This is a genomic window from Nostoc sp. LEGE 12454 (assembly GCF_056620565.1).
The window spans coordinates 1-57671 of sequence record NZ_JBWQXL010000012.1 but is presented as its reverse complement, the minus strand read 5'-3'; the positions used below and the strand labels follow the sequence as shown (position 1 = coordinate 57671).

At 41.9% G+C, this 57671-nt stretch carries 55 protein-coding genes, 1 tRNA gene and 1 pseudogene (1 of these 57 running past the window's edge); 26 read left to right on the top strand and 31 right to left on the bottom strand.

Annotation, left to right across the window (positions count from 1 at the left end):
* The 3 genes from AC1F2U_RS15475 to AC1F2U_RS15465 form a co-directional block, all read left to right on the top strand.
* Window positions 1-400: the 3' portion of a vWA domain-containing protein gene (locus tag AC1F2U_RS15475; protein WP_480262010.1), read on the top strand. It extends 206 nt beyond the left edge of the window; only the last 400 of its 606 coding nucleotides appear in the window; its start codon lies beyond the left edge, outside the window; the stop codon is at window positions 398-400.
* A 156-nt stretch (window positions 401-556) separates the two neighbouring features.
* The gene (locus AC1F2U_RS15470) at window positions 557-1162 is read left to right on the top strand and encodes a vWA domain-containing protein (RefSeq protein ID WP_480261894.1); all 606 of its coding nucleotides are present in this window, start codon (window positions 557-559) and stop codon (window positions 1160-1162) included.
* A gap of 27 nt (window positions 1163-1189) precedes the next feature.
* Window positions 1190-1585, top strand: a complete 396-nt coding sequence (locus tag AC1F2U_RS15465) for a salt stress protein, Slr1339 family (protein ID WP_480261893.1) — start codon at window positions 1190-1192, stop codon at window positions 1583-1585.
* A gap of 89 nt (window positions 1586-1674) precedes the next feature.
* Here the strand turns inward: AC1F2U_RS15465 and AC1F2U_RS15460 are convergent, their stop codons facing one another.
* On the bottom strand, window positions 1675-2016 hold the full coding sequence (locus AC1F2U_RS15460) for a winged helix-turn-helix transcriptional regulator (RefSeq protein WP_322673153.1): 342 nt from the start codon (window positions 2014-2016) through the stop codon (window positions 1675-1677).
* 250 nt (window positions 2017-2266) lie between these two features.
* Here AC1F2U_RS15460 and AC1F2U_RS15455 point away from each other — a divergent pair, with 250 nt between their 5' ends.
* Window positions 2267-2881 (top strand): hypothetical protein, encoded by a 615-nt coding sequence (locus tag AC1F2U_RS15455; RefSeq protein ID WP_480261892.1) that lies wholly within the window; start codon window positions 2267-2269, stop codon window positions 2879-2881.
* The gene (locus AC1F2U_RS15450) at window positions 2868-3263 is read left to right on the top strand and encodes a type II toxin-antitoxin system death-on-curing family toxin (protein ID WP_334838656.1); all 396 of its coding nucleotides are present in this window, start codon (window positions 2868-2870) and stop codon (window positions 3261-3263) included. Before AC1F2U_RS15455 ends, AC1F2U_RS15450 begins: the two co-directional genes overlap by 14 nt.
* A 208-nt stretch (window positions 3264-3471) precedes the next feature.
* Here AC1F2U_RS15450 and AC1F2U_RS15445 read toward each other — a convergent pair whose 3' ends face one another.
* Together AC1F2U_RS15445 and AC1F2U_RS15440 are read right to left on the bottom strand one after the other, a co-directional pair.
* Complete coding sequence (locus AC1F2U_RS15445; protein ID WP_480261891.1) at window positions 3472-4215, bottom strand: ferritin-like domain-containing protein; 744 nt, start codon at window positions 4213-4215, stop codon at window positions 3472-3474.
* A 258-nt stretch (window positions 4216-4473) separates the two neighbouring features.
* Window positions 4474-5319, bottom strand: a complete 846-nt coding sequence (locus AC1F2U_RS15440; protein ID WP_480261890.1) for a hypothetical protein — start codon at window positions 5317-5319, stop codon at window positions 4474-4476.
* Window positions 5320-5498: 179 nt separating this feature from the next.
* On the opposite strand from AC1F2U_RS15440, the gene AC1F2U_RS15435 reads away from it, so the two are divergent.
* Window positions 5499-6065 carry a thermonuclease family protein gene (locus tag AC1F2U_RS15435; protein ID WP_480261889.1) on the top strand — a complete coding sequence of 189 codons (567 nt, stop codon included), beginning with the start codon at window positions 5499-5501 and terminating at the stop codon, window positions 6063-6065.
* Window positions 6066-6135: 70 nt separating this feature from the next.
* Here AC1F2U_RS15435 and AC1F2U_RS15430 read toward each other — a convergent pair whose 3' ends face one another.
* Window positions 6136-7017: a carbohydrate ABC transporter permease gene (locus AC1F2U_RS15430; RefSeq protein ID WP_480261888.1), complete on the bottom strand. Its 882-nt coding sequence runs from the start codon at window positions 7015-7017 to the stop codon at window positions 6136-6138.
* Window positions 7018-7041: 24 nt separating this feature from the next.
* Between AC1F2U_RS15430 and purN the strand changes: the two genes are divergently transcribed.
* Complete coding sequence (gene purN / locus AC1F2U_RS15425; RefSeq protein WP_480261887.1) at window positions 7042-7704, top strand: phosphoribosylglycinamide formyltransferase; 663 nt, start codon at window positions 7042-7044, stop codon at window positions 7702-7704.
* A 42-nt stretch (window positions 7705-7746) separates the two neighbouring features.
* Here purN and AC1F2U_RS15420 read toward each other — a convergent pair whose 3' ends face one another.
* From AC1F2U_RS15420 to AC1F2U_RS15405, 4 genes are all read right to left on the bottom strand, one after another.
* Window positions 7747-10332 carry a GAF domain-containing protein gene (locus tag AC1F2U_RS15420; RefSeq protein ID WP_480261886.1) on the bottom strand — a complete coding sequence of 862 codons (2586 nt, stop codon included), beginning with the start codon at window positions 10330-10332 and terminating at the stop codon, window positions 7747-7749.
* 457 nt (window positions 10333-10789) lie between these two features.
* Window positions 10790-11326: a bifunctional pyr operon transcriptional regulator/uracil phosphoribosyltransferase PyrR gene (pyrR, locus tag AC1F2U_RS15415; protein WP_480261885.1), complete on the bottom strand. Its 537-nt coding sequence runs from the start codon at window positions 11324-11326 to the stop codon at window positions 10790-10792.
* A 108-nt stretch (window positions 11327-11434) separates the two neighbouring features.
* The gene (gene cbiB / locus AC1F2U_RS15410; protein WP_480261884.1) at window positions 11435-12406 is read right to left on the bottom strand and encodes an adenosylcobinamide-phosphate synthase CbiB; all 972 of its coding nucleotides are present in this window, start codon (window positions 12404-12406) and stop codon (window positions 11435-11437) included.
* A gap of 57 nt (window positions 12407-12463) precedes the next feature.
* Window positions 12464-12904: an Rrf2 family transcriptional regulator gene (locus AC1F2U_RS15405; RefSeq protein WP_480261883.1), complete on the bottom strand. Its 441-nt coding sequence runs from the start codon at window positions 12902-12904 to the stop codon at window positions 12464-12466.
* A gap of 477 nt (window positions 12905-13381) precedes the next feature.
* Here AC1F2U_RS15405 and AC1F2U_RS15400 point away from each other — a divergent pair, with 477 nt between their 5' ends.
* Window positions 13382-13795, top strand: coding sequence for an AbrB family transcriptional regulator (locus tag AC1F2U_RS15400; RefSeq protein ID WP_094353004.1), 414 nt, complete (start codon window positions 13382-13384; stop codon window positions 13793-13795).
* A 148-nt stretch (window positions 13796-13943) separates the two neighbouring features.
* On the opposite strand, the gene AC1F2U_RS15395 is transcribed toward AC1F2U_RS15400, so the two are convergent.
* Both AC1F2U_RS15395 and AC1F2U_RS15390 read right to left on the bottom strand, forming a co-directional pair.
* Window positions 13944-15848 (bottom strand): chloride channel protein, encoded by a 1905-nt coding sequence (locus tag AC1F2U_RS15395; protein WP_480261882.1) that lies wholly within the window; start codon window positions 15846-15848, stop codon window positions 13944-13946.
* A gap of 179 nt (window positions 15849-16027) precedes the next feature.
* Window positions 16028-16156 (bottom strand): hypothetical protein, encoded by a 129-nt coding sequence (locus tag AC1F2U_RS15390; RefSeq protein ID WP_480261881.1) that lies wholly within the window; start codon window positions 16154-16156, stop codon window positions 16028-16030.
* A 168-nt stretch (window positions 16157-16324) separates the two neighbouring features.
* On the opposite strand from AC1F2U_RS15390, the gene AC1F2U_RS15385 reads away from it, so the two are divergent.
* Window positions 16325-16711 (top strand): hypothetical protein, encoded by a 387-nt coding sequence (locus tag AC1F2U_RS15385; RefSeq protein WP_480261880.1) that lies wholly within the window; start codon window positions 16325-16327, stop codon window positions 16709-16711.
* Window positions 16712-17451: 740 nt separating this feature from the next.
* Window positions 17452-21885 carry a nitric oxide synthase oxygenase gene (locus AC1F2U_RS15380; RefSeq protein ID WP_480261879.1) on the top strand — a complete coding sequence of 1478 codons (4434 nt, stop codon included), beginning with the start codon at window positions 17452-17454 and terminating at the stop codon, window positions 21883-21885.
* Window positions 21886-21967: 82 nt separating this feature from the next.
* Here the strand turns inward: AC1F2U_RS15380 and AC1F2U_RS15375 are convergent, their stop codons facing one another.
* On the bottom strand, window positions 21968-23587 hold the full coding sequence (locus AC1F2U_RS15375; protein WP_480261878.1) for an ArnT family glycosyltransferase: 1620 nt from the start codon (window positions 23585-23587) through the stop codon (window positions 21968-21970).
* Window positions 23588-24180: 593 nt separating this feature from the next.
* On the opposite strand from AC1F2U_RS15375, the gene AC1F2U_RS15370 reads away from it, so the two are divergent.
* Window positions 24181-25353: a hypothetical protein gene (locus AC1F2U_RS15370; protein WP_480261877.1), complete on the top strand. Its 1173-nt coding sequence runs from the start codon at window positions 24181-24183 to the stop codon at window positions 25351-25353.
* Window positions 25354-25462: 109 nt separating this feature from the next.
* On the opposite strand, the gene AC1F2U_RS15365 is transcribed toward AC1F2U_RS15370, so the two are convergent.
* The 5 genes and pseudogenes from AC1F2U_RS15365 to AC1F2U_RS15345 all read right to left on the bottom strand — a co-directional run bounded on the left by AC1F2U_RS15365 (window position 25463) and on the right by AC1F2U_RS15345 (window position 28355).
* A complete protein-coding gene (locus AC1F2U_RS15365; protein ID WP_480261876.1) occupies window positions 25463-26770 on the bottom strand; it encodes a recombinase family protein in 1308 nt (435 codons plus the stop codon).
* The gene (locus tag AC1F2U_RS15360) at window positions 26767-27018 is read right to left on the bottom strand and encodes a hypothetical protein (protein WP_480261875.1); all 252 of its coding nucleotides are present in this window, start codon (window positions 27016-27018) and stop codon (window positions 26767-26769) included. The genes AC1F2U_RS15365 and AC1F2U_RS15360 overlap by 4 nt, the downstream gene beginning before the upstream one ends.
* 2 nt (window positions 27019-27020) lie before the next feature.
* Complete coding sequence (locus AC1F2U_RS15355; protein WP_480261874.1) at window positions 27021-27182, bottom strand: hypothetical protein; 162 nt, start codon at window positions 27180-27182, stop codon at window positions 27021-27023.
* Window positions 27183-27385: 203 nt separating this feature from the next.
* Window positions 27386-27865: pseudogene (locus AC1F2U_RS15350) on the bottom strand (calcium-binding protein); the annotation flags it as partial.
* 157 nt (window positions 27866-28022) lie between these two features.
* Window positions 28023-28355 (bottom strand): hypothetical protein, encoded by a 333-nt coding sequence (locus AC1F2U_RS15345; protein WP_480261873.1) that lies wholly within the window; start codon window positions 28353-28355, stop codon window positions 28023-28025.
* A 598-nt stretch (window positions 28356-28953) separates the two neighbouring features.
* Here AC1F2U_RS15345 and AC1F2U_RS15340 point away from each other — a divergent pair.
* Entirely contained in the window at window positions 28954-30201 is a 1248-nt protein-coding gene (locus AC1F2U_RS15340; RefSeq protein WP_480261872.1) for an alpha-L-fucosidase, read from the top strand.
* A 199-nt stretch (window positions 30202-30400) separates the two neighbouring features.
* On the opposite strand, the gene AC1F2U_RS15335 is transcribed toward AC1F2U_RS15340, so the two are convergent.
* The 5 genes from AC1F2U_RS15335 to AC1F2U_RS15315 all read right to left on the bottom strand — a co-directional run bounded on the left by AC1F2U_RS15335 (window position 30401) and on the right by AC1F2U_RS15315 (window position 34035).
* On the bottom strand, window positions 30401-30853 hold the full coding sequence (locus tag AC1F2U_RS15335) for an Hsp20/alpha crystallin family protein (RefSeq protein WP_480261871.1): 453 nt from the start codon (window positions 30851-30853) through the stop codon (window positions 30401-30403).
* 265 nt (window positions 30854-31118) lie between these two features.
* Complete coding sequence (locus tag AC1F2U_RS15330) at window positions 31119-31811, bottom strand: class I SAM-dependent methyltransferase (protein WP_480261870.1); 693 nt, start codon at window positions 31809-31811, stop codon at window positions 31119-31121.
* Between the two features lie 473 nt (window positions 31812-32284).
* Window positions 32285-32357: transfer RNA gene (locus AC1F2U_RS15325), tRNA-Ala, on the bottom strand.
* Window positions 32358-32422: 65 nt separating this feature from the next.
* Window positions 32423-33151 carry an HAD family hydrolase gene (locus AC1F2U_RS15320; RefSeq protein WP_480261869.1) on the bottom strand — a complete coding sequence of 243 codons (729 nt, stop codon included), beginning with the start codon at window positions 33149-33151 and terminating at the stop codon, window positions 32423-32425.
* On the bottom strand, window positions 33148-34035 hold the full coding sequence (locus AC1F2U_RS15315) for a class I SAM-dependent methyltransferase (protein ID WP_480261868.1): 888 nt from the start codon (window positions 34033-34035) through the stop codon (window positions 33148-33150). Before AC1F2U_RS15315 ends, AC1F2U_RS15320 begins: the two co-directional genes overlap by 4 nt.
* A 318-nt stretch (window positions 34036-34353) precedes the next feature.
* Between AC1F2U_RS15315 and AC1F2U_RS15310 the strand changes: the two genes are divergently transcribed.
* The gene (locus AC1F2U_RS15310) at window positions 34354-35535 is read left to right on the top strand and encodes an RtcB family protein (RefSeq protein ID WP_334999190.1); all 1182 of its coding nucleotides are present in this window, start codon (window positions 34354-34356) and stop codon (window positions 35533-35535) included.
* A 174-nt stretch (window positions 35536-35709) separates the two neighbouring features.
* Here the strand turns inward: AC1F2U_RS15310 and AC1F2U_RS15305 are convergent, their stop codons facing one another.
* Together AC1F2U_RS15305 and AC1F2U_RS15300 are read right to left on the bottom strand one after the other, a co-directional pair.
* Entirely contained in the window at window positions 35710-36615 is a 906-nt protein-coding gene (locus AC1F2U_RS15305; protein ID WP_480261867.1) for an Rpn family recombination-promoting nuclease/putative transposase, read from the bottom strand.
* Between the two features lie 138 nt (window positions 36616-36753).
* Window positions 36754-38055 (bottom strand): dihydrolipoamide acetyltransferase family protein, encoded by a 1302-nt coding sequence (locus AC1F2U_RS15300; protein ID WP_480261866.1) that lies wholly within the window; start codon window positions 38053-38055, stop codon window positions 36754-36756.
* A gap of 538 nt (window positions 38056-38593) precedes the next feature.
* Between AC1F2U_RS15300 and AC1F2U_RS15295 the strand changes: the two genes are divergently transcribed.
* The gene (locus AC1F2U_RS15295) at window positions 38594-39091 is read left to right on the top strand and encodes a hypothetical protein (RefSeq protein ID WP_480261865.1); all 498 of its coding nucleotides are present in this window, start codon (window positions 38594-38596) and stop codon (window positions 39089-39091) included.
* A 111-nt stretch (window positions 39092-39202) separates the two neighbouring features.
* Here the strand turns inward: AC1F2U_RS15295 and AC1F2U_RS15290 are convergent, their stop codons facing one another.
* Together AC1F2U_RS15290 and AC1F2U_RS15285 are read right to left on the bottom strand one after the other, a co-directional pair.
* Window positions 39203-39652, bottom strand: coding sequence for a YlqD family protein (locus AC1F2U_RS15290; RefSeq protein ID WP_012412623.1), 450 nt, complete (start codon window positions 39650-39652; stop codon window positions 39203-39205).
* A gap of 42 nt (window positions 39653-39694) precedes the next feature.
* Window positions 39695-41671, bottom strand: coding sequence for an AMP-dependent synthetase/ligase (locus AC1F2U_RS15285; protein WP_480261864.1), 1977 nt, complete (start codon window positions 41669-41671; stop codon window positions 39695-39697).
* Between the two features lie 229 nt (window positions 41672-41900).
* Between AC1F2U_RS15285 and AC1F2U_RS15280 the strand changes: the two genes are divergently transcribed.
* The 3 genes from AC1F2U_RS15280 (at window position 41901) to AC1F2U_RS15270 (ending at window position 42988) form a co-directional block, all read left to right on the top strand.
* On the top strand, window positions 41901-42146 hold the full coding sequence (locus AC1F2U_RS15280; RefSeq protein ID WP_094352372.1) for a hypothetical protein: 246 nt from the start codon (window positions 41901-41903) through the stop codon (window positions 42144-42146).
* Between the two features lie 252 nt (window positions 42147-42398).
* Window positions 42399-42725 (top strand): hypothetical protein, encoded by a 327-nt coding sequence (locus AC1F2U_RS15275; protein WP_480261863.1) that lies wholly within the window; start codon window positions 42399-42401, stop codon window positions 42723-42725.
* Between the two features lie 89 nt (window positions 42726-42814).
* Window positions 42815-42988, top strand: coding sequence for a hypothetical protein (locus AC1F2U_RS15270; RefSeq protein WP_480261862.1), 174 nt, complete (start codon window positions 42815-42817; stop codon window positions 42986-42988).
* Window positions 42989-43013: 25 nt separating this feature from the next.
* On the opposite strand, the gene AC1F2U_RS15265 is transcribed toward AC1F2U_RS15270, so the two are convergent.
* Window positions 43014-43979 carry an RsmB/NOP family class I SAM-dependent RNA methyltransferase gene (locus AC1F2U_RS15265; RefSeq protein WP_480261861.1) on the bottom strand — a complete coding sequence of 322 codons (966 nt, stop codon included), beginning with the start codon at window positions 43977-43979 and terminating at the stop codon, window positions 43014-43016.
* A gap of 163 nt (window positions 43980-44142) precedes the next feature.
* Here AC1F2U_RS15265 and AC1F2U_RS15260 point away from each other — a divergent pair, with 163 nt between their 5' ends.
* Together AC1F2U_RS15260 and AC1F2U_RS15255 are read left to right on the top strand one after the other, a co-directional pair.
* Window positions 44143-45561 carry a DUF2157 domain-containing protein gene (locus AC1F2U_RS15260; RefSeq protein WP_480261860.1) on the top strand — a complete coding sequence of 473 codons (1419 nt, stop codon included), beginning with the start codon at window positions 44143-44145 and terminating at the stop codon, window positions 45559-45561.
* Between the two features lie 177 nt (window positions 45562-45738).
* Window positions 45739-46449: a GDYXXLXY domain-containing protein gene (locus AC1F2U_RS15255; protein ID WP_480261859.1), complete on the top strand. Its 711-nt coding sequence runs from the start codon at window positions 45739-45741 to the stop codon at window positions 46447-46449.
* Window positions 46450-46704: 255 nt separating this feature from the next.
* Here AC1F2U_RS15255 and AC1F2U_RS15250 read toward each other — a convergent pair whose 3' ends face one another.
* Window positions 46705-47115: a universal stress protein gene (locus tag AC1F2U_RS15250; RefSeq protein ID WP_194046578.1), complete on the bottom strand. Its 411-nt coding sequence runs from the start codon at window positions 47113-47115 to the stop codon at window positions 46705-46707.
* A gap of 89 nt (window positions 47116-47204) precedes the next feature.
* Here AC1F2U_RS15250 and AC1F2U_RS15245 point away from each other — a divergent pair, with 89 nt between their 5' ends.
* Window positions 47205-48407: a phosphoglycerate kinase gene (locus AC1F2U_RS15245; RefSeq protein WP_480261858.1), complete on the top strand. Its 1203-nt coding sequence runs from the start codon at window positions 47205-47207 to the stop codon at window positions 48405-48407.
* 88 nt (window positions 48408-48495) lie between these two features.
* Entirely contained in the window at window positions 48496-49113 is a 618-nt protein-coding gene (locus tag AC1F2U_RS15240) for an NUDIX hydrolase (protein ID WP_480261857.1), read from the top strand.
* 306 nt (window positions 49114-49419) lie between these two features.
* On the opposite strand, the gene AC1F2U_RS15235 is transcribed toward AC1F2U_RS15240, so the two are convergent.
* Window positions 49420-51600, bottom strand: a complete 2181-nt coding sequence (locus AC1F2U_RS15235) for a protein kinase domain-containing protein (protein ID WP_480261856.1) — start codon at window positions 51598-51600, stop codon at window positions 49420-49422.
* 51 nt (window positions 51601-51651) lie between these two features.
* On the bottom strand, window positions 51652-53352 hold the full coding sequence (locus AC1F2U_RS15230; RefSeq protein WP_480261855.1) for a protein kinase domain-containing protein: 1701 nt from the start codon (window positions 53350-53352) through the stop codon (window positions 51652-51654).
* Between the two features lie 128 nt (window positions 53353-53480).
* Between AC1F2U_RS15230 and AC1F2U_RS15225 the strand changes: the two genes are divergently transcribed.
* The gene (locus AC1F2U_RS15225) at window positions 53481-54995 is read left to right on the top strand and encodes a phenylacetate--CoA ligase family protein (RefSeq protein ID WP_480261854.1); all 1515 of its coding nucleotides are present in this window, start codon (window positions 53481-53483) and stop codon (window positions 54993-54995) included.
* Window positions 54996-55040: 45 nt separating this feature from the next.
* Here AC1F2U_RS15225 and AC1F2U_RS15220 read toward each other — a convergent pair whose 3' ends face one another.
* On the bottom strand, window positions 55041-55670 hold the full coding sequence (locus tag AC1F2U_RS15220; protein ID WP_480261853.1) for a transposase: 630 nt from the start codon (window positions 55668-55670) through the stop codon (window positions 55041-55043).
* A gap of 300 nt (window positions 55671-55970) precedes the next feature.
* Here AC1F2U_RS15220 and AC1F2U_RS15215 point away from each other — a divergent pair, with 300 nt between their 5' ends.
* Genes AC1F2U_RS15215 through AC1F2U_RS15200 form a run of 4 tightly spaced genes read left to right on the top strand, consistent with a single transcriptional unit; the run spans window position 55971 to window position 57252 of the window.
* Window positions 55971-56249, top strand: coding sequence for a hypothetical protein (locus AC1F2U_RS15215; protein WP_480261852.1), 279 nt, complete (start codon window positions 55971-55973; stop codon window positions 56247-56249).
* Window positions 56242-56505, top strand: a complete 264-nt coding sequence (locus AC1F2U_RS15210) for a type II toxin-antitoxin system RelE family toxin (protein WP_480261851.1) — start codon at window positions 56242-56244, stop codon at window positions 56503-56505. The genes AC1F2U_RS15215 and AC1F2U_RS15210 overlap by 8 nt, the downstream gene beginning before the upstream one ends.
* Complete coding sequence (locus AC1F2U_RS15205; RefSeq protein WP_480261850.1) at window positions 56486-56893, top strand: hypothetical protein; 408 nt, start codon at window positions 56486-56488, stop codon at window positions 56891-56893. Before AC1F2U_RS15210 ends, AC1F2U_RS15205 begins: the two co-directional genes overlap by 20 nt.
* Window positions 56887-57252, top strand: coding sequence for a hypothetical protein (locus AC1F2U_RS15200; RefSeq protein WP_480261849.1), 366 nt, complete (start codon window positions 56887-56889; stop codon window positions 57250-57252). The genes AC1F2U_RS15205 and AC1F2U_RS15200 overlap by 7 nt, the downstream gene beginning before the upstream one ends.
* An 87-nt stretch (window positions 57253-57339) precedes the next feature.
* Here AC1F2U_RS15200 and AC1F2U_RS15195 read toward each other — a convergent pair whose 3' ends face one another.
* Window positions 57340-57585, bottom strand: coding sequence for a hypothetical protein (locus AC1F2U_RS15195; protein ID WP_480261848.1), 246 nt, complete (start codon window positions 57583-57585; stop codon window positions 57340-57342).
* Window positions 57586-57671 lie beyond the last annotated feature (86 nt).

Here is a 57671-nt window from a genome sequence, read left to right as displayed (position 1 = left end):
CAAAGTCGCCCAAATATTTCTCGAAAATGACCCTGCTGGCACAACAAATTTAGCTGGTGTACTCCAGGATGCCCTCAATAACTACTTTCAACGCAAGGCAGCCGGTAAAACCAAGCCAAACGGAGAGACAATTTTAGTTATCACTGATGGTGAACCAGACGATCGCAAAGCTGTGTTTGAAGTCATCATTCATGCGACTCGCCAGATGGAACGTGATGAAGAATTAGCAATTTCGATCATTCAAGTAGGTTCAGATGCCCAAGCAACTAAGTTTCTCAAAGCCTTGGATGACCAGTTACAAAGTGTTGGCGCTAAATTTGATATTTGCGATACCGTCACTTTAGACGACCTAGAAGAAATGAGTCTTGTAGATGTATTGACGAACGCCATAACTGACTAATACAGCAGAATTCAGGATTCAGAATTCAGAAGTAAAACAGGCTTTATACTTGGGTAACAGACTTCGCTTGTGTACTTTACCAACTTAAACTCTGCTGTATCTTTGGCGATCGCCCATAGTTCAGTAACTGTTAATTTTTAATTGGAGAATTGAATAATGCTAGAAAATCGTGATTATACCTTGATTATCGACAAAAGCGGTAGTATGGCAACCCAAGATCAAAAGGGTGGTAGAACTAGATGGATTGCAGCCCAAGAATCTACTTTAGCTTTAGCTAGTAAGTGTGAGCAATTTGACCCAGATGGCATCACTATATATGTATTTTCTGGCAAATTCAAGCGATACGAAAATGTCACATCCAGCAAGGTGTCACAAATTTTTCGAGAGAACGATCCCTCTGGTACAACTGACTTAGCAAGTGTGTTAAAACATGCAACTGATGATTACCTTCAACGCAAAGCAGCCGGTCAAACCAAACCAAATGGTGAAACAATTTTAGTAGTTACTGATGGTGAGCCGGACGATCGCAAAGCAGTCATGAGGGTAATTATTGAAGCTTCTCGTCGCATCGATCGAGATGAAGAATTAGCTATTTCTTTTATTCAAGTTGGCACAGATCAACAAGCTACTCGCTTCCTCAAAGTCTTAGATGATGAACTCCAAAGTGCTGGTGCTAAGTTTGATATCTGTGACACCATTACTATGGAAGACATGGAAGATTTGAGTTTATCGGAAGTGCTACTCAATGCTATTAATGACTAGCTATACTATTTTTTAGGAATTGCAAAAATGGATTCCCTTGATAAACTGTTAGCCCAACTCGAAACTGAATACAAAGAAGTACAACCACAACCGCAACAGTCAAAATCAGCCACAGCTAAATCGTTTATTCCACCATCGCCAAAGTCGGCATCTTTCATGGATAACCTCTTGGCAGAAGTTCAGGCTGATTTTGCACAACAGGATGCTGCTATTGAATTAAAAAGACAGCAAGAACTAGAACAAGAAAGGATTCGACAAGAACAACTCAAAGCCAAACAACTAGAGGCTTTGAAAGTGCAAGCAAAAGAATGGTTAGCCAAAGTAGATCCACTTTCATCCGAAGGACTTTGGTTTGAAAGGTTTGCTGAAAGTTACCCTTCAAAATTAGAAGCAGCGATTGAATATTTAAAAAGCAATGAATAAACTTAAAATTCAAAATTTAAGACCCCATAGATAAATCTGCTCACTAAAATTGAAAATTAGCAATTATTATTTCTTCACTATAATCAATATTAATGGTGATTTGTTCGAGCTAAATGTTGAACAGCCCATTCATGCATAGCATAGAGAATTGGTTGCAAAGTTTCTCCTAAAGGCGTCAGTGAATATTCTACCTTGGGTGGGATTTGGGGATAAACTTCTCGATGAATAATACCGTCTTCCTCCATTTCTCTGAGTTGCTGAGTTAGCATCTTTTGCGTAACTCCAGGTAAAGCCCGTTGCAACTCACCAAAGCGTTTGACGCCAGTCATTAATTCTCTAATAATCAAAACTTTCCAGCGTCCGCCAATCACTTTTAGGGTAGTTTCTACTTCACAAGTCAGCCTGAAATGGTTTTCTGCTTCAGCTTTCATAGTTTTTTTGTAGGAATCACCTGACTCAGGTTTGCTGGATATACCGCTAGTTATCTGTTACTTGTTCATAATTAGTGTAGCAGCTGCGGGAATATGAAAATACAGTAGATACTTCCTGTCTTCTGCAGTCCACTACGGATGTTTGCTGATTACTGTAACAGTAATCAGCAAAGTGCGATCGCTTGTTTTATAATTGGATAGCTATCTAATCAAGTAGACCCTTCCAGACAAGGCAATCGCTCCACACCTCATGCTCACACAGGAAACAATCTCAACACTTCAAGCACAAGTAGAGCGGTTTCAGCAATACCTGGATTTTCCTATTGCACAATATGAAACCAGCGCCAAGCTAGCTGAAATAGTGAGTACTAGAGGGATCTCGCAGGATGAGCTTACACAAGAGGTAGCTCAACTTCAACAAAAACTTCATAGACTTGTCAAACTGCTTGAGAAAATTCGCAACAAAGCTAGCCTTGGGGAGTTAACAGTACTGTACTTTGTCAAATCCAATTTCCTTTTAAAGGAAATTTTAGACGACGGATACTGGGTTTTCTACTGTGGAGAAGACGCGAAAAAAGCAATTGAACTGGTAACATCAGCTTCTGTCGCTCTATACAAAGACCTCAAAAGCACAGTTAGTCCTGAAACTACCAAAAAAGACATAAATTATGTTGTCGTAGAAACCCTAAAACATAGTCTAAACTCACTCATTGAAGCAGGGTTACAAGTCAACGCATTCTCCCAAGAGGAGGTTAACGCATTTGATTTAGGAGATATAACTCCTCAAGAACCAGAAACTGTGTTAATCTTCCTATCAACAATGAAAAAATGGGAACCAGTTTACAAAAGACTTGCAGCATCCTAAATTTATTGGGAAAGAAGACGTAATCCTTATACATGAAGCACTCGTCAGTGAAACTGGCGAGTCATCAAACATAATTAATGAAGGCTTGCTGGACTCTGCTCTTTATGCGCCTCAAGCAACTTTTGGGGGAGAGTATTTGCATCCCACAATTTATGAACAGGCATCTGCATACCTATTCCACATAGCCTGCAATCACGCTTTTGAACAAGGTAACAAACGCACTGCTTTTGCTGCTATGGTGACTTTTTTAAATGCGAATGATTATGATATTGAAATAACAGAAGAAGAAGCTGAGAAATTAACGGTACAGATAGTTACGCATGAAATAAGCAGGGAAGAACTGCCTGCTATATTAAAAAATTACGTGACAAATCTTATTTAACATCATTACATTACTTGCGATCGCTCTTAGAGGATGTCTGAGAAGCTTTAGATAATCAGTCCCAATCTCTACCAAAATACCCCGCTAAACTAGTACTATACAGCAACTTGGAGCAAAGAAGCTTCAGAAATCTCAGGTTAAGAAACCCCTGGCTAACGAAAGTTTGAGCCAGGGATAGTTGATCGTTAGATACTCAAGATACCTATAATTACGTAGCTACCAACTCAGAATCAATTTCCGACGGCGCACTATCTTGGACTAGCGATCGCGTTTCTCCATTACGCTGGAGGATACCGCCAACCATTGCCAACAAGGCATTCACTTTGCGAGTTCGCCACATATCTACGAGGTTTTGCACTTCAGTTGCAGACATCCGGCGCATCATCGCTTCGTAGAGATAAGCAGCATGTCCAGTTTCATCTTGAGCAATACTTAGCATTCCTAACTTCAAGTTACGAGCAGTTGACTCGTTGTCAGGTAATACTTTCGCCATTCGCGCAAAGTCTTTACTAGCATCTAACTCCAGAATGTATGTGCTAGCCATAAACACATCCCAGTCAATTACAGCTGGTTTTAGCTGTTCTTGAGTGTAACCTTCATAGAATGCTGCGAAAAAAGGACTACGCTGTTGTGATTTTTTTGTGGGTGTAGTTGGGGGTTGACGCTTAAAATCTATAACTTGTTTATTCAGCTGTTGTAAGGCGTGGGCAAAAATTTGACCATGCCTAGTTTCATCTGATGCATGTTTTGCTAATTTTTCGGCTAGCCATGTATCGCCTTCTGCTGCGGCGCGATCGCTAAGTGCAGATAAAAATGGCACAGAGCCAGATTCGGCCAACTGAAACCCCGCAAGGATGTTGGGACGGGTTTTAGAATCACGAATTTGAGCAGCAGAGTAATAGGCAAAAGCACCTGAACCAGCTAGATGCAGAACGTGAGTCAAGAAGTTCATCAGAAATTCCCGCTGACAATTGGAAGGTTACAATTCTTATACTAATGTGTATTTTCTATTCGGTTGCCGTCTGAGGGTTTTACTGATTGGAATTTTTAATTGCCTGGGGCGGTCACATTATTCTTCAAAAACGGCCACTTTATCCTAATTCAAAAAGCTAACGCAGCAAGAAATTAAAATCCTATTCCAAATGTCTAGACGCAGACAATAAGGGTCGCTTGGGTTTATGCCAGTTTAATAGTTGAGAGTTTTTTGAGTTTACGGATCAGATAAAAGCTGAGAAATTGAGTCAAAGTCTTCTTTAGGTATATCACTTAACTCCATCAAATTGTAAAGTTGTAATCCTATTTCTTTGATTGTTAAGTTTTGAGGAGTGATATACTCTAAATCAGCAATTGGTTTCCCAAAAATTAGTCCAGACATATTAATTTCTAAAATTCTCTTTATATATAGATCGTATATTTCCTGTAATGCAAATGTCTGCTCAAGTTTTAGATTTAAAACTTGAATTTTACCTTGTTCATCCTTAGATATATAATTTTGCTGCCGCAATTTGTACTTATCTTTATTCGCAATCAGCCCTAACAAGCACATCTGAGTATAGGAAAGACTTGATCCTAATCTAAGAAGAACATTAGCCTGCGCTCTATTAATTTCTGGATGAAAAGCTATGTTGGCAACTAAATTTCCGTAAAACCTGAGCTTTTTTTCTTCATGTTCCCTCTGCGAAGCAATTAAAACACCTTCAAAAACTTCTTCTGCTGCTGAACGGTTTTGTACTCCTTTTTTAAAAAAGTCGTCTTGTCGAATCTGTTTTCCATTATCCAAATTTTCCTGAATTTTAGAAATTGCAAATGTTAAAGTCGCTCCAACTCTTACTTCTTCTCGATGACTAAGGAAGCGATTTTTAACCTCTGCGCCTAGTTTTTTCAAAAAATATACTATTGTAGGAGAGGCAACACTGGTTAAAATAGCTCCAGGAGGCCCAGCAGCAGCCCCACCTAAAGCAAGAATAATTGCGGTGACTAAAGTACCTCCAGTAATTTCTGAACCGACTGCAATCAATTCATTAATAGGTTCATTTTTATTATCTTGCTCAGACATGAGATGATTCAACCTAATACTTGCTGTAGTCTAAAAAAATTGGAAGCATAATATTTCCGAGGTGTATTGTAAGCATAAGCTTTCCGTTACGGAAAAGTTATGCTTACAGTGACAGGTTAGCAAATATATCTCGTCGTTTTGCTAATATCATTCCACAGAGGTAATGCAGGTGAGTTTGGATGGAGAAATTAACTAAACCAGTACGATTTTGGCTTTGTGCAACTATCATGATTTTGGCTTTGATAGGCTGCGATCGCTTTATCGGGAATTCTGGAGAACCAGTTGAGCGAGTCAGTGATGGCGATACCTTAGTAGTAAAAGATGCCGATGGCAAAAATCTTACCGTGCGCTTTGCTTGTGTAGATGCGCCAGAAATCGCTCATACAAACAAAGAAAAACAGAGTAAACGCAGTAGCGATCGCAATCAATTTACTTGGGGTGTGAAAGCCCAAGAACGGGTGCAACAACTAGTGCAGCAAGGAGGCGATCGCGTGACTTTGAATATCACCGATAGCGATCGCTATGGGCGTAAAATTGCTGAAGTCCGTTTAAAAAATGGCATTTTTGTACAACAGGTATTGTTGCAAGAAGGTCTAGCAAAAGTGTATCGCCCTTATTTAAACAAGTGTCCCAGTAAAGACTTAGTTCAGCAAGCCGAAACTGAGGCGAAGAAACAACGGCTCGGCGTTTGGAGCGATACTAAATTTATAAATCCTTGGGAATATCGCAGCCTATATAAGAAGTAAAAATTCGGCATTGCATATTTGCGCAATAACTCAGCAATTGCCAAAATTCCCCCCTGCTCCCCTGCCTCCCCTACTCTTCTCCCCAAGTTTGCAGTTGCAAATAAACTAGTACCAGCGTCACTGCTAATAATACAGTCGCTCCTGCTGCTGCATAACCAAAATCAAATTGACCAAAAGCCTCTTGGTAAATGTAGTAAACCAGCAGATTAGTTGAATTTAGTGGCCCACCGCCAGTCATCACAAAAACTTGCTCAAAACTCCGCAATGTAAAAATTGCGGTAGTAATGACTGCAAATATCACAGTCGGGCGCAATCCGGGCAAAGTAATATACCAAAATTGTTGCCAAGCATTTGCTCCATCTAAGTCTGCTGCTTCATAACGACTGGAAGGAATTGTTTGCAACCCTGCTAAAAAAACTACCATATTGAAACCCAGTTGTTTCCAAATACTCATTAAAATAATTACTGGCATTGCCCAAAACGTGTCTCCTAGCCAGGATATTTCTGAAATGCCAAAAAAATCTAAAAGTCCGTTCACTGGCCCTGATGTTTGAAACAGCCAGCGAAATCCCAAACCGGCTGCCACAAGTGAGATAATTGAAGGCAGAAAATAGACACTCCGCAGGGTGCCCCGCAAGGGAATGGAACGGTTTAATAGTACTGCCAATCCCAAGGAAATAACTAAACTAGGAATGATGGTAGCGATCGTAAAATAAAAAGTGTTACCTAAAACTTGCAAGAAGTCGGGGTTGAGTAGCAAGCGCCAATAGTTTTTTAAGCCTATCCAATAAATACCTTTTAAGGTGAAACTACCAGCAGTGAAACTGAGATAGAACAAATAGGCAATCGGCCAAATGATAAAAACACCCAGCAAAATTAATGCTGGTGCGAGAAAAATCCACGCGGCTACTGTATCATTATCCAACCACGACTTAGTATATATTTTTGGCATCTATAATTAACCCTCCTAGCTGTTATGACTCTCCGCCTTGATTCTACCCTGAGCTTAATTTCTCCCAACATTAGCGATAATTCCCAACAATTCGCCCCTTTAAAACTGGGAATTATGGCTTCTGGGAATGGCAGCAATTTTGATGTAGTTGCCCAAGCTATCGAAGATGGGCGGCTAAATGCCCAAATTAAAGTTTTAATTTACAACAACCCCTCGGCGAAAGCAGCCGTCAGAGCAGCTCATAGAGGTGTAGAAACTGTCTTATTAAATCACCGCAACTATCAAAACCGAGAAGAGTTTGACGAAAAAATTGTGCAGACATTGCGGCACTACGATGTTGAATGGGTGATTTTGGCAGGGTGGATGCGACTATTAACGTCAGTTTTCATTGATGCCTTTCCTGAGAGGATTATTAATATCCATCCTAGTTTGTTACCTAGTTTCAAAGGAATCCATGCTGTAGAACAAGCCTTGGCATCTGGGGTAAAAATTACTGGTTGCACAGTGCATATAGCTTGCTTAGAAATGGATAGCGGCCCAATATTAATGCAAGCCGCAGTACCAGTACTGCCGGATGACACAGCAGAAACACTCCACGCCAGGATTCAAATTCAGGAACATCGAATTTTACCATTAGCGATCGCTCTAGCAGCTTCTTCGTCAAAAGTTACACTAAACGTTACGTAAAAATACATATATCAATTAAGGGCGCACAGCTGCGCGCCCCTACTATTCATCAGAGTTAGCTTCAGCAGCTTGATACGCTTGTAGGAGCCTAGCATGATCGAGAGTAAATCCTACTTGCATGGCTATCTGAGCAAATAAATCAATCTCAGATTGTTGCCAATCACGGGGTTCAGAACACTGATGTGCAATTAACAAGCCAAATAGCTGCTCATCTTTAATAATTGGTGCTACTAAATTTGCTTTCACACCAAAAGATTCGAGCAGTTTAATGTGACAATCAGCCAAACTAGACTCATAAATGTTGTTGATTGCGACAACGCGACCAGATTGGTACTTTTCTACATAGCCTTCAGTGAAACAAGAGTCGTGAATTTTAGACCGCAAAACTTTGGGATAACCTGGAACCACTGATTCAGCAATAATAATTCCGAACCAATTAGCGTAAAAGCTATAAACCAACACTCGGTCAGTACTCAGGGCTTTGCGAACCTCTTCCACAGTAGTTTTGATGATATCCTCTTCCTTGAGGGATTGGCGAATGCTACGGATAATATCCACTAATAACTGACTTCGCATCCTTTCTGCTTCGATTCGTTGCAGGAGTCTTGCATGGTCGAGAGCAAATCCCACTTGGATTGCTATCTGACCAAATAAATCAATCTCAGTTTGTTGCCAATCGCGGGGTCTGGAGCATTGATGTGCAACTAACAAGCCAAATAGCTGTTCATCTTTAATAATGGGGGCTACTAAATTTGCTTTGACAGCAAAGGATTCGAGCAGGTGAATGTGACAATCAGCTAAACCTGCTTCATAAATGTTGTTGATTGCCAGAACGCGACCAGAGCGATACTCTTCTACATAGCCTTGACCGAAACATGGGTCTTGGATTTCAGCTCGTAAAACTTTTGGGTAGGTGAGAACAACTGATTCAGCAATCACTGTTCCAGACCAATTAGCATTAAAGCTATAAACCATCACTCGGTCAGTACTCAGAGCTTTGCGAACCTCTTCTACAGTGGTTTTGAGAACATCTTCTTCGTTGAGTGATTGGCGAATAATGCCGATAGTATCCGCTAACAACTGACTTTGCACACCCTCAGCTTCGATTCGTTGCAAGAGTCTTGCATGGTCGAGAGCAAACCCGACTTGCATCGCTATCTGAGCAAATAAATCAATCTCAGATTGTTGCCAATCACGGGGTCTGGAGCATTGATGTGCAATTAATAAGCCAAATAGCTGTTCATCTTTGAGAATGGGGGCGACCAAATTTGCTTTGACAGCAAAGGATTCGAGCAGGCTAATGTGACAATCAGCCAAACCAGCTTCATAAATGTTGTTTGTGGCTACAACACGACCAGATTGATACTTTTCTACATAACCTTGACCGAAACAGATGTCTTGAATTTCAGACCGCAAAACTTTGGGATAACCTGGAACCACTGATTCGGCAATTATAATTCCAGACCAATTAGGGTAAAAGGTATAAACCAGTACTCGATCGGTACTTAAGGCTTTGCGAACCTCTTCCACCGTCGTTTTGAGGACATCCTCTTCGTTGAGCGATTGGCGAATGCTGCGGGTAATTTCGATAAATATCTGAGCTTTATCTGCTTTGGTATCTACTTGTTGTAGAAGCTTGGCGTAGTCAAGGGCAAATCCTACTTGCATGGCTATCTGAGAGAACAAATCAATTTCAGATTGTTGCCAAAAGCGAAGTCTAGAACATTGATGTGCAATCAATAAACCGAATAGCTGTTTGCCTTTGAGAATAGGTGCGACTAAATTAGATTTGACAGCAAATTGCTCCAGCAACTCAATATCAGCATCACTGAGATCGGCTTGATGGATATTATCAATAGCATGGACGCTACCATTCTGGTATTTTTCTATATACCCTAGTTCAAATCCCGGTTCGGAGACTGTAACCCCTAATATTTTCGGTAAACCAGGTGCTACTGATTCGGCGATAAAGGTTCCATTATTATAGTTGGAGTCGAAGCAAAAGATGGTTACGCGATCGATGCTTAAAGCTTTACGAATTTCTTCTGAGGTAGTTTTGAGAACATCTTCTTCATTGAATGATTCTCGAACCCAACGGGTAATTTTGATTAATATTTGGGAATAATCGGCTTCGGCTTCTTTCTCTTCTACCAAAACCGAAAGCAGGTCTGTAAATGAGGTGATGTTTTTCTCTAACATCACTAATTCATCTTGGCTAGCGATGAAGACTTGAGTAAACTCACTGTCTGGACGTAGCCTCTTTTTAATATTATTAGAGATTGCAGCAACGTTGCTGACTCGACTCATTACTCGATTCGTCACAAAAACAGCGATCGCACCTGCTACAATTGCTGTCACTCCCATACCAGTTAACAAGAGTGACAATTGTCTTTGTAGAGCAAGTTCAGTTTCTGTTGAACTTTCTCTACTCTCAAGTCTTACTTGCGGAGTTTGTGTGTTAATTAAATTAATGCCATAGTTGTAAGTAGCTGTTCCAATTGCAACTACAGGAAGGACACTGATACTTAGTGCCCAAACTATTGCTTTAGTCTTTAAACTCCATTTTTGTTGCCAGAGTCTCTTTTGGCGATTTCGTCTTGCTTGGTTTTGAGAAAAAGACTGACTCATAAATGAAACTTGGATTGCTGCAATTGAGAATCAAGTAAATAACCTCACCACCAAATTCTACACAAAACTTATAAAACAAGGACTGGCTTTCAGGAGTATTTTGAGGCACTAATCTTCTACGTTATCTCCCATAGTGCTTTGATTGCCTTTCAACTCAAAAAAATTGGGTCTGATTAACAGGCTTGTTAACAATCAGATGGCGATCGCTTAGTTGGAATGTTTTATTTTCTCATTAGGAGTTGTGCTTTTCTGGCAAGGCAGCCAAACAATCTTTATTTTTTAACAAGGTTTTACAGACTTCTCACAGTTGCCCTTCCCCGCAATATCGTGTCCGCTTGATTACTGACATTATTTTTCAAGTACATGAGGGACAAAATGCAGGATTCATGCATCACACACAAAAAGTTTGTACTTACTGCTCCCCTGCCTCCTGCCTCCTGCCTCCTGCCTCCACAGCCTAATCTGCAATCAACTCTACTGCATCTCGTCCATCACAATTTTGTAAGTAAACTTTGACGATTTCTTCTTTAGCTGTAGGCAACTTTTTGCCAATAAAATCTGGGTGAATCGGTAATTCTCGATGGCCCCTGTCTACTAACACAGCCAAACGTATCACCTCTGGTCTACCGTAATCGTTGACTGCGTTCAAAGCCGCGCGAATCGTCCGTCCTTTGAAAATCACATCATCCACCAGTACAACCGTTTTCCCCGTAAGATCGAAAGGAATTTCGCTTTTCGTTGGAGTCCGCAATCCAATTTTGTCTAGGTCATCTCGATAAAATGTAATGTCCAAAGCACCGACTGACACTGCTACACCTTCGAGCGTCTCAATCTGACGCGCCAATAATTCGGCTAATACCGCACCCCTGGTATAAATACCAAGAAGCACCAGTTGAGACAAATCACGCGTCCTTTCGACAATTTGAGAAGCAAGGCGAGTCAAGGTACGACGGATTTCTTCAGATGAGAGAATTTCAACTACTTTGGCAGACATAGCGAGTGATAAGTTAGGAGTGATGAGTTAAGAGTTAGGAGTTTTTATTCTTAACTCCTGTACAGACGCGATTAATCGCGTCTCTAATTCCTAACTTTATATTTATCATTACCTATTTGGGAGTATTAAGAATATTGCGATCGCTATCCCTAACCATAGCAAAAAACAATATCGAGTCAGCTGTAAAGCATTCTGAATAGAAGTTGTAGTAATGGCATAAATAGCATCTCCTAGCAGTGGTTTGTACTTAGCTACCCCCCGATACCAATTTGTACCCCCCATCTGTACACCTAAAAATGCAGCATAAGCGCACTCGCTCCAGCCAGAATTGGGACTAGGATCTTTAATTGCATCCCGACAACAAGTTTGCCAAATATGCATCGGTTTACCCGATAGCAGCGCCAGAGTCACGACTGTTAACCGACAAGGTAGCCAAGTCAAATAATCTTCTAACCGCGCACAGAACCATCCTAAATAAGTATAGGGTGCTTCTCGATAGCCCACCATTGAATCGAGGGTACTGCTGGCTTTATATGCCAAAGCTAAAGGAGTTGGCCCCACAACTGGTATAAAGACACCAACAATTGCATAAAAAAGCGGAGCCATTACCCCATCTGTGGCATTTTCTGCAACTGTTTCTAAAACGGCTCGGTAAATTTCTGCTTGGGAGAGGTTTTGAGTATCTCGACCAACGTAATTACTTAAAATCTTCCGAGCCTTCTCCAAATCTCCGACTGTTAAAGGTTGTAAAACAGCCTCCGCTGCTACTCGCAAACTTTTGCCAGCAAAACAACTAGCCAAAAGAATGCTATTTATGGCAATTCCTAAGAGTGGATGAACCCATCTGGCAATTTGAATCATCAAAAAACCAATAAGACCGCTACCAATTATTAAGATGATGCCTAGTACAATTCCAGCTAGGCGTTGTGTTAGAGAATTTTGACATAAGTGGAGAAAAAACTTGGTCAGGCGAGAAATTACCCACCCCATAAGTTGTACTGGATGAGGCCAATCCCAAGGGTCGCCAATTAAATAATCTAAAAATGCCGCAATTATTAAGATATAGATATTATTAGTCATAAGTCACAAGTCTTGGGTTAAAAGTCAAGGGTCAATATTTTGACTATTGACTCTTGACTAAACCACAAAACTAGCTTCTTCTCCAAGAGAAGCTTGCCGACTGCGAGCATCGTAATAAAGGTCTGCCAGAGTAATACTGTATAAAGCTTCTTTGAGCTTTTGGTTGAGTCTCTGCCAGAGGCTAAACGTTACCCAATCTTCAGCTTGTGTTGGTGCTGGAGTGTGATGAGGTAAATGGCTAGTCTCGCCAACAGCTTCTAAAATTTGTCCTATAGATATTTGTGCAGGCTCTCTTGCCAATTGATATCCGCCGATGCTACCACGAATTGATTTCACTAAAGATGCACGACGCATTTCTATTAGTAGTTTTTCGAGGTAAGGAGCTGGGATATCTTGGCGTTTTGCGATCGCTCTCACAGATGCAGGCCCATATCTTGGCTGTAAACTTAAATCTAGCAACGCCTTTACACTATAGTGTCCTCTGGTAGTTAATTTCATTTTGGCAAGTTTTGTTATTTGTCCTTTGTCTTTGTTGGCACTGCATCTCCCTGAAAAGAAATTCTGATGGTCGGCTTCCGACTCTGAGACTTCTTTAGTTTGTCGTTTCTAAATAACCAATGACTAATTACCATTGACCAATGACTAAGGATCAGTTTTGCTTATCATTCTGTGACTCAGTTCTCATCCTTAAGAAATAGACAAAATTTAGAGCGTTAGTTTAGAAAACTTAAAACTTATATAGTCTAGCAGGAATTCACAAACTATATATCTATATATATAGTTATCAGCATTGCCAGCATTTTCTAAAATAGATTGTCTTGCCAATATTGGTAATGGCATAACAATTGTGCATCTGAGTGTAATATACTTGGCTAGGTTGAGATAAAAACTAATGGATTATGTTCCTGTTAGCTCAACCTCAGCTAAAATAAAATCGATTCAAACACTTCAAACATTCATTTTCGACCTAAGTTGATGCCTAAACAGAAAAAAATTGAACCCTTACTCGGCGAAGAACTGCTCAAAAAAGTCAAAGAGCTAGAGAACGAGAGCAAAGAAGACAAAGCTAAGAAGTGCGGCTACTATACCGTTACCAAAAATGGTATAGAGCGCGTCAATATGATGAAGTTCTTAAATGCCCTAATTGATGCTGAAGGCATTCAGTTAGACAGTACACCCAGTGCTAATGGGCGTGGTGGACGTAGTGCTAGCTATAGAATTAGTGTGCAATCGAATGGGAACTTACTGATAGGTTCAGCTTATACAAAACAGATGAATCTTAAACCAGGAGATGAGTTTCTGATCACTTTAGGCAAAAAGCACATTCGTCTGAGACAGGTAGATCCAGAAGATCGCGAAGGTGATGAAGCCATAGAAGCCACGGCTTAATAAATGGTCATTAGTCAATTCTCCGTTGTCATTTGTCCTTTGTCCGTTGTCATTTGTCCTTTGTGAAAAACAATGACTATAAACAGTCATTAGTCAAGTGTCCTTTGTGAAAAATAATGACTAATGACCAATGACTAATGACTAATGACTAATGACTAATGACTATATCTGTAGTAGGCAAGATTGGTAAATAGTGGCGAAGTGCCTTGCGCGTCACTGCTAAATTACAGGTTAATGCAATTTGCTCTTTTTCTAATAAACCCAAAATGCGATCGGGTTTGTCTCGTGCTACCACTGGTAATTGATGTAAACCTCGAAGACTCATTCGGTCTAAAGCCTCAGATAAAAGTTCATCTTGCCATGCATAGAGAATTTCAGTAGTACAAATGTCTATGAGGGTTTGACTGGATAAATTATCGGGAATTTCGGTTAGAGAATTTGGGTATGTTTGCCAAATAGCAAGGGCACGGTTAATATCTTCCAAAGAAAGTATACCAACTAATTGCTCTGCTTCATCAATTACTAAAGCACTACGAACGCGATCGCGGGTCATTTCCACAGCGGCATCTAATACTCCCAAAGTTGCAAGTAACTTTTTGGGGCAGGGATACATGGCATCTTCTACCAAAATTTGCTGCACAATTTCTGATTGTTCATCTTTCAATTCCGAAAGACCAATTTGTTGTAGATTAGAGTTAGAGTTAAAAGTTGGTTTAATCCTTTCTACTAGCCAAACACTCAAACCCACAGCTGCCATCAACGGTAAAACAATTCGATAGTCGCGGGTTAATTCAAACAGCATTAAAATAGCCGTCAACGGCGCTCTCACGCTAGCAGCTAGCACTGCTGCCATTCCCACCATTGCGTAAGCTGGAGGAGCCGCCATTTGATCGCCAATTGTCGGGAATGCTACGGCTAACATTTTGGCGTAAGCCGATCCAAAAGAAGCACCTAAAAACATTGCGGGTGCGAACAAACCACCAATGAAACCACTACCTGCACTAATTGCAGTCATCAATAATTTCACCACCAACAACACCACCAATAAGTAGAGTGGAAACTCCACATCTTGAAGCATTGCTTCTACAGTTTCATAACCAACACCCAGAATTTGCGGGAACTGCAAAGCAACAACGCCAATAATTGCACCGCCAATAATTGGATGAATCGGCTGAGGAATTCGTCCCAAAAAATCAAAACCTGGAACTTTCCCAGCAAAGCAAGCTTTTGCTAAACGAATTGATTGGGTATAAGCCAAAGAAACGAGGCTGGCCCCTAAACCTAAGCCAAGGTAAAGAGGTAATTCCAAAGGACTGCGAACTTGGTAAACAGGTAAATCAAAAGCAGGTTGGGCCCCCAAACCAATTTGGGCAATTAATGCTGCTACCACCGCAGCTAGTAGTACCACACTGACAGCAGAAGTAGCGAAAGATGTCGCTCCCATCACCACCTCTAGAGCAAAAAATACTCCAGCGATGGGAGCATTAAATCCTGCTGCAAGTCCCGCCGCCGCGCCAGCACCCAATAGCAAACGTTGTCGTTCTTGAGATACATTGAGGATCACAGAGAACAACATGCCAAAATTTGCGCCAATTTCGACACTTGGCCCTTCTGGCCCCAAAGAAGCACCGCTCCCCAAAGTAACAGATGCGGCCAGCATTTTGCTAACTGGTCTTAGTGGTCGCCTAATCTCTGTTCCCTGAGAGGCGGCGATGAGAGATGAAAGTCCAGGGCCAAAGTCTTGAGTGCGCCAGCGCATCAAGCCAACAATTAATCCGCCAAGGGTGGGAACGCAGGCTAAAGTCCATGCACCCCAGCCGCCAATTTGACCCATTAAATTTTCCAGCATCAGCTGGTGAACCAACTGGATTAAATAGTGAAAGGTGACTACACCCATACCAGTACCACCGCCAATGAGCATGGCTAAAAACAGCACAACTGTTTCTGGCGATGGTTGAAAACGATTGATTAGGTGAGCTAAACGAGCGGAAGGTGTAGGAAAGGCAGGTTGTTCCGTTACCTTCCTCAGTTGAGTGGGAGGCAAGAGAGTCATTGAGAGGCGGGGTAAATGTAAGAAAAAATTTAAATTTTTATCTGTTATTTATCATTGTGAGCCATTATTTAGCAACCGGACAAGTAGACTTTATTTGCTTAACTTACAAAGCTTTAGCTAAAAATGTCATTGTGCAAAATTTGTGTGGGGAGAATGGTTAAATGAGAGACAATTATTACTTAGGGGTCAGCAATGCCTAAGTTAGGCGTAGCTGCGGCTAATGGGGTGCGAGCGAGCACCAACACTATTTTTTCTAGAGACAACAAAGTTTTTTCGACTGGGTGGACGCACCCGTAAACATGAACCATGAGTCATCCTTGTTTAAATCTAGCTATACTCGTGTTGCGACTATTGAGGCATCCTTGGTAGTAATAGAATGTATGTATGATTGATGCCTGATGTCAGATCGGACATTGACCCCAATTCAATATAGCTATTGTTATAGAGCGAGTAAATGGACTAGGCGGATGAGGTAAATGAATATACACACTTTTGATAATCATTATGTTACTTGCCCAATTTGCCAAAGAAATGCCACGCCAAGACCAGTTAAAACACGCATGGGCTTGTTTTGCTGTCCCTATTGCCAGGAAAGGCTAGTAGTTTGCCAAAGTGGTCATTATGTCCGCGATCCGTTTACTTGGAGACAATTGATGATGTCTTCGTCGCTACGTCGTCAAAGCCGACCTTTTGCGAGGATTCTCAGAGATTTTGTCCTACTCAAGCGTCCGATGGTAGCCTTGGCTGTAGGTAGCGCGATTTTCTTTGGTGCGATCGCTTTGACCCAAGAAAAGACAAGTTACGATCGCCAAATACTTCCCACAACAGAGAAAGTTAATGAACCAGGAAACAAATCTCAGTAAATGGATTACTTTTGTATAAATCAAATTCTACTTTGATTTTTGTAATATTATAACTAAATACTCTGATAAACCGTGTCTTATTACCCCAAATAGGACGCGGTTTTATATTATGTCCCTTTAAAGAGCGATCGCCCATTAGACATCTAATAAAATTAAATATGAGTTATCCATAACTCTTATAAAGATGTAGCACTGCTACCTCTTTACATTTATTTTTAGTAGTATCTATATGTGTTGTGTCTGTTTATCAACTATTGGAGTTGATGACACTCACCATCGCTTAAATTAGGTTCCAGATTTTACCAATACACGGGTATTTGAATATACCTTGAGTTAGTTAGGATGCTATTGACGCCTGAGTAAGGATTACAAACTAAGTAGGTTGGTGTAAAAATTCGTCGATGGGATAAGCTAAGAGCCAGGAGCCAGAAGCCACGAACCACGAGGGAAGAGGGTTTTAGCCTAGTTTATCTTTGTTTACATAGTTTGGTTTTATTATGCCAACTTACTTGTTGCCAGAGGTAATGAGTTAATAATTTATGCAGCTATAGTGCGACTAGTACTCTGTAATATCGCCTCTTGAGTATTATTTAAACTCTCAAACCGCGTCTTTATGTTTACTTTACAAATCAAATTTTATTATCTACCTTTAAAGAATTAAGGTAAATTAAAAAAAATGTAAATTTCTGCCGATCAGTACATTTAACTACACACTTGTCTCACTCATTGACTTTTTAAGCATGAATGACAATCAACGAATCATCCACCTAACCGAGGTTTCTGCACTCGATTTCCCGGCTGACAATAATTATAAGTATAAATGCCATTTGCAGGTAGTTTCCGAAGAGGGACAAAGCTTGTTGGAAAGGGATCTGCTGAACCGCATGCAACCCAGTTGGTTGGTAGATTTGAAAAACAAGGGAGACTGCACCATCGCCATTACTCTGCGTTACCGGGAAGGGGACATCACTCAACCTTGGCAGGATGCTGGAACGGTCGCGTTTGCCACGAAGGAGTGCTTAAATGGAGAGCGTAGCACTGAGTTAGAATTTCCGATTACAACTTGGAACCAGGCACCCCAATTGAAGCTAAAAACTCGCCTGACTCAGAGTAGCACTGAGGGAAGTAGCAGCAGCTTTACAATCTTGGGGAATCAAAACAGTACTCGCCGCACTCAAGGCATTGGCACTCAGACAGAGGGCGAGTTCAAGATGCCAGAATCTGTTCCTCTCTCGCCGCAAGAAGAAGTGATTGTCAAAGACGCTTGGAACAAGCTGCGAGCATGGAAAGAATTGCAGATGGAAAAGTTCTTGAAGCGCCTGTTGCTAGAGTCACCTGAATTAGAGTACATCTTCGGGGAAGCGATTAACAGCATCAATGACTTTTTCTTTGAGTTGTTTGATTGCTGCATCCACCAACTTCAGCCTGAAACTCAAAATATAATTGGAGAACCCTTAATGGGCGTACCTCCAGAAAAAGGGGATTCGTTTGACACGGTTGAGGATTACGGTGCGCTGTTTGCCGATATCGGGATGCGTCCCCAGCACTGGCTGAAGGCACGGCAGGTATGGATGTGGATGCTACCATCGATTCCTTACCTGGAAGAGTATGATCGCCAGGATTTAGTAAAAGGCGCAAACTCTGCTCTCTACCGCTTCTTCAATAGCCATGTGATTGTGCCGATGGTAGAGGCAATTCACCGCTACAATCGGGCTTTGCCGCCAGAAATGCTGCAAAAAATGGTGGGTTCCTGGCAAGTGTTCAGCCAGAATAAGCAAGTCATGGGGATGGAGTTTTATCAAATCCTGTTTGAGAAATATCCCTTTGTATTGCCGATTTTTGGACGAGCAGACATGGATTACCTGTCTCTACACCTGTTTCAGGCATTGGAATTTCTCATCCAATCCCTAAAAAGCGGCAGCAGTGATGAGATGATCCGAGAGTTGCGCTTCTTAGGGCAGGTACATATCAGTGCAGGGGTGCCATCCTGTGCTTATCCGGCAATAACTGATGCTATGTTTACCTTGTTTGAGCGGCATCTACCCGACTTCACGCCAGAGTTACGGCAGGGATGGCAGACGTTAATCGATCGCGCTGTAAATGTCATCAAGCTGCCCAAGCTGAATGAGGAACGATTGCTCAAAAAAGCCAAGCAGTACCTAGAGCTAATCGCCACTGAGCAGGCATGGGAACCGGAGGACAGGGCACGACGCTGGGCAGAAATTCAACAGGAAGTACACGCTACCGGAACCTATACCCACACGTATGAAGAAGTTGCGTATGGGGCACAAGTGTCATGGCGCAATGCTTCTAAGTGTGTGGGGCGGATTCAGTGGAATAATATGGTGATCCGCGATCGCCGCCACGTTACCGACCCTGATGAGATGTTCCGTGAACTCCAAGAACATCTACAGTCTGCGACAAATGGCGGTAATCTCCAGATTACGATGACCGTCTTTCGTCCCAAACATCCTAAGGAACGCTGGGGGCCACGCATCTGGAATCCACAATTAGCTCGTTATGCCGCATACGAGCAACCGGATGGTAGCATTCTGGGCGATCCTGCCAACCTGGACGTGACCAAAGCGATTATCAAATTGGGCTGGCAACCCCCTGAACTACCCACGGAGTACGACATTTTGCCTTTAGTGATTGAAGCTCCGGGTATAGAACCGAAGATGTACCACTGGAATCGGGATGAGATTCTGGAAGTGGAAATCGAGCATCCCACGATTTCTGAATTTAAATCATTGGGCTTCCGTTGGTACGCTGTCCCTGCTATTAGCAACTTCTCAATGCACGTTGGTGGCATTACTTATGCCTGCATTCCTTTTAATGGCTGGTACATGGGCACTGAAATCATGCGGGATTTCCTGGACGAGTACCGCTACAACAAGATGGAGGACATCGCCAAAGTTCTCAAGCTCGATACTAGTTCTGAGCAGACATTGTGGCGCGATCGCGTCGCATTGGAACTCAACGTTGCCATCCTCTACTCCTTCCAAAAAGCGAAGGTGACAATGGTAGACCATCAATCTGCCTCTCGTCAATTCCTGGCACACGACTTACGCGAGAAGAAAGCAGGACGCGAGTGTCCGGGGGATTGGGGTTGGGTCGTACCCCCATCGGGAGGAAGTGCTTGTCCGGTCTGGCACCACCAGATGCGCGACTTCTACTTAGAGCCAGCCTATCACCATGCTGCCGATCGCTGGGCAGTTGAAGATGGTATTGACCTGGAAAAATTGATCGCCACTACTGACGAGGACGACAACAAGCAAGACCGTATCCTGATTCTCTACGCTTCCGAAACAGGTACTGCTGAAGGCTTTGCGTGGAAAGTTGCTCGTCAACTCCAGCGATTCCGTCCCAAGGTAATGGCGCTAGATGAATACAACACCGACACCCTAGCATCAGAGAAACTCCTACTCATCGTCACATCCACCTTCGGCAATGGCGAAATACCTGGAAACGGCAAAAAGTTCCTCCAGTGGTTGAAGAAACAACCTGCGCGTTCCCTTGACGGTTTGAATTACTCCGTTATGGGCATTGGTAGTACTGTTTACGAAAACTTCTGCGCTGCCGGAATTTCGGTAGATAAGGCACTCGCCAAGGCGGGAGGTAACTGTATTGTGCCACTTCACAAAGGCGATGAAATCAAGGGACAAGCCGACACCTTCAAACAATGGTTAGGACTGGTTTCCCGCATTCTGGGTGAGGATCAAAGCTCCGCCGATGCGACAGCCCAAGCCGCACCTCAACTGAAGGTTACATTCTTGAGTCAGACAGAAGCAGCACATGTTTCACCAGTAGAAGTGAGTGGAGACAGAGGTGTGGAAGTACCTTTGGTTGCCAATAGCGAACTGCTCAAAGAAGTGATTCCCGGTAGCCGTTCTACTCGCTATCTTCTCTTTGATATTTCTAATACCGATTTGCAGTATGAAACAGGCGATCATGTTGCAGTTTATCCTTGCAATCCGGCGGAGTTGGTGAATCAGTTGTGCGATCGCCTCTCAGTATCCCCCAACACCTATTTCACAGCTCGTTATCTAATGCCTGATGGTACAGAATTAGAAGAAAAACCTCCTGTTACCGTTCCCACAACCATCGGACAGGTTCTCTTAGAAGACCTCGATCTGACTTTGCGCGAACCATTCAACGACCTGCTGACCTACCTGTACTCGGCAGCAGAAAATTCCCAGGAGAAACAACGCCTAGAAACCTGGTTGGAAATTCTGCGGCAAGGAGACGACCATCCCGACAGCATCACGCTTAAGAAAACGATCGCGGACAACTTCATCAACGTTGTCGATCTGTTCAATGAGTTTCCTTCTGCCCAAATTACACTGGAAGTCCTGCTAGAGTTGTTGCCGAAGCAGAAACCACGCCTCTACTCCATTTCCTCCTGTCCTCTGCTTCATCCTCAGCACATCCAAATCACAGTTGGAGTGTTGCAAGTTAAAACGGATGCAGGTAAAACCCGTCAGGGACTCTGCTCCAACTACCTTGCCGGACTTGAAGCGGGGGCAAAGGTTCGGATCAGTGTCCGCACCTCCGGCTTCCGTCCACCTACCGATCCACTCGCACCAATGCTGATGGTTGGGCCGGGTACGGGGGTATCGCCGTTGATTGCCTTCCTCCAGTATCGGCAAGCCCTATTGCAGCAGGAGACACAATTAGGTAATGCTTGCTTGTACTTTGGCTGTCGCGATCGCAGTGACTTCCTCTATGGAGAGCAACTTGTAAGCTGGCAGAATCAAGGCGTGTTGTCAGGGTTAGAAGTTGCTTTCTCGCGTCTGAACGACAAGAAAGTCTATGTGCAAGGTTTAATGCAAGAAAAAGCTGAAGAACTCTGGCAAATACTCAGCCATCCACAATGTCACTACTATGTCTGTGGCGATGCCAAGATGGCAAACGATGTGTTTGAAGTGTTTATGGCGATCGCTAAAACGGAAGGAGGACTATCGCATATTGAAGCTGTTAGTTTCTTCAACAAAATGAGGCAAGAAAAACGCTTTTTCAGTGATGTTTGGGGCGTAGTGCTGAACTTCAAGGAAGCGATTAAAGAGGTACAGCATGACAACTACTCGAAAGCTGAAAAATGGCTTGAGCGTGTGCAGGAATCTGCTGATGGTCAAGCCACTGTTCACGAGGAATTGCAACTGCTAACTATCTAAAGAAGGGAATGGGGAGAAGTTGCAGTCAGTTTTTCCCCTCTGCCCCTCTGCCCCTCTGCCTCTTATGCCCAATGCCCCATATTTACAGCCGATTAATATCTTTTGTGACTAATTTCCAACCTTCAGCTTGGTCAATTAGCTTCATCGACTCTAGTTCAAGACTGTTGAAATCAGATAGATTAAGCAGGAAATAGGGTTGGCCGTTGTAGTGCCAATAATATTCCAGTTCACCAACAGAAGCGGGAATGATGGTGCGATCGCTATAATAATCCAACGAGGGACGATGGTAAGGAAAAGATGTGTAAATCTTCCGCGTCGCTGGATTTGCCCGTACAATCATAGCGGCGACTGGTTTCACTGGATAGGCTTCAGATAATTCCCAAACCCAGTAGTTAGATTTCATTAACAGCAGCAGCGAAATATAACTTCCCCAAAACAAAATCTTCAGAAATTGTCCGTCGCCTCGTTCTGCCAAAATAGCTGCTAAGGTCATAGTTAAAGCTACGGCGGCAAAAATCAGTTGTAAGTCTGTTTTTGGTGTTATACCCGAACTGAAATAAATACTACCAGCAGAAGCAGCCACAGCAAGAATTGCCAAACCAGCAACCCAAGCACGGGGATAAGATGAGAGTAAAGGCGAATTTTCCGTATCTGATAATTGGATACCAAAAGCTAAAGCTAAACTAGGGTAAATCGGGAATAGATACCAGGGAACTTTGGTAATCATGAAAGAAATTACCAGTAGATAAACCCCACTCCACGCCATTACTAGTTTTGCCCAGCTAAGGTTGCGATTTTCCCAGGTTAAGCGGACAGTTTGTGGTAAGAATAATAACCACGGCCATGTGTATTTGAGAAGTTCAATCACATAGTACCAAGGTGGTTCAGAATTCCCTTCTACAACTGAGCCAATTCGGCCTAGTGATGGGTTGGCAATACCAATTTGGGCGAAAGTATAACCATAGTGAATTAGTTGGGCACTATACCAACCAGCTACAGGTAGAATGCCAATTAAGATTGCGATCCAGAGATAGTAACAAGTGAGCAATCGTGGCGTATCCCAAAACAGAAATACAATTGCGATCGCACCGAGTAATACACCTAGCAGTCCTTGAGTTAAACAAATAAACCCAAAGCTAATGCCAACACCAAGACAATAACGTAAATCTCGGCGCGATCGCAACACGCACAACATCATCACCATCAAAAAACTTACCATTGCCCCATCCAACATTGCCAGCCGCCCATGACGTACCACGGGTAGCATTGTTAGGTAAATCAAGGCGCTATAAATAGCAGCCCAACGTTGGCGAAATATCTCTCGAGCAATGCAATACAGTAAAGGTACAGATGTTGCTGTTAAAATTGCTCCAGGTAGGCGCGTTGTCAACTCATTTTCGCCTCCTAGAGAATAAGCCCAAGCTATCAGCAAATGCATCAAAGGCGGCTTGTCATGATATGGTTCGCCTCCTAAGGTTGGGTAAAGCCAACGCATTGAACCTGCTGGGGCGTGCCAAATTTCACGAGCAACCTGTGCCACAGTACCTTCATCCCAATCTCGCAACGGCAACCCTCCCAGATTGATGCTAAACAGTAATACTGCTGCCAACAGCAATACTATTAGCCATACCCAATCAATCCATTTGCCAACCGTGCGATGCTGTTTTTCCAGATGACTCCAAATAAAGCTTCCTTCTTGCATATTCTCTGGTAATCATTTTACTTGCTGGTTTGATTACATAGAGACATCTAGCGAATCTCCCATGTTGCCACCCAGTAACAACGTATGTTCTTAACAATTGCTAGTTTCCAAGATTAACTCAATTTTTTATAATTAGCGCTATTTTTCAAAAAAAAATTGGTTATTTAAATAACATTTAAGTCAATAAATGCTAAAAATAATACAAGCCATCGATTATTTATTACCTGTTATATAGTCCGTAAATAAACTTGTATTTTATGTTGAAGGTGACGCTTAGTTTAAATTTTATCTGGCTAAGTCCAAAAAGTTTTTAACTGATTGCTACACCAATTAAATTGTATACTGAATACTTAAAAATTTTGCCTATCAAGTTATTGAATAGTAGTCTTACAAAAAAAATAATTATTTATTGTGTAATAAATTAAATTCAAAAATTATTAATTGAAAATAGTTTTTAATAAGCCTGTCTAAATAAACTGATTTTGCTTTTTTAATTTTAATTAAGCAACTCTTGAATTTAGATATCTATGAGATACAATTTTTTAAGCAATTTTGATAACAAAAAACAGCTAAAAAATTATTGGAGACTGTCAATGAATTTACCTGTAGTTGTAGATATTACTCTTGGCATGGTTTTTATTTACTTGATTTTGAGTTTGCTAGCTTCGGAAATCCAAGAACTAATTGCCACATTATTACAATGGAGAGTTAAACATTTAAGAACTTCAATTGAATTACTTTTATCAGGTGGTAGTGAAAGTGACAAATCAGATATTATTAATGCAATCCATTTAGTACAGAAACTTTATAACGATCCTTTGATTAATACCTTGAATCAACAAGCCAAGGGTAAAGTAGAAAAGCATTTCCAGGAAATTACTAAAAAACCCGATAAAATAGTCCTAGAAAAACAAAGCGGCCCTTCCTATTTACCTTCTGAAACATTTGCAATTACTTTATTAGATGCTTTAAAAATTCCCCAGTTAATTAATTACGTTAAACATCCTAGTGAAGAAGCAAAAACCAACTTACAGATGATATTAGCCTCTTATAAAGAACTTAAAAAAGGTATTAATAATCCAAATAGTGCAAGTTACACAAAAATTCAAGAAATTTATGGAGAGATCGATCAGAAATTTATAGATTTTGTTAATAAAGAGTTACCTGATGAAGTTCCTAATAATTTAATTAAGAGCCTGAGTGTAATTGCTCAACGTAGCAGGATAAAGGTTAGCGATCTCACAGAGGAAGTAAATCAATTTAAAAATGAAGTAGAAACATGGTTCGATCGCTCGATGGATCGAGCCAGCGGTGTTTATAAGCGAAATGCCAAAGGAGTTGCTATTTTAATTGGAATATTAGTTGCCTTTTTAACCAATACTGATACATTTCACTTGGTTAAAAGACTATCGGAGGATTCAGTTATCCGCTCTACTATTATTCAAAGTGCAAGTAGTCAACAAATCGATTATATTAATAATGAAGCAGCCAGAAAGAATATTGAAAAATTATTAGGAAATTCTTCTATACCGATTGGATGGCAAAATATTAATCAACAGTTTGAGTTATTAGATACGACGAAATCGAATAGAGTTTACATCAGAATTTCACAGGTTTTTAAATTAATTTGCGGTTGGTTAGTGAGTGGTTTTGCTATTGCTATGGGTGCGCCTTTTTGGTTTGATATCCTCAATAAAGTTATTAATGTGCGGAATGCAGGTCCAAAACCTGTTGCGTATACTAAGGATCAACCGTCTCAAAAATAGCGTTTCAATTAAAGCAGTTTTCATGTATTTGAACCACATCTGTTGTAGGGGTGCAAGACCTTTGGCCCCTACAACAGATGTGGTCTATTTACCTGAAAATAGCTGTAAATCAAAAAATAAAAATAACTTGGAGTTTTAATTCTTTATTCTGACAAACAATTTCAATTTGCCTAATAAATTCTCGAAAGTAAAATCTTCGTTCTGTTTCCGACAAATCTAACCAAAATTGTGGTATTGAAACAGCTTGAGCAACAGAACGCAAGTTAACTGGAGGGAGAATTGCCAACTTTGCTTCGAGTGCAGAAATTTCTGTGCGGAGTTTGTAAGCCCTTAACTTTGCTGTTTCGGCATCTAAAATTCCAGTTTCAATTAAAGCGGGTAACTGAGCAAGTATTTCTTGCTGACGAGCGATCGCTTGTCCTAAACTATTCTTGAATGCATCCAACTGAGGAAAATTCATTCCTGCTACCGCCAGAGGTAAATCACGGCAAACGGTTTCAATGGTATGTTCCAACACCTGTTGATAGGGAATAGCCTTACACTTAGGGCTTTGGGGACAGCTAGTAGAACGTAAATAAAGATACTCTTTATCTTGGTTGCGTTGGGTAACACGGGTAACTGTCAGATGCGACTGACACTCAGCGCAGACAACCAACCCAGCCAGAGAACGCGGTGCGCTAGCAGTTCGGGATGGTAAACGGCTGTTACGCCGTAAAAGTCGGTCAACTTGGGCTGCTTCTTCCTTAGAAATTATTGGAATATGGGTATTGGAGATAATTTCACCATTTTGGTAAGCTGTATTGCCGCGATAAACTGGATTAGTCAGCCAGCGTCTTCCTGTGGTTACAGAGATTTTCTTGCCGTATTTTTTCGCCAAGTAACGCACTGAACCCCGCAGGGAACCATAGAGTAAAAAGTGTTCAAAAAAATCTTTGACTACTGGTGAAGTACTGCGGTCAATGGTATATTTTCCCTTACCTCTGCGATAGCCGTAGGGAACTTTGCCGGGTGGCGGTGCAACCTCAAGACGATTACGGGCGTGTCCTTGGCGGATGCGACGGCTGCGTTGCTGACTTTGGATTGCGTGTAGTAAATTCAGCAAGTCAGCGCCCAGAGGGTAATTTTCGGAAGTGTAGGGTTGTTCAGTGGCGATTACTGATATTCCCATGACTTCGAGTTGATTGAGGCGATCGCTAATTTCCTCTACGGTATCACCCAATTCTTCTAACCGACGAATCAGGAGATAATCTGCTGGTTCAGCTTGGCAATCTGTGAATAATTGTTGTAATTGCGATCGCAAAGAAGAGTCTGGCTTGCCCAAATCTTCATAAACCCGATCCACCTCCCATCCCCAATCGGCTCGATCGGGAGAAGTTTCTAATAACGGATCGGTGTAAGAGTAGGCAATTATTTTCAAAGGTTTAGCGCAGCCTCACAAAGAAGTTGTCCTCTTGATAGATCGATACCACCTTCTAGCTGTTTGCCTAAAAGAGTTTCCAAACCTCGATCGAGATTTGAAATTACTCTCGCCAAACCAGCCTCAGCGTAGGCGTAGCCCGCCGCAGGCATCGCTTCCATAATCGCGTCGTCATCTTTTATTTTAAGTAAATCCCCAAAAGTAACATTCTCCCGCACAGTAGTTGGAAAACGAGCGTAATCTTGCATTACTACATCAATACGCGATCGCAACTAAGCATGGGGTGATTCCTGTTGTTTGAAGCGCGTTTGATTAAATAGGCTTTATGGGCGAAGATGCGATCGCGTTTGAGATCAAAAGAAAATGCGATCGCCTCTACTCCATAAAGACTGAGCAAAGCTAATTTTTGCAACTTTAATGCAATAAAGGTATTCTTTGATGCATTAAAGGTGCAGGTCGATGCAACTTAGTTGCAAGCCGATGCAATAAAGGTGCTTTTCGATGCATCTAAGTTACAAGTCGATACATCAAAGTTGTTCTTCGATGCACCTAAGTTGCACGTCGATGCATTTAGCCAATTTGTAGGGTGAGCAAACATTTGCCCACCCAATACTCTTAAACGGAGGTAAAATTGTTTTGTGTCAGCGTCGTGGTATTAAACCCAGTCAGCACCGCTAAAGTTTGATTGCCTATACGAATCTCATTCCCAGAGAAAGATAACTGACTATAGCTCAAACCAGCCAAGCCGATTTTATCGCTCTGACCTAAACTAAAGTCAGTGATTGTATCCCGACCTGCGGCTTTCTCCAACACAAAGATATCGCTACCAGTCCCGCCAGTCAGGTTATCATCTCCCTTGCCAGCGTTGAGGAAATCGTTACCCGCACCGCCGACAAGTAAATTTTGACCGTTACCTCCAATAAGACTGTCGTTACCGTCACCGCCATCGAGTTTGTCATCACCGTTATCACCTTCGAGACGGTCGTTATCAGCATCCCCTAAGAGTGTGTCTTGACCATTACCGCCATAGAGTTGATCGTTGCCAGTACCGCAAAAGAGTAAATCATCACCATTCTCACCCACAAGGTTATCGTTACCAGCATTGCCGGAAAATAGTTATCATGTTTTACAGCACTTCAAAATATGAAACGATCGAAGTAGTGTGTTGTATATTGGCTTACGGAAATTGACTATTTCATCTCATCAAATTGCCAAGAAGGGCAACTCTACAGAAGAACCGATTTTAACAGATTCAGAAACAGAATGCGATCGCGCAGAGAACTACAAAGGCATTGATATTAGCGATCGCATCACTGACCAAATTTACTAGCAGCGAACCTGCAATGCTGGAGAGTAGTAGCGGTTGCGAAAGTATCACAGCGATGGCATTCTGCGTTGTCCCCGTACTCAATAAGCGGGTAATTTCATCAACGATCGTTTTGTTGAGCCAAATAGCGATCGCTGGGCCTGCACCACCCATTAATGTCAGTATTGTTATATAGCGTAGCTCCTTTGGAACTACCTGTATCACTGTTGCTACACTCCGGCGAAATGCTTGGAATGGAGAAATTTTAATTATTTGCATATATTTCAAAGTAGCAAATAATAGCAAAATTCCCAGACAGACGTTGCGATCTCAATTCAACGGATTTACTTAGCTTTAAAGATGATACTGTTTATCAAACTATGTCATCTTTATTTGCGTGATTCGTGAATTTTTTGTCTAGCATAATGTTTAGTGCAATTGGTACGGCAGACTTTGAGGGATACATCTTTACATAACCCCGCATTTCTCACAAGCTTATGAAGCGTTTGATAATGAGTAATGGGTAATGAGTAATAAGTAAAAGAGCAACAGGCGCAATACCAGTGCAAGAACTTGTACATTCTTACTCACTACTCATTACTCCTTACTCACTACTCATTACTCCTGCATTCGAGGTGTGGTGAGAAATCCGGGATAACACCCTACACTATGCCCACGCCAAGCAAGCGCTTGTCTCTAGTTCTGGGGAAAAGGGGGCGATAAGCTACGCCCCGCTTTATAGCGATGCCTGCGGCGGGCTACGCCTACGCCTTTTCACCTCAGCCAACAAATAATAACAACCAAAATCTGTATATGTACTAATATGCAAAGGGAGCTATTTCTCCTTTATTAAGCAGAATTATTGCCAAATTTCACCATGATGAATAACTGGTTTGATACAGCTCGATTGGGGATGTTTATTCATTGGGGACATAGTTCTCAACAAGGATGTGAGTTATCTTGGCCGTTAGTTGGGGGTGTATTCAGCCTACCTTTTTGCAAAGATATTCCAATTGAGAAATATCACTCCACAGCTAATACTTTCAATCCACAGCAATACAATCCTCAAAAATGGGCAGATTTAGCAAAAAGTCTAGGAATGAAATATGCCATATTAACAGCCAAACATCATAATGGTTTTGCCCTATTCCATACGCAAGAATCAAACTTTTCAATAGCATCTGCGCCTTATAAAAAAGATATTATACGTGAATATATTGAAGCGATGCGCTCTGTAGGATTGCGTATTGGTCTTTATTTTTCGCTTAGTGACTGGCATCATCCAGACTATCCAGCTTTTACAGAAGCAGATAAACCTTATCGCTTTGACCAGCTACCTCAACCTACAGCGCAACAGTGGGAGCGATATATCCAATTTATGTTCAATCAGATACGAGAATTATTGACCAACTATGGTCAAATTGACATCATTTGGTTTGACGGAAGTTGGGAACGCACTCCAGAGCAATGGCAGGCTCAAGAATTAGCAAAAATGATTCGTGATTTACAACCTAATATTCTCATCAACGATCGTCTTCCGAATTGTGGAGATTTTGAGACTCCTGAACAGTTTATTCCTCCTCACCCACCCGATCGTACTTGGGAAACTTGTCTGACTATTAACGAGAGTTGGGGATATAATTCAGACGATCGCAACTTCAAATCCTCTCGTCAATTGATTCATACCCTTTGCGAAGTAGCAGGCAAAGGGGGCAACCTCTTGCTTAATGTTAGTCCAATGGGTAATGGACAAATCCCTCGTGAGCAGTTAGAGCGTCTCAAAGATATAGCAGATTGGATGGGGAGCCACTGTGAAAGTATACTTGATACAACCCCAGGATTAGAACCGTGGCAATTTTATGGCCCCTCAACTCGTAAGGGCGATCGCATTTATCTACACCTATTAATGAAACCTTACGAGACAATATCAGTTAGGGGTATACCAATCAAACAAGTAAAATCGGTGTTTGTTCTTGCTGACGGCACAGCACTAACCTACACAACTCGCTGTGCAATTATTGATTCTATCCTCAATTCTAATCCGTTAGGAGAATTAACAATTGATGTACCTGAATCAGTAATTAATCCATACGTTACAGTGATTTGTATTGATATTGATTCTTGAGTCATTAATGTAAATTCATTAACAGTACAGCGATCGCCCCAATTCTTAGAGGAAAAGAGAGCGACACCGATAGCATAGCGTTAGCGACGTAGGAGCGTCACAGCCCCTTAAAGTAGCGATCGCATACAAAAAAGCCCAGTCATCTCTAACTGGGCTTTTAGCTATCTCAATCAATTATTGGAGGTGAGTAATTTCGCACTTATGCAGCGGGTTGTTCTAGATTAACCTTGACAACTTTGTTCTTTTCTTCCTCGGACTTAGGCAGTGTCAAATTCAAGATACCGTCTTTATAATCTGCGGTGACATTGGTATTTTGAACCCTAGCAGATAGAGGAATTACACGTTGGAACTTGCCGTAGTAAAATTCACTCTTGGTAATACCCTTGTCTTGAGTTTTAGTTTCAGACTTGCGCTCACCGCTAATGTGAACAGCATCTTGGGTGACTTGAATATCTAAGTCTTTAGCTTCTAGTCCTGGCAGTTCTAGCTTGAGATGAATCGCATCATCGGTTTCGTGTAACTCAGCAGCCGGTACTCTGATAAAGCCTTTTTCAGACCGTGCAGATGGTACTCTGCTATCTCCAAATAAGCCGTTGATGTGACGTTCTAAAGCGTTCAATTCTTGCCAGGGGTTGTAACGAACTAGTACCATAACTCTTTCTCAGAAAAAATCAGCTATTGTTTAATCGTTTTTGCACTTGATTTTGTGCTTATGTATTCATAATAAGTATGGTTCAAACTCCTGTCAATTCGGTAATCATCACCTAATTAAATGATGATTACCGCACTTAATTAAACCTCAAAAAAGATTACGGTTTACTCTAATTTGTTTGTTCGGTAAACCAGAATCATAACTATTAAGACCAATGATAATCAACTACCTAATCTGCTGTTGAGTGGGAGGCTTGAGAATAGGTTTAGCTGATTGGGTTCCACCAATGCCTTTGATATTCAATCCGCACTTGCTTAACGTCAAGCTCAGATTCTAAAAACACGAGTTTTTCTAGTTGCTGTAATCCCATATTTTCAAACTGTGCTAATTCTGAGTCTGATAATGGCCAAGGTGGCCCAGAGGGTTCAACTTCTGTATCTCGAACACGAGTAATCAGCAAAAGCGTGCCACCAGGAGCAACAAAGGAGGCAACTGAAGAAATAACCCCAGAACGCACATTCAACGGCAAAGCTTGAATATTACGACATTCAAAAACAAAATCAAAAGCTTGATGCCATTGTGAGGGTATTGCTAACAAATCTGCAACTACATAGTTGACAGTCGAATCTGGAAATCGCTCTTGACACCAAGCGATCGCTGTTGGTGAAATATCAAAAGCAGTTACTTCAAATCCCAGATGAGCTAAAGCTTCGGCATCATCTCCCAAGCCGCAACCAATGACTAGCACCTTTTGCCCAGAAGCGAACGGTTGATGATTCGTCAACCAATCTTGTAGATAAGGGTGAGGAGTTAACTTTGCCCAAGGAATTTTTGCTGTATCACCTTTAGCTTCGGTATATAACACTTCAAACCATGCCGATGGTTCTAATTTTTGTACAGCTTCGGTAGCTAATTGTTTAACATAAAATCGTAAATCTTCAGGTTGCTGTTCAAACATAAAAACTCACATTACTAACAATTGTGCAAAACTCCCGAATCCCCTAAATATTGTAGATAAGGAAAAGCGATGCCTACGGTTTACTCTATTACACTATCAGGCAAGGATTTGTTACAGTTAAAATTACTTTGACAGGAGTACGGAGCCTCTGCTTGGGTGAGAACAGCAAAACAAGAGGTAGTATATTTTTGTAATTAGACTGCAAAGAAAGAGCTTTAAAGCTATTCTTGTAATTAAAGAGCCTTGGACTTGCTGTAATAAATTAAATTAGCAACCATATATTTAGCCGAGTTTTACAGGCTGATTTTGGACAATAATTCTTTAAAACTGGTTTCAACTCTGGACAATAATTCTTTAAAACTGATTTAATTGCTGAAAGCCGCGAAAATACGTAACTTATGCCCCTGAACTGGAAAAAATGGACATTAATTCTTTAAAAGTGACAATAATTATTTAATGTACAAATGGACAAATGGAGAATAACGGATTCGAACCGATGACCTCTGCGGTGCGATCGCAGCACTCTACCAACTGAGCTAATTCCCCTTAATCGGTGCTAAGTCAAGAGTAATATTACTCATTAACTCAAAACATTATCACCATAGATTATTCTAACATTCTGTTACCGATGGTTGAGGCTGTTTTTGGGAATAAACTTTTTGCACCCGTTCGAGTTCCAAATCACTGAGATAATCAACAGTCCAGTTACAGCAGCGCTGAAGCATGTGGAATGGGTAAGTATTCGCTACACCAACAACTTGCATTTGCGATCGCTTCGCTGCTTCAATACCTGCTGGAGTATCTTCAATTGCCAGACACTCGTATGGTTGAAGATTCAATTCGGGATATTCTTTATTTAGGCGTTTTACTGCCAGTAGATAACCATCGGGTTCTGGTTTACTGGTAGTGATGTCATCACCCGCGACAATAATTTTAAAATGTTCGGCTAGTTTAGCGCGATTGAGTACCAGTTCTATTTCTGTACGAATCGCGCCACTAACTAATCCTAGTTTCAGATTCTGCGATCGCACCTGAAATATTAAGTCTTCTACACCTGGATATAAAGGCAGTTTCTTTATTTTTTCTAATTCCACCGTATAAGCTTGGGCTTTGCGGTACAGCAACTGAGTTAAATAGTTTTCGTTGGCTACTCTACCACGATTAGCGAGTAGTTGCTGAAAACAAGCGCGATCGCTGCGTCCTAAAGAAGCTTGACGCTCACTGACTTTTTGGGGTTGGAGATTTTCTTCAATGAGAATCTCATCTATCAGTTGCAGGTGGATTGGCTCATCGTTAATGATGACACCATTAAAATCAAAGAGAACTGCCTTTAAACTCATGCCATTATGCCAAACGCTGGAGAACCAAGTCCCTCCAAATCATTATTATCTACTGATGTGGGAGTATAATGACGGACATTTTCGGTTGCTATTGGTTTTATGCCGCTAGTTACCTGATTTATCCACCATACATCCTGCGATCGCACTGCTTCAAATCCGGCTGCACCCATATTCGCTTCTGTACTACTAGCAGCATATTCACGAATATATGGCTCCTCAAAAACGTCATTGAGCCATTCTAACTGGCGCAGAGTCTTCTGATTGCCATCTAGAATTAATACTTGTCCTCCAGTTACCAGCAACCGGAAGCTTTCTCGCAGAATTGCTAGGGACACCGCATCTGGTGTTTCGTGGAATAGCAAAGAAGCTGTTACTAAGTCAAATGTTGCATCCCTCAAACCAGTTTTTTCAGCATTTCCATGTCGCCAAAGGATCTCCAAGCCAGCATTTCTAGCTTTCTCTTCCGCCCTTACCAGCATATAGGGTGATAAATCCAAACCAATAACTTCCGCTTCGGGGAAAGCTTGTTTTAACATTAAAGTAGTGGAACCAGTACCGCAGCCTAAATCGAGTATGCGTCGTGGTTTCACCTGCACAGCATCAACTAAAGCTTGACGGACAATACTTTCATTAGGCGGTAGAACGTATTGAGTAACCGGATCGTAAGTAACTGCTGCATCGGAATTGAGATATCCACCAGCAATCCCGTGAAAGTTTTGATTACTGTAGTACGACGGAATTATGACATCATCTCGCCGATAGCGATCGCTCTCTTTTTCCCAATTAATACTATCAGCGTAACGCCGTAACCCATCTTCATCAATCAAAAGACGCACTACAGGGGATAAAAAACGTTCCCAGATTGTATCTTGACGCACTGCCATATTCTGTCAGAACTTTAAGGGGTTATTTAAAGAAAGTGATTTTCTTTACAAATTTTAATACATCTGGCAAACATCTGCTTTCTCTCTGTGGTGATAGGTTGACGCTTGTAATTTATTTTGTTACATTTGTAGTATAAAAATGTAACTCCTAAAAGTAGTTCTTCAGCTTCACGAAAATTGAGGGAGCCAAATGAAAGACAATACAACATTTAAATTGCTACAACTAATTAGGTAATGGGTTATAAATCATACCGATAATTATTACTGCCCCATACCCAATCGAAAATCTAAAATTTAAACTTCAAAATAGAAACGATTATGCCCTACGAAAAGTTAGAAATTACCACACCAGCACCCGTCTTATCTTGGGCAAATCACTCTTTGGGCCCAGAAGAAACCAAGATGGCCAAGAATGTGGCATCATTACCATTTGTATTTAAGCACGTGGCATTAATGCCAGACGTTCACTTAGGAAAAGGTGCTTTAGTGGGTTCTGTAATTGCAACCAAAGAGGCAATTATCCCAGCCGCTGTCGGTGTGGATATTGGTTGCGGTATGAGCGCTATCAAAACAGCATTTACCGCCGAACAACTAGAAGGTAAACTGAAGAAAATCCGCCTGGATATTGAAGCAGCAATTCCGACTGGATTCAACGAAAATAAAGACGTTGAAAAATCTGTTAGCAATTGGCAGCACTGGGATGATTTTAAAGACTTGCATCGCGGCGTGCAAGACCTACAAGGTAAAGCAATGAAACAGATGGGTTCTCTGGGTGGAGGAAATCACTTTATTGAAGTGTGCCTCGATACAGAGAATCAAGTTTGGCTGATGCTGCATTCTGGTTCGCGTAACATTGGCAATAAACTCGCTCAGTGCCATATTCATACAGCCAGGGAATTAGCAAAAATGGCAGGTAATAAATTACCTGACCCAGATTTGGCTCACTTTGTCGCTGGTACGCCAGAATTCCAGGCATATTGGCACGACTTACAATGGTCACAAAACTATGCGCGTGTCAATCGCGATGTGATGATGGCGCGTTTTAAGCACATAGTTGAGAAGCATCTCGCAGGTGGGAAGGCAACTAAACCTTTATTGCAGGTTAATTGTCATCACAATTACGCCGAAAAAGAAGTGCATTTTGACGAGGATGTTTACGTTACTCGTAAAGGTGCAGTCCGCGCCCAGACTGAAGATTATGGGATTATTCCTGGTTCGATGGGGGCAAAGTCTTTCATCGTCAAAGGTAAAGGTAATGCTCATAGTTTTTGTTCTTGCTCTCACGGTGCAGGGCGTTTGATGTCTAGAAATAAGGCAAAAAATGTCTATACACTGGATGATTTGATCGAGCAAACAAATGGCGTGGAATGCCGCAAAGATGAAGGTGTGTTAGATGAGATTCCTGGTGCTTACAAGCCGATAGAACAAGTTATGGCAAATCAAGCAGATTTGGTTGAGGTTGTAGCAACACTCAAGCAAGTTCTTTGTGTGAAGGGATAAGTTTCTAGGGTGGGTAATGCCCACCTTTTTTATTTTTTTAAACGTAAAGGGACGCTGAGGTAAGCGCAGAGGTACGCTGAGGCATAAATGATTGTTTTAAGTGAATCGACTGAATAAATAGAGCTATCTGCTAGCGTTAGCGAAAATAAATTAATGACTAAAACTGCCCAATTCTTACTTAATGTAGAGATAATTTTCTATTGTATTAAGCCAATTCATCAAATCAGCCTCACTGGCGAAATCTAGTAATACTTCACCCAAGTTTTCTAACTGAGCCAAGGACAACTCTTGCAACCGAGATTGCAACTGAGAATTAATTGAACCAAGCCGACGAGTTAATAGACGTATCACTAGCCTTAGTTCTGATTGTCTTCCTTGCTCAAGACCTTGTTCAATTCCTTGTTCAATTCCTTGTTCAATGCCTCGTTGTCTACCTTCTTGCAGTCCTTCTTCAAGAATTTCTTGATAAATGGCAGATTCTCTCATATCTTCTCTCCTCAAAAACTGACGAATTAGTTCTGGCTCGAATACCAACCCTGCTAGAAGTTGGGTACATACCGAGATACTCTGCTTGGTGGCTTCTTCTTCAATCATACTCACCTGAACTGCTACCTGTTGGAGTAAGCTTTGAGGAGAATCTGTTCGCGCCAAAGTTGCCAGAGGTAATAAACCAGGAGATAACAATAAAGGTTCTGGATCTTGTTCCCAAATTCGGATGATGCGGTAACGGTGGGTAGTATTGCGGGCAGTAAATTGATCTACAAAGACAGCTTCTGAAGTTGTCGGTTTAAGAAAAATTACTATCTGCTCGATATCGCAATTGTATTGTCGATATAGCCGCACCCAATAGTCCAGCATCCGTAGTGGCAAAGGTGGAGTCGATGCTGGTAAGGTTTGAAACTCTAAATGCAGTATTTGATTGGCAGTTTGCAAAAAGGTTACTGAATCGGCACGAATTGGTTCTTGATTTAATTCTGTTTTGAGAATCTGGATATCCGTTGCCTCAGATGCAAGTAAGTAGCGGATAAAATCTTCTGGATACTGCTCAACTAGATATTTTAGGGTGTTGTCGTATGTCACTCGTGATAAATAGCTAGGCGTAAATCAATTAAATATTTGTAGTATTGAAGTGCAAGTATTGTTTGTTGTTAGCGCTACTCTACGAAAAACTGCTGTTCGCTCATAGCGCTAACATTTAAATTTGGTGTTTTTTCAAAACTACAGTGTCAAAGATTGAGGATTTGTCTCAATCAATTTTGCTAAATCTTGCAAGAACGCCGCAGCATGGGCACCATAAATAATCCGGTGGTCAGAGGTAATATTGACTTGCATTTGTTGACGCACGCCAAATAAACCGTCGGGTGTTGCTACTACTTGCGGACGAGATGCCCCGATCGCTAAAATTGAACCTTGTCCAGGCGGCAAAATCGCATCAAATTTATCCACGCCAAACATCCCCAAATTGGACAGGGTAAAAGTACCACTGTTGTATTCTTGAGGCTGTAGTTGTTTTGCCCTGGCACGTTCTACCAAAGACTTCCAAGTACGCGACAGAGAATATATATCCACTGCGTCTGCATTTTGCAGCACAGGTGTAATCAATCCGCCATCATCCATCGCTACTGCTACGGAAATGTTGATATCAGAATGATAAACAATACCCTGGTCTGAGTAGCTAGCATTTAACAATGGGTGTTTTTGCAATGTCACTGCTACAGCTTTCGCCAGTAGCGCTGTCATTGTCACGCCTTTGGATTTAATTTGTTTATAAAGTTTGTCTAATCCATCGGTGGTAATTGTATAACCGACACGGAAGACGGGCACGGATATGGTAGCTACCATGTTCCGCACTACGGCATTTTGGAAGGTAGTTAAAGGTACGGTTTGACCAGGAACAGCCGCTGCCACGGGTGCAGGTGCTGGTGTGCGAGGTGCTGGGGGTGCAACTGGGGCGCTGGTTGGTACGGGTGCTGGTGGAGCAACTGGGGCAGGTGCAGGTTGCTTGCCTTTATTAGACAATGCTTCTACATCTTCAGCGACGATGCGACCGTGGGGGCCACTACCTTGGAGTGTAGTTAAATCAACTTTGAGTTCTTTGGCTAACTTGCGGGCACGGGGTGAAGCTACAAGCCTTCCTTCTTTGTGGTTAGACCCGTTTTGAGACGCTAAGGCAGGTGTTGCGGCTGAGGCTGTGGCAGCAACTGGTTCCGGGGAAGAGGTAGGAGTAGCAGCCGCGCCGCCAGAATTGGCAAGAGATTTCGCCTGTTCAATTTCAGCTTCCGTTTCAGCGATGAAGGCGATCGCAGATCCTACCGGGGCAGTTTCACCAGCTTCAACTATGATATGGGCAAGAAATCCTTCATAGAAGGTTTCTACATCCATATCTGCCTTATCTGACTCTACAACCACCACTGTTTCGCCTTTTTCCACTTTGTCCCCTGGCGATTTCACCCAGGAGACGATTTTGCCTTCCGTCATGGTGGAACTCAGCGCCGGCATAAATACTTCGTGAATGCTCATAGGGCGGTTTGGAAATCAATGGTTTATGGACTTTAACAGTTTTTGTCAGATCGAATTGTATCTTGATGGGAGAGTTTTAGACTGTTTATATTTTAGTTGGGCATTGGGCAAAACAGTTCCGTTAGCGTCAGCGGGGCGTTTAGCCCGTTTCAAGTTCCGAGTGCTGAGTAAGGAAGTGAGATTCCTCACTCAGAACTGGGCACTCAGCACTCTTGAGGGGCATTAGATTATTCACTAATCACTAATGACTCTAGGAACCTAAATATAACTTAGAGGTCTATAATACAGAACTATCCTAAATGGTTAGCCAATATCTCAATCTAGTTTTAGTCATTGACTTGCAAAAACCAGCACGAGTTTCTCAAAGATTAAATGAGATTGCTATTTAATATTTCTCATAACCACTACTTAAGATACAAGAGCTTCTCACGGATAGAGGATGTAGGATGTAGTTCAATCTAGAATTCAAAATTGGTAATAAACCTATTTGAAATTCCTGTTTACTTTTATGTCGGCAAAGCTGAAATTCTTTTTGATTGTGATACTAAGTATCTCTGCGACGGCTGGTACTGGAGTTTATTTTATCCAGCACCAGCAATCTGCACCGATAGTTGAGACTAGTGATGAGCAAACCCAGCAGATGGGAGCAATACATCAGTCTCAGGAAGTTGCAGCATTTTCAGAGCGTTCCGATTATCAAACCATACCTTTAGAAAAACTTAACTCATCTCTCCAAGGCAGTAATCCTACTACCCTTGCCCTGAATGCCTTTGAGGAGATAGCAGTGGGAGGAACGCGAAAGATAGATGTAGTTTATCCCCAACCAAATCAGGCGTTAGTGACGATTACGCAAATCAAGCGGAGTAATAATTCAGTTGGGACGGTTAAATATCGAGCGGAGATGACAACCTTTGGGCGATCGCTTTTTATTAGCTCACCTCCAGTGTGGCAAATCGTTTGGGCTGGCTCCCAGGTGGAATGTTGGGCTGGGAGCCGCTCTCACACTAACACTAAGTTAAATCACATCTGTCATTAGTCATTGGTCATTGGTCATTAGTCATTAGTCATTAGTCATTGGTTACAAAATAAATGACAAAGGACAAAGGGCAAATGACAACAGACAAATGACAAATGACAAATGACAAATTTAAATGTCCCCGCGAATTTCTTCTACAACGCCATCGCGCAGAACGATTTCGACTTGCATTTTGCTAATCAGGTTATCACCGATTTCTACCCGGAAAAAGCCTTCCATTTGGAATTGGTTGACTTCCTGATCTTGCTGGAGAAACTGCACTTGCTGGAGGTTTTGCAGCAACTGATTTTTCTGCTCTAAAAATTCACTTTTCTTTTGATTGACTTGGAGTTGGATATTGTCAATTTGTTGGAGAGTCTGGGGACCAGGTGGTTGTAGACTCTGCTTTTGAATTGCGGCGATCGCTCTTTGTCCTTCAACGTCTAGCTGTTGCAGTTGCTGATCGAGTTGATTGATCTGGGTTTGCAGCTGCTGTTGTACTTCCTCTTTCCAGAGGGGAGTCACAATGACTTTGACGTTAACGACGCGTTTCAGAAGCAAATTAGATTTGGAGACATCCATAAATATTTCACGTTCACTCTTTACAGTTAGCAGGTGGAATGATCAGGCAAACATGCCGTCAATAATATCGCGATAGCGTTCCGTGACGACATGTCGGCGAACTTTTAGTGTTTGTGTCATCAAGCCATTTTCGATAGAAAACGGTTCCAGGATGAGTTTAAACGTTCCGATGCGGTCATCCGGTCGATAGCCTGGACGATTTTGGACTTCCCGATTCAATTCTTGGCGAAATAAATCCTGGATCATTTTACTCTCGAAGTCAATTTTTTGACTATCTGAGGAAGTCACTCGATCGCCCAGCGTATCCAGCGTTAGATTTTGACTTGCTGCCCATTTTTCTAAGGCTTCGACGTTGGGGACAATTAAGGCTCCCAGGCTGCGCCGATCTTGGCCGATGAGCATAATTTGATCGATGTATGGCGATCGCAAACACGCATCTTCAATCGGCTGTGGCTCGATGTTTTCCCCGTTAGTCAATACAATCGTATCTTTAGCCCTGCCAGTCAGCACTAAATCGTCTTGTGGTGTCAGCCAACCCAAATCGCCGCTATCAAACCAACCTTCCGCGTCAATTGCTTTCGCTGTCGCTTCGGGATTTTGGTAATAGCCTTGCATAATTTGCGGGCCCCTCAACAATACTAAGCCTCGCTTCTCTATTGGTAAAGGCGCTTTTGTCTCAGGATCGACGATTTTAGCTTCTGTAGCCGGGAGTGGTAGCCCTGATGCACCAATCAAATTCCGCCAAGGACGCCGTACATGGGTGACAGGAGAAGTTTCTGTCAAGCCGTAGCCTTGCAAAATCTGCACGCCAATAATTTCAAAGAAATTATCTATGTGTCTGGGAAGCGCACCGCCGCCGCTAATCATCTGCTTAACTTGTCCCCCTGTGGCTTCCCGAACTTTGGCGTAAACCAGTCGTTCTCCCAAGGCATGGAGGGGTAATAAAGCTGATGCTTGGATCTTAGCTGCTAATCGTTCGGCGGCTGAAGCATGAAGATTATTTAAATCCAATCCCTGAGCAGTTCGCTGGGCTTTGATATATTTGTCGCTAATGCCCAATAAAAATCTAATTAGGCGTTGCTTGTTGGCTGGTTGTTCGCGGAACTGCTTTTGCACTCCTTCATAAATCGATTCCCACAGGCGGGGTACACCGACCATGTAATTGGGTTTAAATTGTCTCAAATCCCCTTTTACAGAGCGCAAGTTGGTATAAACTTGCGTACAACCTTGAGATAGTAGGTAATATTCAACAGTTCGTTCGTAGCTGTGCCACGAAGGCAAAATACTGAGAACGATATCACCCGCATTTGGTTGTAATACTGTCCCAAAACTTATCACTTGGTGCATCAAATTGTTATAAGAGAGCATTACACCCTTGGGTTTACCCGTAGTACCAGAGGTATAAATTAGGGTTGCTAGAGCGTCACGATTTTGCTTGACTGGCACAAAATTATGATTTTTACCGATTTCGAGCAACTGTGAAAAGTTGAGTACCTTTAGGGTTTCGTCTGTTGGTGGTGCTTCATCGGAAAGTAAGATTAACACTTGAATTGGTAAATCTTTGAGGCGATCTTGGAGTTTTTTAAGTGTTTTTAAATCTTCAACGACGATCGCTGTACTGCCGCTATTCGCGATAATAAACAGCAGTTCTTCTTTTTCGGCTTGGGAACTACGCACCGCATCAACGCCTCCAGCAGTCATGATGCCTTGATCGGCAATAAACCACCGAGGACTGTTGTCAGCAATTAGGGAAATGCGATCGCCTACTTTTACTCCCAACGCTTGTAACCCAGCAGCAAATAATTGCATTTGCTCTGCCAACTGGGTATAAGTAATCGCCACTTCTGGTTTAGCGTGAGGATTGCGGAGAGCAACAATATCACCAAATCGTTGAGCTGCCAAAGGCCAAATTTCTGGTAGCGATTCCACATTTGTGTAATCTACCAACCGCTTTAATGCTTGCCGTTCTCGCTCGCTGATGTTAGATAAAAAAGAAGACGCGGTTTGGGTTGTTGACATAACACCTTACTTAAAGATTTTAAACTGATTATTTTCCAGCTTATTTTGTTATTCCGCTACAATAACCATCCTTATTATCCACATACCCTTCTGTGTACGATCATTCCAGGAATTCCACGTTTATATTTACAAAAATTTATGTTAAAGTTAATTTACATAGAGTGCAAGCAATGATTGTGTTTGCATCTTAGAACAGCGATCGCCTATGTTTCACAGGAGATGATTACCTATGAATTTTATCGACGGCATAATGCTAACGTTGCTCAATATTGCTGCTTGCATAGCGTTACCGAAGATTTTAGCTATTCTTTTGGCTGATAAAACCAAACTTACTGAAACATTGGCGAATGGTTCCAAATTACAAGCAGCCAAAATTGAACTTACAAGTTTTCCTTATTGTACAGCTTACCAATTGACAGGTAGCCAATACTGTAAATTCAGTCCTGATTTTTGTGCCAACTGTTCTCCGAATTGATGGACTGTTTGTCAGAAAAATTCGTCGGTACTTCCGAAAACCAGCAATTCAATTAATTCTTCAACACATATTCATTCTCGTTTCGAGAGCTTGAAATCCCTGACTTCTTGAAAAAGTTGGGGATATTTTTGTTTGTAACTCCTGCAAGGATTCCTAAACTTCGTCCAGATTCATAGTTAAACTTATCTCTGTATAGAACCGGGTTTTAGTGGTGCGCCGATATGGGATGAAACTCTTATAGGAGTGGTTGGGATGGCAGTAGCGGCAGAGAAGCGGCGAGAAGATATCAAAACTGCTTTCATGATTCCTGCGGATGTATTGATTGAAGCATGGGATGAAATCGGTTTGCCTATTTCATCCCATGCACATATCCAGAATATTCCTAGTAGAGTTCAACAACTCAAAATCAAAACTTTGCAACAACGCTTTGACGTTCTTAGTAGTGATTATGAGGTGGCTTACAATCAACTCAACTATACACTTAGTGCGAGCGATCGCAATATCATCCAACGCCAAATTGATAGCATCTTACAAGAGCTAGAGCGAGTAGAAAGCGAACTTAATACTATAAATCATTAATTTTAATATAATGACACACCTTATAGATATTTAATTCAGAAGCTTGATGAAACCATTCAAAATAACTAACAATTAAATAGGAGTCTATTATGTATGAACTAAATAAATTAGAGTTTGTTGGTCGTTCTCTAGCAACATTTAAAGCTACAGGTCGTTACGATATTCAATCTCCAAATTGCAATATTTACAAAGCTCTCTATCCTGAAGTTCTCAGACTAGAAGGGTTACGATTAATCAAATATAGTTCCCCTACTAAGTCATAACTAATTATACGCACGTCATATAATTTTAATTTTTCAAATTTTGGTAGATATACAGCGAAGAAATTGTATTTAAATCTACTTCTTTAGGCTCATCTTCATCCGCATTAGTATTTCTAAACAGGACTGTAAATGCACCAGCACCTAACCTATCTTGAGGAAATATGCGATAACAAGGCATCGTAGTTAAATGCGATTGATATTTGGCTAAATTACTAATTTCTATCGCTTTAAACTGGGGAAAGCGTTCCAAAAACCATTCACAAACTTGCTCATTTTCTTCGGGCGAATATGTGCAAGTCATATAAGCAAGATAGCCTTGTGGTGAAACAATTTTAGCTGAGTTAGCTATAATACGCTTTTGCCGATTTGCGCTCTTATTAATAGCAGTTGGGTGAAAACATCCGGGTGCTTTTTCACCTTTGGCAAGTAAAGATTGTCCAGTACACGGAGCATCTACTATGACTAGATTGCTAGAGCCGGGAAACATTTCGGCAAATATGCTCGAATCTCGATTAACCACCGCGCTAGGGCTAATCTGGCAACGCTTCAAATTAGAAATTAGCATTCCTAGACGTTTGCCAATTACTTCATTGCTGATGAGCAATTCAGGTTTTAAAGCTCTCCAAGCGAAGATACTTTTACCTCCCGGTGCGGCACACATATCAAAAACTAAACGCACTGACTCAGGAATAGCTAACAAAGTAGTAGCTGCAAACACTGAAGAAAAATCTAAACAATAGAAATATCCTTTTTCATGCAAGGGATGCTTACCAGGTTTCTCTCCCAGAGATAAGCGGTCTATAAATTGTGGTTGCCAAGAGGTTGGTGTTTCCACTGCTAAAGGTGCAATATCTGGCTTTTCTTGACACCAAAGAATACTAGGTGAAAAAGGCTGAGGATTCATTAAAGCCTCGATAAATTTTTCTTGCTCGTCTAGATTAGCGAACAAACGCCGCGAGACTTTAAGTAATAAATTAGAAGGTTTTTCCATCAAGATTATGAATTAGGAATTAATAGAAGTAAGTTGTATCTAAATCAAAATCAAACTGTTACACAAGAACAATGTAATTAAGGCTTTTGGCTTCATACTCAAAATATAATGACCGCCATTGGGAACGCAATGGCCAAGCTACCCCACTGCACCGGAGAAGGTCATGTTTTTAGATAGTTTTCAGGAAAAATTACGCAAACAAGCACAACTATGGAGGGATGAAGGATTAATTAGTTCTTCGCAGTATGAGCAGATAGCAGAACGTTATCAATTTAAAAACCTGGAAGCTGCTGCACGCGATCGCAATAAAGCGATCGCGATCGCTATCGGTAGCATACTTTTATGCTTAGGCATAATTACCTTTGTATCAGGAAACTGGCAGGGAGGATCGCGAGAAATCAAAATTATTCTGATGATGAGTTTGTTTTTTGCGATCGCCATCACTGGATTTTACACCTGGAGGCCACCTGAAGGAAAGAAGCCAGAACGAAGCAAACGCTTACTAGGAGAGGGGTTGCTAATTTTAAGCGCCTTCATCTTCGGTGCAAATTTACTGCTGATGGCCCAGATGTTCAATATCATCGGTTCAGTTTCTCAACTGTTTCTCGCTTGGGGATTCGGTGTTGTAGTTATGGCCTTTAGTTTGTCCTTAAATTCTTTAGGAATTCTGTCAATTGTCCTTGTGGAAATCGGCTACTGGACTGGACTAGAAGACTTATGGTACGCTTCAGGTGAGTTAACTTGGTCGCGGCTAGTAGTGCAGCATCTGCCTTTGTTGGCATGGTTGGTATTTGTACCCTTAGCCTACTTCTGTAGATCCCGTTGGATTTTTGGTCTAGCAGCCTTTGTTTTTGCTAGTTCCTTACAAGCTAACCTTAATCCACTGCCACTGCTAAATTATGCTGATATAGCCCCTTGGGTGGCATCTTTTGCTTTTGCACTGCCACCTGCATTATTCTGGAGTTATGATGATTTACTCTTTCCAAGCATAAATTACAGATTGTTTCAATCTCTAGCACGTAATTTAGCGTTGTTAAGCTTTGGCATCGTCTTTTACGTTTTGTCTTTTCGTTGGGTCTGGGAATCTCCAAATTATAGTTATAATCAGCCAACGAATTTGACAAACTTATTCGAGTCCCTGCCGATTATCGATTTGGGGATTCTCAGCGGCTTGGCGGTTTTACAATGGTTGTTTCTACTGCGCCAAAGAAATAATCCTCCGCGCCGCGAAGTGATTTTCACAACTGCTGTCATTAGTACATTTCTTGTCTTTATTGCAATAGTACCTTTTTGGCATCAAACTATCAGCCGGATTGATGAACTTGGCATTTTTATTTTCAATGTACTTCTTGCAACATTAGCCTGGGGACTAATTCAAGAAGGATTGAAATTAAGCAACAGAAGTTCCTTTTGGGGCGGTATGCTGTTAGTAACACTGCAAATTATCAGTCGCGTGCAGGAGTACGACACCGACTTACTTTTTAAGTCGCTAGTCTATGTCCTGTGCGGTTCTGCTTTAATTAGCGCTGGACTCTGGTTTGAACGCCGCTTACCTGGTGGTAGCTCTACAAGTAAAAAGTAGTGCAAATTTTAGATTTTGAATTTTAAATTTTGGATTGAATAAAAAATCTAAAATCTAAAATCTAAAATCCAAAATTCTGAAATCTCTGTGCGTCAAAGTTTTTAAAGTTTCTCTGCGTTAGTCCTAATCTCGTTACTTTTAACCTCTTCAAGACCTCTGCTTTTTAGGACTACGCTCATGACTAATACTTCTTCTGAATCTAAGAATAAACCCTTGTCTCCTGAAGCCGAATTTTCCAATAAGGTGACTTTTCGGGATTACTTGATTGCTACTGAACAAAAATCGAATAAGCCTTTACCTTTTTGGCGGTTACTTGCTCCCCTTGCGCTGCAAACAGGGCTAATTATGGCAGTACCAGCCCAAGCAGTTTATACAGATGTGACAGGTAAGACGGTGATTTTACAAACCGTACCTGTAGACCCTAACAATGCGATCGAAGGTAACACCTTAGCCTTAGATTACAATATATCCCGTACCTCAAATTTGAGCAGACTACCTGGCTGGCAAACATTAGTCAGCAGAGGTCGTGGAAGTGGCAGAAGATTGCCTGAAGGAACCAATATTTACGTGACTTTGCAAGAGCAATTATCTTCTGGTCGCGGTGTTCCTAGAGCTTGGAGACCGTTACGAGTCAGTAGCGATCGCCCCACAACTCTTAGAGCTAACCAAGTAGCCTTAAAAGGTGTTTATCAGGATGGTTCCGTTAACTACGGCTTGGAAACATATTACATCCCAGAAAACCAACGGCAGCAGATTCGGAACGATTTACAAGCCCAACGCGCCCGCAGAGGACAAGTACCACCTATTGTGGTCAAGGCGAAAGTAGATCCACAAGGAAAAGCAGTACCACTGAGTATGTGGGTGCGCGATCGCAACTATCGTTTTTAAGCTGTTAGGCAAAGCGTGTAAAGATGCAAGGTTTGTCTTCAAAATTCTGAGCACTGACTTCCGGCGCTCAGAATTTTCTGTTTGTCATTTTTATTTATAAATGACAAACAGACAAGTAAATGTTGATGCCATGATCTAGCACCATTTGTGAGAGGTTAAGGTAATTGTACTAATGTATAGAGGGTGCATTGCAAGGGGACAAATCAAACTTTTAGACTGGCGATCGCACTACAACTAGTATTGAGCAACACACTGCTAAGGCACAATCAACACTGGGCAAGGGGAAAGGTTAATCACGCGAGTGGTAACGCTATCATCCGCTCCCTCTTCAGTCAAGCCTAGCCCCCGACAGCCCATGATAATTAAATCTGCCCCGATTTCATCAGCGACATCGCAGATCGTAAAAGCTGGTTTGCCTTGCCTTTCTAAGGTTTCAGATTGAATTCCTTGCCCAGAAAATAAAGATTGGGCATTTTCCAGCAGTTTCGCAACTACCTCTGGTGACACCATCGGATCGTCGGCACTAGGCGCGTCTTTTGGTGGTTCTTCAACCACAGACAGCAGCACTAAGCGACTGCTGTACTTTTTGACTACGTTGGTGACAACATCAGCAGCTTCCCGCGTTTCCCGGCTTTGATCGATAGGAAATAATACCGTCTTAAATATATCTGTCACTTGGGTACCCCTGACTCCGGTAAAATCTTGATGGTTCTACTTTCAAAACAATAACAAAAAGGCAATCAGGAGAGTTTGGTGTGTCCAAAAAAAGTTTAGCAAGTTTATCTTCGGCTGATATCTCTGGGAAACGTGCCTTAGTGCGGGTTGACTTTAATGTGCCTGTGGACGACCAAGGCAACATTACTGACGATACTCGCATTCGCGCCGCTCTACCAACCATCCAAGATTTGACGCAGAAGGGAGCTAAGGTCATTCTCGCCAGCCATTTTGGCCGTCCCAAGGGTGTGGATGACAAATTACGCCTAACTCCCGTTGCCAAGCGTCTGTCTGAGTTACTGGGGCAAGAAGTCATTAAAACTGATGATTCCATTGGCGATGAAGTTGCAGCTAAAGTTGGCGCGTTGCAAAATGGCCAAGTGCTGTTACTCGAAAATGTCCGTTTTTACAAAGAAGAAGAGAAAAACGACTCAGAATTTGCGCAAAAATTGGCGGCTAATGCTGATTTTTATGTAAATGATGCTTTTGGTACTGCACACCGCGCCCATGCTTCTACTGAAGGTGTGACTAAATTCCTCAGTCCTTCTGTGGCTGGATATTTGGTTGAGAAGGAATTGCAATATCTGCAAAACGCCATTGAAAATCCCCAACGTCCTTTGGCGGCAATTATTGGCGGTTCCAAAGTTTCTAGCAAAATTGGCGTAATTGAAACATTGCTAGAGAAGTGCGACAAGCTGATCATTGGCGGTGGGATGATTTTCACTTTCTACAAAGCCCGTGGTTTGAATGTTGGTAAGTCTTTGGTGGAAGAAGACAAGCTGGAACTAGCTAAGTCTTTGGAAGCTAAGGCTAAAGAACGTGGCGTTGCTTTATTGCTTCCCACAGATGTGATATTGGCAGATAACTTTGCTCCTGATGCCAATTCTCAAACCGTTAGTATTGAGAATATCCCCGATGGTTGGATGGGTTTGGATATTGGGCCAGACTCGGTGAAATTTTTCCAAGAAGCCCTTGCAGATACCAAAACGGTAATTTGGAACGGGCCGATGGGTGTGTTTGAGTTTGATAAGTTTGCCAAAGGTACGGAAGCGATCGCTCATACTCTTGCCGAAATCGGTAAAACTGGCACAACTACCATTATCGGCGGCGGTGACTCGGTAGCGGCTGTGGAAAAGGTTGGTTTAGCCGATCAAATGAGCCACATCTCCACCGGCGGCGGCGCTAGCTTGGAGTTACTTGAAGGCAAGGTATTGCCTGGAATTGCAGCTTTAGATGATGCGTAATACAGACGTTACAGCAATTTTCAGGTAATTAAACCATCGTTAGGGGCGCACAGATGTGCGCCTCTAGTGTGAGATAGGAGAAAAAACTGTGGAAACCAAATGGCTGGAATGGGCACAGAAGTTACAAGCGATCGCTCAAAATGGTTTGACTTATTCTGAAAACCCTTTTGATATCGAACGTTACAAACAATTACGAGCGATCGCCACAGAAATCATGGCGAGTTACTCAAATGTAGAACATAGCTATGTCCTCGATTTATTTAGCCGTGAACTCGGATATGCAACTCCCAAAATTGATGTGCGAGGAGCAATTTTTCGTGACGATACTATATTGTTAGTCAAGGAGCGAGTAGACGGTTGCTGGACTTTACCTGGTGGATGGGCTGATGTTGGCGAGTCTTCCAGTGAGGCAGTTGTGAAAGAAATATATGAAGAATCTGGATATCAAGCACGCGCTATCAAACTTCTAGCAGTCTATGACAGAAACAAACAAGGACATCCACCATTACCCTTTTATGTCTACAAGTTGTTTTTTCACTGCGAACTTATTGGTGGTTCTCCATCATCAAGTATTGAAACTGAAGAAGTAGGTTTTTTCCCTGAAGGTGCGTTACCAGAACTTTCTCTGGGACGTGTGACACCAGCACAAATCAATCGACTTTTTCAACATTATCGCCAACCAGATTTACCGACAGACTTTGATTAGCGCTGTTTTATTTATGGCTCTCACGAGATAAAAATTAGAAACATTTGTAGTAATAAGTTTTTATAAATCTATGCGTAGGTTGGGTTGATGAACGAAACCCAACACCAATAATCCTTGATTTTGTTGAGTTTCACTATTGCTCAAGAAAGGTTTAGGTGTAGTGCAGACAGATTGAAAGACACTACTACAATAAACTTTTTGGCATTGTGGGGGAAAGGGTAAAGGTATGGAATTTTCCCTTAACCTTTAACCTTTCCCCAACATTTTTAATTTTTAATTTTTAATTTTTAATTCCGCCTTGCGGTACTAAGGCGTTGTCTCAGGAGTTGGTATTGGTGTAGGTTCAGGTTCAGGTGTGGAGGTTTCAGTAGGCGTGGGAGTAGGTGTCGGCGTAGGTGTCGGCGTTGGCGTGGGAATTGGTGTCGACGTGGATGTTTCCGTGGGCGTTGGTATTGGTAATGGGGGAGCGGTGGGATTTTCGGCTGTAATAGTGAGTTGATAATCTACTGGTTTCGTTGCTGTGGAAACTACGACAAACTCATAAAATCCATTTTCTGGTAATTTAGTTGACAAACTACGCTTGGTAGAATCTTCTAAAAATCGAATTTTGCCAGAGGGTGAATAGACTGATAACAAGACTTGGGAATTTGCTTCTAGCTTCAAGTCCAGAGATTGCTCTTTGGCAAGTCCAGCAATGAATACCTTACCACCACCAGGTTGCAGAGTACCGCTGACTGTTTTGCCAGTAGCCCCCGGATCGAAGACAAGCTTTTGGAAAGCGTTACCGCCAAGGATTGCACTGAGTCGATCGCTAACAAATCCATACCAAACTTGTCCAATGGGCTGACCTTGGAAACTTTTACCCCGCTGCTCAGGAAATACACTTAAGAATGCAGTATCTCCCAAATCATACAAAGAACGGCTACCAACGTTGATTTTGTTGACTTCCGCTTTCCAGCGATCGCGTTCAGCAGTTGTATAAGTTCCCAGCTTTTGGCGGGCATTATTACTCAGTGGTGCAAGCTTTTCTAGTAATTCTGAAGCTGTTTTATCCCACTCTGCGCGCAAACTCTCATCTTCAGGGCCATTGCTGAGAGTGCGTCCCCGTAAACTGGGATTTCTATCCCAAAAAACTTGATTCACCAAGTTTACATAAAAGTTAGAGTCAATACCCAACTGTTGGCGGCGATCGCTTAATCTTTCTTTGCGTTCTCGTTCTGCTGGCGAATATTGCGCTAAAGGATCGGTTGGTTGTTCGCTAGTTGGAATGGGGCTGGCTGTAGGATTAGGATCGACTTGCCCGACATCTCGTCTGCCATTCAATCCCCACCAAATTAATCCCACACTACCAGCAACTAGCGCCGCCACCAGGAAGGTTTTTGTTGGCGTCCACCAGGAGGAAGAGGGGGAAGATGAGGGATATGAGGGATATGCAGGGGTTGGCGAAGGTGGGGGAGGTGGAGAGACGGCGACGGTGGCGGATGTGGGTTGTGGTGGAGTGGGATATTGAGTTGGCGGATAGTTCGCTGGCGGTGAGTTGAGGGCTTGGAGTACTTGACGGGCTGATTGATAGCGATCGCTTGGTCTGGCAGATAGCATTTTATCTAATACCTGTGCCAAATTTTGACTCAGATTAACTTCCCGTCGCCATTGCCAACTGAGAGTATAGGTATCAATTAATTCTTGGGGTTGTTTTCCTGTCAGTAAAACCAACATTGTTGCTGCTAAAGCATACAAGTCGCTGTGGGGAGATACTAACCCAGTTTGCATTTGTTCTGGAGGTGCAAATCCGATTTTGCCTAATAAGGTTGGTGCTGGCGGAGGTGCAACCATACCGGGTTGGTAATATTCGGAAGCCACAGTTGCTACTACTTGTTTTACACCACCAAAATCAATTAAAACTGGCAGTTTATCAACAGTCCGAAGCATTAAATTATCTGGAGAAATATCTCGATGAATTACTCCTAGTGAGTGAATGTATTCCAACACTGGTAAAATTTGCTGGAACAATTGGCGTATTTCCGCCTCTGTAAAGCGCAAACCCTGTTGTATCCGGGTATTTAACAAAGAATTGTAAGTTTCCCCTTCTACATAATCTTGCACCAAAAATAGATATTCTTTGCCCCCTAAATTCAGCCGCAGCAGTTCCCGGAAGCGGGGAATTTGGGGATGTTGCAGTTTATAAAGAACACTCGCTTCTCTCTCGAACAGTTCTTCAGCTTTTTGGACAACGTAAGCGGTTTGAACTTGGGGGGAAAATTCTTTTAAAACGCAAAGTTCGCGGAAACGATTGACATCTTCAGCTAAATAAGTGCGTCCGAAGCCACCTTGGCCAATTTGACGCACGATCGCATAGCGATCGCCTAAAGTCATTCCTGGTTGGATACTATAACTCATGGGCGTATCCAACAAATTTTCGCCACACTGGAGACAAAAGCGACTACCTGGGGAATTTTCATGTCCTTTAGAACAATATATTTTTGTCATTTGTCATTTGTCATTTGTCATTTGTTATTAAGTTACTCTTCCCCAGTCGCCTTATTTGCCAGATTGTAGTTTACTGACTCGATCGGCTGCGATCGCATACCAAATTTGACCGAAAGTCTGTTGATTGAGTTTCTTACGATCGCGATCGGGAAACAAGCGATCGAATTTTTCATTGGTGTCTTTAGTCAATTGATCGATTGTATAGTTGCCAAACTGCCCCGATCGCGCTTGTTGTCTCCATGTATCGTAATCTTTTTGACTATAATTCCCCAATTTCCGACGAGCTGCTGTACTGAGGTCAGCCTGTTCTAGTTTATCCAATAAATTATCGGCAATATCAGACCATTCATCTCGTAAACCAGCATCTTCAGGTTTAGATGTCAGGCTACGTCCCTTTAATTCTGGTTTTTTTGTATAAAATAAATCGTCTACTGTGCGAATAAAAAATCCTTCAGTAATTTCTAACTCTTGACGACGACTGATAATTTTCTGGAGGTCGCTATTTTTTCCTTTGTCGCCTGCTGGTTTACCGCTGGGATTGGGAAACTGGGGAATTTGCGGTAATGAAATTGACGGGATAGTAATTGAAGTTACACTCTTAATCACTGCATTTACTACCGCCCATGCACCAGCGCCAGTTAAGACAACTAAAGCCGTCCCCCCTAGACTCATCACAAAAGGGCGAATCCAAACAGGGAAAGATGCCGGTTTAGCAATTGCTTGTGTTTGCCTCTGAAATCTGCTCATAACAGCACTGGCGCGTTGTCTTCCCGGAGCAACTACCATCGTCTTGATCTTGGTGGTAATATAATTGCCTGAAGATTTAGTTGCAGTTGGCGATGGTAAATCTCTGAGGATTTGCTCGGCTCGTTGGTAGCGATCGCTCGGTCGATAAGCCAGCATCTTTTTTAACACTGTTTCCAGTTGAGGACTAACTCGGATTTCCTTTCCCCATCCCCAAATTCCCTGATAACTATCGTATAGTTTCTGCGGTTCTTGACCTGTGAGCAACACTAATGTTGTCACCGCCAAAGAGTATAAATCACTACTAAAAAATGCTTTTCCCTGCCGTAGCTGTTCTTCTGGAGCGTAGCCCTTTTTACCTAACAGAGTGTTATTTCCAACCAACTTGGTGCGCCAAAAACCTTGAGAAGCTGGCAATTGTTTAACGCCACCAAAATCAATCAGCACTGGTAGATTATCAGAACGCCGCCAGATTAGATTATCGGGAGAGATATCACGGTGAATTACATCTCGTGAGTGGATGTAGGATAACACAGGTAAAATCTGTTGTAGGAGGGTGATTACTTCCTCTTCACTAAAGATTTTTCCTTGAGTTTCACGCTGTTCTAATAACTGGTAGTAATTGTCACCATCCACATAATCTTGCACTAAAAAGAAAAAATCTTTAGTGCCTATCTTCACTTGTAGCGAGGCGTGAAAACGCGGAATCTGTGGATGCTGGAGTTTTTTTAGGACATTCGCTTCTCTCTCAAATAACTCTTTAGCTTTTTGTAAATCTTGATTTTCTTGTACTTGGGGCGCAAATTCCTTCAGCACACAGGTTTGATGGGATTTATTGATATCTTCCGCCAAATAGGTGCGTCCAAAGCCGCCTTGTCCTAGATGACGAATAATTTGATAGCGATTATCCACAACCTGTCCCACAGCAAGAGGTAATGGTTCACCACAATGGGTGCAAAAGCGGTTACTACCATTATTTGTGTGTTGTTTACTGCAATAGAGCTGCATGGTGCTGAAGGATAAATTAAGGTTTTATTGAATGACTACAACGCGCATACCCTCATTTTCGGATATTCTACGAATTAAGAATTATTTTAACGGTGTTGATTTTCTTTTCAGGATAAACAATAAGTGTCATGAACCCAAAATCAAGACAGCAGCAAGTAATTAAAGCATTTGAAAATTTTTTGTCTACCCCCCTAGAAACGATACTGCAAAGGCATCTCAACACTCAAACTTCGGCAGCTTTGAGTTTATTTCACGATGTAGCGGCTAATGTACCTGCCTACAAGGCTTTTTTAGCAGAAAGGGAAATTGATCCCGCCACTATTCAAACCTTAGAGGAGTTTCAGAAACTACCAGCGATCGCTAAACAAAATTATATACTGCGTTATCCGTTAGCTGACTTGTGTCACAACGGACAACTCCAAGAGTGCGACATGATAGCTGCTTCATCAGGTTCTAGTGGTAAACCGACATTTTGGCCTCGTTTTTTCACAGATGAACTCCAAATCGCCACACGCTTTGAACAGATTTTTCACGATAGTTTCTATACAGATAGCAGACGTACCTTAGCAGTGATTTGTTTCACTTTAGGCACTTGGGTAGGTGGAATGTTTACTACTAATTGCTGTCGTTATCTTGCTAGCAAAGGTTATCCCATCACTGTAATTACTCCTGGTAACAACAAAGAAGAAATATTGCGAGTTGTGCAGGAATTAGGTTCAAGTTTTGAACAAGTGGTGTTACTAGGATACCCGCCATTTTTGAAAGATGTGATTGATACTGGTATCGCTCGTGGTGTGGAGTGGCAGCAATATCAGATTAAATTAGTGATGGCGGGAGAAGTCTTTAGTGAAGAATGGCGGAGTTTGGTTGGCGAACGAGTTGGTTCGCGAAATCCTTGTTATGATTTTGCATCACTTTACGGCACTGCGGATGCGGGAGTTTTGGGTAATGAAACACCGTTAAGTATCTGTATTCGCCGTTTTTTGGCAATAAATCCCGATGCAGCTAGAGCTTTATTTGGGGAATCGCGTTTACCCACATTAGTACAATACGATCCCTTCACTCGCTTTTTTGAAGTTCAAGATGGCGGATTGCTGTTTTCGGGAGATAACGGTATTCCCTTAGTGCGTTATGACATTTTAGATACTGGCGGGATAATTAGTTATGATGCCATGCTGCAATTTTTAGCAGAATGGGGATTTAACCCGCTTGAAAATCTTCGTTCTGACGCTCAAGAATCACCTAGAGGTATTCATCAGCTACCTTTTGTTTATGTCTTCGGTCGTTCTAATTTTACAGTTTCTTACTTTGGTGCAAATATTTATCCCGAAAATGTGACGGTGGGATTAGAACAACCAGGAATTCAAGAATGGGTGACGGGTAAATTTGTGTTGCAGGTGAAGGAAGATGCAGATAAGAATCGATTTTTATCTGTGGTTGTGGAGTTAGGAACAGGGGTAGAGGATAGTGAAGATCGAAGAGATGCGATCGCATCTTCTATTCTTTCACAATTGCTACGTCTCAATAGCGAGTTTGCTAATTATGTTCCCGCAGAATATCAAACACCACAAGTTACATTAGCGCCAATGGGTGATTTTGAATATTTCCCAATTGGTGTGAAACATCGTTATACGCGTCAATAAAAAATGCGATGATGAATCAGGAAGAAGACGCGATGAATCGCGTCTCTACAAGGGGGAATGGGGTGGTTGTTCGCGATCGCGTTCCCAATTGATTGGGTTATTGATAATATATTGTCTAATTTGATCGAGGGCAAATTGATCGCGAATTATGTTGTCATGAAACCTTTCTTGCCATCCAAAACCTTCATATATTTGATTAATTTCAAATGTACATCGTCCTTTGTACCACCTAATAATTTTAGAAAGGGAATTGTTAGACAACATCGGATTAAATAACCCAGTAACCCCACCCCGTTGATCGTTCCCCCTTGTAGAGACGCGATGAATCGCGTCTTCTTCCCGTGTTCGTCGATTCATCGCGTCTTCTCGTGTTTGATTAATAACCAAAATCCCATGAATATGATTAGGCATGACGCAAAACGAATCTATCTGGCAATTAGAAAAATGATTAGGAATCTCGCACCACAATTTATGAGCAATTTCTCCAATTAGCGATCGCTGCATTTCTCCTTGCACAACCTCACCAAAAAAGCATTTTTTACTGTCGGTGCAAATGGTAACGAAATATCCAGCATTGCTAGCATAACTCCATGCTGGTAAACGTGTTGAATCAATTCGATATTTACCTTTGTATTTAGGTTTGTTGTTTTCTGGTTGAGGATCGGAATGATTCATGATTACATCTTTGATTGATACAAAAATTTATGCAATTATTGCTTTGCATTGATGTAATTGCCAACCCAAAAAACTCGGAATTATTTGTGCTATGTAAATGATGGGAAATAAGGAAGAAGACGCGATGAATCGCGTCTCTACAAGGGGCGCGATCGTTTTTGCGATCGCATTCCCATTCTGTTTACAATATCTGTTTCACTAGGGGCGATCGCCTTTGCCACAGTTTCCCCTAAGATAACCAAAGCACCTGGAAGATTTGATGCATAATAAAAACTAAACCTTGAAATTATGAAGTAGGCAATGAATACTACCGATAATTCTCCGATGGATGATGGATCATCAGCAGATTTGATCTCTGTCGCAGAGTTACAGCAACAGCTTAATGACTTACTCCAGCAACTATCTCCAGAGCGATTACGGGTGCTGACTGATTTTGCTGCTTATTTGGCAAATGCTGAAAGCGAAACTGCAACCCAAGAACTTTTGGCAATTCCTGGATTGTTAGAGCGAGTTAAGCAAAATCAAGTAACGCCTAAAGCCCAATACACCGCTTGGAGAACTCTTCGCTCTGATGTATGAAGTTATTCTTCATCCCGATGTCCAAGAAGTTTATGTCAATGCTGACAAAGCTTTTGCTAAGAAAATTGCCCGATGTTTGCAGCAGCTAGAACAAACTCCTCGATCGCACCCCAACATTAAAGTCCTGAAGGGAGATTATGCAGGTTACTATCGCTACCGAATCGGGGATTACAGGGTCATTTATTCTATAGACGATGAAGTTGTGCAAGTACTTGTTGTGGCAATCGCTCATCGCAGTGAGGTATATAAACCGTAAAGGCGATCGCTTAATCAATTCATTGCGGCGATCGCAAAAACGATGCCTGCGGCGGGCTACGCCTACGCATTGCCATTCTGTTTACAATGTCTGTTTTACTAGGTGCGATCGCATTCCCTGGATTGCGGAAAGATCCGACGCGATAGATTTACGAGACGCTTACGATACAGCACGAATCGCGTCTTTACAAGGGATTGCTGCTTCTACATTTCGCTTATGTTTTGGCTGGAGGAAGTATTTTTCTTTCCTACTCTCCATCTTTCACTTTCTCTTGTTGATGCCAAGCTTGATAAAAAGCTGGATAGGGCATACTTTGGGCGCACTTCCAGATAACTTTGTAGCAATTATCAAATCGCTCAACGCCAAAAAAGAAACTCTACCGTGCTAGAAAAAACCGAACAGAGAGTAATAGGATTTAAATCGATTAATTCCAGCCTCGACTTTGGTGATTCGATCAGCTTAAACCATTTAACCGAGTTAACCGGGCAACTCCGCAACCAGATTGACCAGTATAATATGATGCTAACTGCCATTGACACTGCAAAGGAACAAATAGAAACCCTTGAAAAGACTATCCGCGAAACTTCAGAGCGCTTAGTCAGTGGTGTAGTCTTGAAGTATGGCAAAGACAGCCGGGAATACGAGATGATAGGCGGAGTACGCAAAAGCGATCGCATTCGTAAAGCCACTATCGCCCGGTTAAAATCCACCGCAGACTCAAAAGCGGCTGCTACACAGACGGCGTAATGAGCAACAAGCAGGCATCATTCACGGTGAATGATGCCCATGTTTAGTGTAGGCGTAGCCCGCCGCAAGCATCACACGATCGCAGTTTTATTCCTCAATCAACTCAAAATCAACTCGCTCATAAATATCACGCAAGGTAATTTGAAATTCGATAGAATCTAAGACTAAAACTGCATCTTCACCTTCATATTCCTTAAAAATCCATTGTCCTTTTGTTTGCTTGATAAATTGTTCGACAGCAAAACTATACTGGTCAATCATGATATATTCTTGAAAACCAGGAATTGAACGATAATCAGTAAACCAAAAAGTTTTCCTAAAAGGTCGAACCACTAGTGATACAGGAGATATCATCAAGAAATGAGTACAGAGAAGCAAGTATTATGTAATACTAATTATATAAAAAATAGTTATCATAT

What these genes read in the sequence shown, in the direction of transcription:
- AC1F2U_RS15470 (WP_480261894.1), top strand. Translation starts at nt 557, where the DNA reads ATGCTAGAAAATCGTGATTATACCTTGATTATCGACAAAAGCGGTAGT.
- AC1F2U_RS15465 (WP_480261893.1), top strand. Translation starts at nt 1,190, where the DNA reads ATGGATTCCCTTGATAAACTGTTAGCCCAACTCGAAACTGAATACAAA.
- AC1F2U_RS15460 (WP_322673153.1), bottom strand. Translation starts at nt 2,016, where the DNA reads ATGAAAGCTGAAGCAGAAAACCATTTCAGGCTGACTTGTGAAGTAGAA.
- AC1F2U_RS15455 (WP_480261892.1), top strand. Translation starts at nt 2,267, where the DNA reads ATGCTCACACAGGAAACAATCTCAACACTTCAAGCACAAGTAGAGCGG.
- AC1F2U_RS15445 (WP_480261891.1), bottom strand. Translation starts at nt 4,215, where the DNA reads ATGAACTTCTTGACTCACGTTCTGCATCTAGCTGGTTCAGGTGCTTTT.
- AC1F2U_RS15440 (WP_480261890.1), bottom strand. Translation starts at nt 5,319, where the DNA reads ATGTCTGAGCAAGATAATAAAAATGAACCTATTAATGAATTGATTGCA.
- AC1F2U_RS15435 (WP_480261889.1), top strand. Translation starts at nt 5,499, where the DNA reads ATGGAGAAATTAACTAAACCAGTACGATTTTGGCTTTGTGCAACTATC.
- AC1F2U_RS15430 (WP_480261888.1), bottom strand. Translation starts at nt 7,017, where the DNA reads ATGCCAAAAATATATACTAAGTCGTGGTTGGATAATGATACAGTAGCC.
- purN (WP_480261887.1), top strand. Translation starts at nt 7,042, where the DNA reads ATGACTCTCCGCCTTGATTCTACCCTGAGCTTAATTTCTCCCAACATT.
- AC1F2U_RS15420 (WP_480261886.1), bottom strand. Translation starts at nt 10,332, where the DNA reads ATGAGTCAGTCTTTTTCTCAAAACCAAGCAAGACGAAATCGCCAAAAG.
- pyrR (WP_480261885.1), bottom strand. Translation starts at nt 11,326, where the DNA reads ATGTCTGCCAAAGTAGTTGAAATTCTCTCATCTGAAGAAATCCGTCGT.
- cbiB (WP_480261884.1), bottom strand. Translation starts at nt 12,406, where the DNA reads ATGACTAATAATATCTATATCTTAATAATTGCGGCATTTTTAGATTAT.
- AC1F2U_RS15405 (WP_480261883.1), bottom strand. Translation starts at nt 12,904, where the DNA reads ATGAAATTAACTACCAGAGGACACTATAGTGTAAAGGCGTTGCTAGAT.
- AC1F2U_RS15400 (WP_094353004.1), top strand. Translation starts at nt 13,382, where the DNA reads ATGCCTAAACAGAAAAAAATTGAACCCTTACTCGGCGAAGAACTGCTC.
- AC1F2U_RS15395 (WP_480261882.1), bottom strand. Translation starts at nt 15,848, where the DNA reads ATGACTCTCTTGCCTCCCACTCAACTGAGGAAGGTAACGGAACAACCT.
- AC1F2U_RS15390 (WP_480261881.1), bottom strand. Translation starts at nt 16,156, where the DNA reads ATGGTTCATGTTTACGGGTGCGTCCACCCAGTCGAAAAAACTTTGTTG.
- AC1F2U_RS15385 (WP_480261880.1), top strand. Translation starts at nt 16,325, where the DNA reads ATGAATATACACACTTTTGATAATCATTATGTTACTTGCCCAATTTGC.
- AC1F2U_RS15380 (WP_480261879.1), top strand. Translation starts at nt 17,452, where the DNA reads ATGAATGACAATCAACGAATCATCCACCTAACCGAGGTTTCTGCACTC.
- AC1F2U_RS15375 (WP_480261878.1), bottom strand. Translation starts at nt 23,587, where the DNA reads ATGCAAGAAGGAAGCTTTATTTGGAGTCATCTGGAAAAACAGCATCGC.
- AC1F2U_RS15370 (WP_480261877.1), top strand. Translation starts at nt 24,181, where the DNA reads ATGAATTTACCTGTAGTTGTAGATATTACTCTTGGCATGGTTTTTATT.
- AC1F2U_RS15360 (WP_480261875.1), bottom strand. Translation starts at nt 27,018, where the DNA reads ATGCAAGATTACGCTCGTTTTCCAACTACTGTGCGGGAGAATGTTACT.
- AC1F2U_RS15345 (WP_480261873.1), bottom strand. Translation starts at nt 28,355, where the DNA reads ATGCAAATAATTAAAATTTCTCCATTCCAAGCATTTCGCCGGAGTGTA.
- AC1F2U_RS15340 (WP_480261872.1), top strand. Translation starts at nt 28,954, where the DNA reads ATGATGAATAACTGGTTTGATACAGCTCGATTGGGGATGTTTATTCAT.
- AC1F2U_RS15335 (WP_480261871.1), bottom strand. Translation starts at nt 30,853, where the DNA reads ATGGTACTAGTTCGTTACAACCCCTGGCAAGAATTGAACGCTTTAGAA.
- AC1F2U_RS15330 (WP_480261870.1), bottom strand. Translation starts at nt 31,811, where the DNA reads ATGTTTGAACAGCAACCTGAAGATTTACGATTTTATGTTAAACAATTA.
- AC1F2U_RS15320 (WP_480261869.1), bottom strand. Translation starts at nt 33,151, where the DNA reads ATGAGTTTAAAGGCAGTTCTCTTTGATTTTAATGGTGTCATCATTAAC.
- AC1F2U_RS15315 (WP_480261868.1), bottom strand. Translation starts at nt 34,035, where the DNA reads ATGGCAGTGCGTCAAGATACAATCTGGGAACGTTTTTTATCCCCTGTA.
- AC1F2U_RS15310 (WP_334999190.1), top strand. Translation starts at nt 34,354, where the DNA reads ATGCCCTACGAAAAGTTAGAAATTACCACACCAGCACCCGTCTTATCT.
- AC1F2U_RS15300 (WP_480261866.1), bottom strand. Translation starts at nt 38,055, where the DNA reads ATGAGCATTCACGAAGTATTTATGCCGGCGCTGAGTTCCACCATGACG.
- AC1F2U_RS15290 (WP_012412623.1), bottom strand. Translation starts at nt 39,652, where the DNA reads ATGGATGTCTCCAAATCTAATTTGCTTCTGAAACGCGTCGTTAACGTC.
- AC1F2U_RS15285 (WP_480261864.1), bottom strand. Translation starts at nt 41,671, where the DNA reads ATGTCAACAACCCAAACCGCGTCTTCTTTTTTATCTAACATCAGCGAG.
- AC1F2U_RS15280 (WP_094352372.1), top strand. Translation starts at nt 41,901, where the DNA reads ATGAATTTTATCGACGGCATAATGCTAACGTTGCTCAATATTGCTGCT.
- AC1F2U_RS15275 (WP_480261863.1), top strand. Translation starts at nt 42,399, where the DNA reads ATGGCAGTAGCGGCAGAGAAGCGGCGAGAAGATATCAAAACTGCTTTC.
- AC1F2U_RS15270 (WP_480261862.1), top strand. Translation starts at nt 42,815, where the DNA reads ATGTATGAACTAAATAAATTAGAGTTTGTTGGTCGTTCTCTAGCAACA.
- AC1F2U_RS15265 (WP_480261861.1), bottom strand. Translation starts at nt 43,979, where the DNA reads ATGGAAAAACCTTCTAATTTATTACTTAAAGTCTCGCGGCGTTTGTTC.
- AC1F2U_RS15260 (WP_480261860.1), top strand. Translation starts at nt 44,143, where the DNA reads ATGTTTTTAGATAGTTTTCAGGAAAAATTACGCAAACAAGCACAACTA.
- AC1F2U_RS15255 (WP_480261859.1), top strand. Translation starts at nt 45,739, where the DNA reads ATGACTAATACTTCTTCTGAATCTAAGAATAAACCCTTGTCTCCTGAA.
- AC1F2U_RS15235 (WP_480261856.1), bottom strand. Translation starts at nt 51,600, where the DNA reads ATGACAAAAATATATTGTTCTAAAGGACATGAAAATTCCCCAGGTAGT.
- AC1F2U_RS15230 (WP_480261855.1), bottom strand. Translation starts at nt 53,352, where the DNA reads ATGCAGCTCTATTGCAGTAAACAACACACAAATAATGGTAGTAACCGC.
- AC1F2U_RS15225 (WP_480261854.1), top strand. Translation starts at nt 53,481, where the DNA reads ATGAACCCAAAATCAAGACAGCAGCAAGTAATTAAAGCATTTGAAAAT.
- AC1F2U_RS15220 (WP_480261853.1), bottom strand. Translation starts at nt 55,670, where the DNA reads ATGAATCATTCCGATCCTCAACCAGAAAACAACAAACCTAAATACAAA.
- AC1F2U_RS15215 (WP_480261852.1), top strand. Translation starts at nt 55,971, where the DNA reads ATGAATACTACCGATAATTCTCCGATGGATGATGGATCATCAGCAGAT.
- AC1F2U_RS15210 (WP_480261851.1), top strand. Translation starts at nt 56,242, where the DNA reads ATGTATGAAGTTATTCTTCATCCCGATGTCCAAGAAGTTTATGTCAAT.